Raw genomic sequence first — 57671 nt, 5'->3', positions numbered from 1 at the left:
GCACGTATCCGTGGTTGCCGATGGCCTGCAGGCCGAACGCGTCCAGGAAGCCGCGCAGGGTGCGGGCGTAGGCCAGGTAGGCCGCGCGCGACTCCGCGGTGGTCACGTTGTTCGGCGCCGGGTTGGGCGCGGCCCCGCCCGGGTTGGCGGCGTGCTGGCCGTAGCCGGCGAACTCGATCTGCTTGAAGCCGCACTTGGCCAGGAACTCGAACAACTCCAGCCAGCCGCCCGGCAGCGGCACCAGCGGGCCGAGGTCGCTCGGGTCGTTCGGGAAGTTCGGGCCGCCCAGGTAGCCCATCGTCGGGGACACGCCGAGCGCGCGGCTCGCGGCGATGCCGATGCGGGTCGGCACGTCGCGCTGGGTGTAGGTGATCGTGCCGAGCTTGCCGTCCGGGATGAGGCGGCCGTTGGCGGCGCTCGCCGACGTCGGCGAGAAGACGGAGGCCGGACCGAGCGGAGTGAACGCGGCGGCCGCCGTGAGACCCGCGCCGGCGATGAACCGGCGGCGGCTGAGGTGTTTGGACACGGTTGCTCCTCTGTTGATGTGCGTGGGGTTCAGACCGGGGCGGAGCCCGGCGGGGGTGACGGACCCCGCCCCGGTGTGGTGCTAGGGCGTGCTCACGCCCTGGCCGCCGAACTCGACCCAGTTGAGGTTGAAGAAGTTGTTCGTCGGCCCGCCCGCGACCGGCCGGAACACCAGGTAGAGCCGGTGTGCGCCGCCCGGATCGGTGATCGGGAAGGTCTGGCTGGCGTAGGTGGTCGCGTTCGCGGTGGGCGCGACCGTGACCGTGGTCAGCACCGGCCCGTCGACCGCGTCCATGCGGACCTCGACGGACCCGGTGCCCGCCGCGCCGCTGCCACCGGACGTGCGCAGCGTCATCGAGTTGATGTTCTGCAGGTTGATCGTGCCGTTCAGCGCGATCCAGTCGCCGCTGCCGATGCCGTTGCGCTGCAGGCCGCCGCCGGTGTCGGCGGTCGCCGCGGTGGTCGTGCCCGACTGGTCGACGGCGAACTCGACCTCCTGCTTCTTCTGCCGGACGATCGTCTGCGCGACCGTCGTCAGCGCCGGCACGCCGCCGGGTCCGCCCTTGTCGGTGTAGGAGGCGCTGACGACGCCGAAGACGTTGCCGCCGTGGGAGGCGTCCTCCTCGAGGGTGGGCAGCGTTCCGGAGCATCCGGTCGCGGTGGATTCGGCGTGGCCGTGGCTGTCGTGGCCGAGCACGAACGTCACCTGGACGCGGGAGCAGTCGATCGGCCCGTCCTGCGGGTCGCTGACCGTCACGTTGAACGGGATCGTGTCGCCGAAGGCGAACATCCCGCCCTCGACCGGCACGTTGACCCGCACCGTCGGTGAGGTGTTGCCGACGGTGATGGTCGTGTTCGCCGACGTCGCCTTGCCGCTGGAGTCGGTGACCGTGAGCCGGGCGGTGTAGACGCCGTTCGTGGTGTACGTGAACGCCGGGTTCGGATCGGTCGAGTCGACCGTGCCGTTGCCGTCGAAGTCCCAGGCGAACTTGATGGAGTCAGCCGGGTCCGGGTCGTTGGAGCCGGCGCTGGAGAACGCGACGGTCAGCGGGGCGACGCCGTCGGTCGGGGTCGCGGCGAGCTTCGCCACCGGCGGCCGGGTGCCCTTCACGTAGCTGAACTTCACCAGCAGCGCGTCGGGGTTGGCCGTGAAGAAGCCGTCGCCGTAGCTCAGCAGGTAGAAGCTGCCGTCCTTGCCCCACTTCATGTCCATGGGGTTGTCGCACAGGAACGGGCGGGCCGGCGTCTGGGGTCCGCCGCCGCAGCTGAGCAGGTCATTGATCTTGAAGACCTGGCCGCTGCCGTCCAGCCGGATCTCCCGCAGATAGTCGCGGGTGAACTCGCCGAAGAAGATGGACTGGTCGTAGTAGGCCGGGAACTTCGTCGGGTTGGGGTTCTTCGGGTCGTAGTCGTACTTGGCCGCGCCGTGCGGCCCGACGCCCCCGGTGCCGAGCTCGGGGAAGAGCTGCGGGCACTTGCCGGGCGGGTTCTGCATGTAGTAGGCCGCGCAGGGCGTGCCGAGCGGGTTGGCCGCGTTGTTGTCCTGGAAGGAGTACCACATGTCAGGCTGCGCGACCGGCGGCGCGTAGGTCAGGCCCGTGTTCCAGCGGGAGGTGTTGGCCGGCCCGTGGTCCGGGTTGTTGCACTCGAACGCCTGCGCGGGTTCGTCCAGCGGCGTCGAGGTGTTGAAGTTCCACCGGTAGTACGGCAGGTTCGGCGAGTAGCACAGCGGCCAGCCGTAGTTGGCCGGGCGGCGCACGATCTCCATCCGGCCGGTGCCGGCCGGCCCGCGGAACACCTGCGGCGTCGAGGAGTCCGGCGAGTAGTCGGTGACGTAGGCGACGCCGGCGTTGTCCACGGTGATGCGGAACGGGTTGCGGAAGCCCATCGCGTAGATCTCGGGCCGGGTCTTGCCGCCGCCCTCTTCCTTGCCGGTGAACAGGTTGCCCGACGGGATCGTGTACGAGCCGTCGTCCTGGACCTTGATGCGCAGGATCTTGCCGCGCAGGTCGTTGGTGTTCAGCGCCGAGCGCCGGGCGTCGACGTAGGGCGCGTTGTACTGCCCGCTCGCCGTCATCTGGTCGTTGAACGGGGCGAAGCCGCCGGAGTTGCCGCCACCCGCCGGGGTGTCGTCGCCGGTCACCATCCACAGGTTGTTGTTCGAGTCGAAGGTGATGTCACCGGCGACGTGGCAGCAGGCGCCCCGGTCGACCGGCACCTTCAGGATCTTCTGCTCGGTGCCGAGGTCGATCTTCGGGCTGGGCCCGTCGACGAACTTGAACCGCGACAGCTGGAAGTAGCCCTTCCACGGATCCCACACGCTCGGGTCGGCGCCGGTCGTCGGGGAGTTCGCGGTGGGCGTCGTCGCCGGGAACGGCGCGTCCTGGGTCTGCGGCGAGTAGTACAGGTACACCCAGTGGTTGGTGGCGAAGTCGTTGTCGATGGCCGGCCCGTACAGGCCGTCCTCGCTGGCCGTGTAGACCGGGATCTGGGCCAGCACGTGGCTGGTGTTGGCCGCGGGGTCGTGCAGCCGCAGGATGCCGCGGCGGTCGGTCTGCAGGACCCGGCCGTCGGGCATCACGTCGAAGCCGATCGGCTCGCCGATGTTCGGCGGGGCCGCGATCGTGTCCATCTGGTAGTTGGCGAGCACGGTCGCGCCGCAGTCGCCGTCGGTGCGGCCGGCGGCCCACTGGATCGCGCCGCCGAGGTGCGCCCGCAGGTCCGCCGTGGAGAAGCTGGCGGCGGTGGCGCCCAGGCCGGTGTAGAAGGAGCGCCCGCCCTGGTAGTCCTTGCACCAGGTGATCGGGTGGTCGCTGCCCATCGAGCCGCCGGCGTAGGTGGTCTCGTCGACGGTCGCGAGCACGTGCGAGAAGCCGCGCACGTTGGAGGTGAAGTTGTACCACTGGTCGGTGCGGTTCCACGACAGCGGCAGGTCTTTCGAGGCGGGGTGGACGCGGTCGGCGACCTTGATCCTGGCCTGCGTGACGGCGGACGAGCCGGACGCGCGGGTGCCGAGGACGTCGGTCAGGAACGACCAGTCCTTCTGGGTCTCGATCGCCGAGTGCACGCCGACGAAGCCGCCGCCGTCGTGGTAGTACTCCTCGAACGCGCTGCGCTGGGCCGCGTTGAGCACGTCGCCCTCGGTGTTGAGGAACACCACCACGCGGTACTGCCGCAGGTGTGCGCGGTCGAACTTGCCGGCGTCGTCGGTGCTCACGACCGTGAACCGCAGCTGGTTGCCCAGCTGCTTGAGCGCCTCGACACCGGCCGCGGTCGCCGGGCTGGGCGCACCGGCGGCCTTGGTGAAGGCGAGCACCTTGAATTGGCTGCCGTTGCTGTCCGCGACGGGCGCGGCGAGCGCCGGCGCGGGCGGAGCCGCCGTCAGCAGTCCAGCGCTGAGGGCGAGCAGGCCGCCGAACGCGGCGCGGCGCCGGCCTGGTGCGTTGAACATGAAACCTCCTCCGTGCGTGCGGCCGGGCGTGCCGGGTCGCGCCGAGCCGGGGGTGGCGGCTAGGCGGGCACGTCCGACCAGGGGGGTCGGCTCGGGTGTGGGTGGTGTACGCCTGGAGGGAAGGCGCACGGCCAGAGTCCTGGCGTGACGCATGCGGGTGTCGTCGGACCGAGCTGCGCCCAGCGCTCGCCGGGATGCTGTGGGACCGGCGGGCGCTGACTCGATCAACGCATAGCCGCGACCCTATCCGCCGGGTTTATCGAAAGATAGAGGACCACCAACAAAAGTTCCTCATTATGAGCGCGAACTTCTGTTAAGAATGTCAAAAGTTCTCATGTTCCGAGGTGAATGGCGAGGTCGCCGCGCCCCGGCCTGCGTATTGTCCGTTTCATCAGGTCGCGCGAAAGCGCCCATGCCCGCGTTCGTCCCACTGACGCAATGCCGAATTGCGAATCGCCGGGTCGCGGATTGAATAACGCAGATTGCCAGGTCGCCGGTCGGCGACAATGCCTGAGCGGGCGTTTACCGGCCCTGCCGCAGCCAGGCGATGAAGGCGCGGACCTCCGGCCCGGCGCCGTGCCAGAGGTTGCGGCTGCGCGGGGCGTTCACGAGCCGCTGGGCGGTCGCGTCGTCGCCGCGCCGGACGGCGTCCTCGATGGCGTGCAGGTGACGCAGCTCGGCGCGCATGCCGGGCAGCGCCCGCGTGGCGAGCTCACGGGACAGTGCCGTCTGCAGCGGTACGACATCGTCGCCCTCCACCACGGCCCAGATCTCGTGGCCGATGCCCTCGAAGCCGGGCAGGACGCCGACCGCGTGCTCCCACAGGTTCGCGTGCGCCTCGGCCGGGGCGTCGGGGCGCTGCAGGGCCGCGAAGCGGATCCAGTTCGCGGTCGCGGCGCGCAGCCGGACCGTGAAGTCGTGGCGGCCGGGCGGGTTGCGCATCGGCTCGAACGCGACCGACAGCAGCTCGTCCGCCTCCGCGCGCACGAACACCACGTGGGTCGCCGCCGCATACGAGGGATGCGGCCGGACCTCCTCGAAGCCGGCGGCGGTGAGCGTGGTCGCGATGCCGTCGACGATCTGGCGGAATTTCATCGTGTACTTCCTGGGGGCGCCGTTTCGATCATGGTGCCCCACCGGCGCGTGTCCCGTGACGTGATCTTGCTCATCGCGGCGCATACACCACGGGACCGGCCGCGCTGGATGCGCGGCCGGTCCCGTCAGGCGAGCGGGCGTGCGGGTCAGCAGCTGAGGTTGCCGCCCGCGGGGACACCGAGGATGCCGACGAACTGGTTGTAGAGGTTCACGCGGCTCTGCACCTGGGCGGGGTTGCCGCCGTTGCACTCGATGCTGTTGATGGCCCGGATCGTGGTGCCGAAGCCCTGCCCGTTCACCATCGCGTTGTGCGACGTGGTGCCCGCGTTGCCGGTGCCGGTCATCCAGTACCACAGGCCGGTCTGCCAGGAGATCGACGAGTTCGTGGCGACCAGGTTCGGGTTGTTGAGCAGGTCGACGCCGAGCGCGTCGCCGGCCGCCTTGTAGTTGAAGTTCCAGCTCAGCTGGATCGGGCCGCGGCCGTGGTAGGCGGACTGGCCGGCCGGGCAGCCGTAGGGCTGGCTGGTGTCGCAGTAGTGCGGCCAGTTCGCGGTGTTGATCTCGTCGATGTAGACCAGCCCGCCGGTCTCGTGGCTCACGTTGGCCAGGAACGCGGCGGCCTCCTGGCGCTTGACGGTGTCGCTGCCGGTGGTGGCGAAGGCCGGGTACTTCTTCATGGCGTCGACCAGCCCGGCGTACGTGTAGAACCCGTTGCGGCTCGGGAACATCTGGTTGAACTGGGCCTCGCTCACCACGAAGCCGGTCGTGGTGCCGCCGCCACCGCCTCCGCCGCCACCGCCGTTGCAGCCGTAGGGCGACCAGAACCAGGTGCTGATCGTCGGGTCGTAGCCGGGGTTCTCGTGCGTCGCCTGGTAGTACAGGCCGTTGGTGTACCGCACGATCGCGCCGACCGCGTAGTACTGCCCGGCGACCCAGTTCGGGTAGTTGCACGTGGTCGTGCCGCCGCCACCGCCGCCGGTGCCGCCACCGCAGCTGCCGTTGTCGGCCCAGACGCCGGAGCCGCCGGTGCTCGGGGTCTCGTACTGCGTCCACCACTTGGCGGTCCAGTTGTGCCCGTTGTACGAGGCCTGCTGGCCGCCGGTGTACACCTGGCTGGAGACGTAGGCGGGCACGCAGGCGACGGCCGCGTCGGCGGAGACCGTCGGCAGGATCGCCGCCGCGGCGCCGGCGATCGCCAGGCCCGCCGTGGCGACGAGCGCGAGGAGACGTTTTCTGGGCATGGGGGAGCTACCTTCCCGTAGGGCGCGGGCGACAGGTACATGGACGGGTGTCCATACCCATTAGTAAACAAGACTTAGCATTTTGTAAATGCTCTTATCTGATTACTCTGGGCCACCACGGGAAAAGAACGGTGGACATGACCGTTGATCTCGACGCCGCGCTCGCGTTCGTGGCGACGCATTCCGCCCGCGCGCCGGCACGCACTCACGGACGCTCTTGCCCGCCGAGGCCGTCGCCGCGGACCTCGAACGCCTCGCCGCGCGGCAGCGGCCCGACGGCGGCTTTATCGTGGACTACACGACCTCCAGCCCGGCCGCCGCGCTCGAGTGGCGGGCGTACGCCACGATCCAGGCGATCGCCACGCTGCTGCGCCAGAGGGCCGCGCGGTTCAGGAGGCGAGGCACAGGTCGGCATTGCCGATCAGCGTCCCGCCGTCGTGGGCGAGGGTCAGGCGGTTGCGCTGCGAGCGCACCCCGACCTCGTCCAGCGACAGCTGGTGGGCCGGGATGACGAGGTCGTGCACGTCGCGCCACAGCGGGACGGTGTCCGGCCGCACGGGGACGATGCGCAGCGCCACGGCGTCACGCGAAGTCGGCGGCCGACATGCCCGCCGGGTGGCCGGGCGGCCATTGGACAAGCTCGATGCGGTACCCGTCGGGATCGGTGACCCACGACGTGAACATCCCCTTCCCCAGGTCCGCCGGCGGCTCGGCCCCGATGCCCCGCTCGGACAGCTCGGCGACCGTCGCGGCGAGGTCGTCGACCCGCACGACGAGGTGGTTGACGGCGCTGATGTCGGTGACCGGCCGCGCCGGGTCGTGAACGAGCTCGAGGCTGACGAACGGGTCGTCAGGCAGTTGCAGCATCGTCAGGCTCCCGAACGCCGTCTCGGGGACGGCGCCGACCTTGTCGTAGCCGAACGCCGTATAGAAGGCGAGCGAGCGGTCGAGGTCCGTGACCCGCAGCCCGAGGTGCAACATCCGCATCTTCGGCAGCCTAGCCCGTCCGGGTGCCGCGCGAGGGTCGCCTGCTCGTCGGGGAGGCACCCGGCCCCGGCACGGCGGCCCGCTCATCGGCGGCCCCGAGCGGTCCGCCGGTCAGCGCGTGGCGGACGGTGACGGCGTCGGTCACGAGAGCCCGGCGCCGATGACGGAGAGCAGCTGCAGCTTCTCGTAGCTCTCACTGCCGGGCACGGCGGTGTAGACCAGCAGCGAGTGCCCCTGGTCCGGGTCGAGCAGCGTCTGGCAGGCGACCTCGACGACGCCGACCTCGGGGTGCAGGAACCGCTTCTCGTGGCTGTACCCCACGCCGATCTCGTGCTGGTCCCAGACGCGGCGGAACTCCTCGCTGCCGGCGAGCAGCAGCTGCAGCACGTGCGCGGCCCACGAGTCCGGCCCGCGCAGCGTGACCGTCCGGCGCAGCGCGGAGGCGAAGACGCGCGAGTGCGTCGCGTGGTCGTCGGGGTGGTACCGCGCCCGGCACGCCGGGTCGGTGAACCACCGGTAGCCGATGCTGCGGGCCAGGCCCGTGTATCGGGTCTGGTCGCCGGTCAGCGCGACCCCGAGCGGCGTCTGCCGCAGCGTCTCACCGAGCTCGGTGACGATCTCGGCCGGCGTGTCGGCGAGCCGGTCGAAGATGCGCAGCAGGCCCGGGCTGATGTGCTGACTCGTCGCGCCGCGGGTCGGCGGATGGTGCCCGGCGAGGCGGAACAGGTGGTCGCGCTCGTCGCGGGACAGGTGCAGCCCCTGCGCGATGGAGGCGATCATCTGCTCGGACGGGTGCGGCCCGCGCTCACGCTCGAGCCGGCTGTAGTAGTCGGCGGAGATGTGGCACAGCGTGGCCACCTCCTCGCGGCGCAGCCCGCTGGTGCGGCGCCGCTGCCCGCGCGGCAGGCCGACGTCCTCGGGCTGCAGCGCCGCCCGCCGACGCCGCAGGAACTCGGCGAGCCCGGCTCGATCGATCACCAGTTCGTTGTACCACCGCCGCCCGGCCGCAGCCTGGGATCGTCAGGCCGTGGATACGCCGGCGCAACCCGGGCAGCCTGGGCACATGGCACGCAGACAGCCCGACATCACCGTCCCCGACCTCAGCGGCAGGCTCGCCGTCGTCACCGGCGCCAGCGACGGCGTCGGCCTCAGCCTGGCGACCCGCCTGGCGGCCGCCGGGGCCGAGGTCATCATGCCCGTGCGCAACCGGCACAAGGGCGAGGCGGCGATCGCCAGGATCCGGCAGTCGTACCCGCACGCCGCCCTCGTCCTGCGCGACCTCGACCTGTCCTCGCTGGACTCGGTGGCCACCCTGGCCACGCGGCTGCGCGACGACAACCGCCCCATCCACATCCTCGTCAACAACGCGGGCGTGATGACGCCCCCGGCCCGCCGCGAGACCGCCGACGGGTTCGAGCTGCAGTTCGGCACGAACCACCTGGGCCACTTCGCCCTCGTGGGCCACCTGCTCCCCCTGCTGCGCGCCGGCCACGCGACCGTCACGTCGCAGCTGAGCGTCGCGGCGAACCAGTACGCCATCAACTGGGACGATCTCAACTGGGAGCGCTCGTACGACGGCATGCGCGCCTACAGCCAGTCGAAGATCGCCCTCGGCCTCTTCGGCCTCGAGCTGGAGCGCCGCAGCCGCGCGGCCGGCTGGGGCATCACGAGCAACCTCGCCCACCCCGGCATCGCCGCGACCAACCTCCTGCAGGCCCAGCCCGAGGCGGGCCGGCCCAGCCCCACCCTGGGCGGCCGCGTCGTGCGCTCCCTCGGCAACCTCGGCATCCTCGTCGGCACGCCCGAGTCCGCCGCGCTGCCGGCCGTCTACGCCGCGACGTCCCCGGACGCGCGGGGCGCCCGGATGTACGGCCCGAGCGGCTTCCAGCACCTCGCGGGCCCTCCGGCCGAGCAGGAGCTGTACTCGCGCCTGCGCGGCGAGGCCGAGGCCGCCCGCGTCTGGCAGGCCTCGGAGCGCCTCACCCGCTGCGTCTTCCCCGACGCGCTGCCCGTGACCGGCGGCTGACGGCACCGACCCGGGCCGGCCTCGGCATCGACCCCGTCGCCGTGCGGGACCGGCTCGGCGTCCTGCTCGGCGTGGCCGTGCTCGCCGCGCCGGCCGCCTCGGTCCTGCCGGCCCGCCGCGCCGTGCGCCGGCCGACCCCCGAGAGCCTGGCCGCCGAGGACTGACCGGAAAGTTTCAGCTCCGTTCCCGCCTGTGGGGCCGCCCCCGCACCCCGCGCATTGACGCCGATCGTGCCAGCGGCAAACGATTCGCGAACGAACGTCGTCACGGAAACGGAGTGTGACCCTGTGGGTCTCAGACGTATCAGGACGCGCGGGGCCGTCGGGGGCGCGGTGGCCCTGGCCGCCGTCGCGGCCACCGCGCTCGTCGCCGTCACGCTTACCGCCGGCAGCGCATCCGCCGGCACCGGCACCGGATACCTGCACACCAGCGGCAACAAGATCGTCGACTCGACCGGCGCGACCGTCCGGCTGACCGGCATCAACTGGTTCGGCATGGAGACCGACAACCACACCTTCCACGGGCTGTGGGCTGGCCGGCCGGCGAGCTGGACACAGCAGATCGACCATATGGCGCAGCTCGGGTTCAACACCATCCGGGTGCCGTACACGGGCGACTCGCTGCGCTCGGGTGCGACCGCCACGAGCATCAACACCGACACCAACCCGGACCTCATCGGGCTGTCCCCGCTGCAGATCCTGGACAAGGTCGTCAACTACGCGGGCGGCAAGGGGATGCGCATCATCCTCGACCGCCACCGCCCGACCGCCGCCGGCCAGACGGCCCTCTGGTACAGCGGGACCGCGACCGAGGCCAGCGAGATCGCCGACTGGCAGATGCTGGCGACGCGGTACGCGAACAACCCGACGGTCGTCGGCGCGGACCTGTTCAACGAGCCGCACGCCGACGGGACCGAGCCCACCGGCACCGGCTCCTGCTGGGGCTGCGGCGACACCGCGAAGGACTGGCGCCTGGCCGCCGAGCGCATCGGCAACGCGATCCTCGGCACCAACTCCAACTGGCTCATCTTCGTCGAGGGCGTCAGCTGCGACGGCAACGGCGGCTCGCCGAACCCGTACGACAACATCCCCGACGACCCGATGGCCTGCGACTGGTGGGGCGGCAACCTGTCGAAGGCGGGCACGTACCCCGTCCGGCTCAACGTCGCCAACCGGCTCGTGTACTCGGCCCACGACTACGGCATCTCGGTGTACGACCGGCAGCCGTGGTTCAAGGACCCGAACTTCCCGAACAATCTGCCCGACGTGTGGGACCACTTCTGGGGCTACCTCTACAAGCAGAACATCGCCCCGATCCTCGTCGGCGAGTTCGGCAGCACCCTCGCCAGCCCGCTGGACACCCAGTGGATGACGAAGCTGATGGCGTACATGGGCACCGGCACGAACGGCATGTCGTTCACGTACTGGTCCTGGAACCCGGACTCGGGCGACACCGGCGGCATCGTCGGCGACGACTGGAACACCGTCAACCAGGCGAAGATGAACATCATCGGCCCGTACCTCAACCCGCCCGCCGGTGGCGGCGGACCGACCGGCGGCACCAGCTCCAACCCGCCGGCCAGCTCCCGCCCGCCGACGAGCTCGCAGCCGCCGGCCAGCTCCCAGCCGCCGGCGAACGGGGCCTGCACCGCGACGTACACGGTCACGAGCCAGTGGCCGGGCTCGCCGGGCGGCTTCCAGGGCTCGGTGACGGTGAAGGCCGGCACGTCGGCCATCTCGAAGTGGACGGTCAAGTGGACGTTCGCCAACGGCCAGACCATCGGCCAGCTCTGGAACGGCACGCTGAGCACGTCCGGCTCCGCGGTGACGGTCACGAACGCGGCGTACAACGGCACGATCCCGGCGAACGGCTCGACCGAGTTCGGGTTCACGGGCACGTGGAGCGGTAGCAACGCCGTGCCCACGCTGACCTGCACCGCCTGATCACAGCCACGACCCCGGCGCGGCCGACCCTCGCCGGTCGGCCCCGCCGGGCCCGTGCGTCGCCGGTGCGGGCCTCAGGCGCGCATGGCGTCGAGGGCCTTCTTGAGCGCCGCGGGCTGGGTCGGCTTGGTCGGCGCCTTCGGCTTGAGCTCCAGCATCTTGGCGCCGATCTCCTGGAGCTGGTTGCGCCCGAGGCCCTCGCGGACCTTCGGGAACCACTCCTGCTCCTCTTCCTCGATGTGGTGGGTCACGTTCTCGATGAGCACGGTGACCTTCGCGTCGAAATGTTCGTCGCCGGCGTCCATGGTGGCGAGCTCGAAGCAGAGCACGTCGGCGACGTGGTGCTCCTCGTAGGACTCCAGCACGTCGTCCTCGAGGTCGGGCAGGAGCCGGCGGACCTCGGGGTACATGACCTCGTTCTCGATGTACGTGTGCACCGTCAGCTCACGCAGGATCTGCTCGACGATCTTCGCCTTGCGCGATGCGGGGCCGTCCTCGGCCGCCTGGAACTCCTTGAACAGCCGCTTGACGGTCTTGTGGTCTTCCTTCAGCAGCACGATCGCGTCGGTCGACATCGACTCTCCCTACCGGAACCGAAGTGGCACTGACGGCGGTTTACCCGGCGGCTGAACTGCCCAAACGACAGTTCACGCGGGTCGGTCGCGTGGCTGGGAGAACAGAGCCCAGCGGCGCTGCCGCAGGAGGCCCTCGACCGGAGGTGGCCTTGAGCGGCACGACGGCGCGGGCGAGGTCGTCGGCGGTGGCCCGGGTGAGGTGCTCGGGGTGCGGCCGATCGCCCGCGCGGCCGCGCCCGCGCGCCGGGGCCCGTAGGGTGTCGGTGTGCCTCGCCATGGACTGCGCCCGACCCGGATGACGAAGCGATCGCTGGTCACGGTCTCCCACGCGATCGAACAGGCGGCCGCGGCGGCGGCCGGCGACGGGCCGATGGTCGTCGCGGCCCTGTTCCAGCGCGACGTGTACTACGCCCGCGAACGCGCCGCCTACGCCCGCATCGCCGCGCAGGCCGAGGCCACCGTCGTCGCCGGCATTGCCTTCGACCGCCTCCCGGGCGTGCCCGGGGTCGACGCCGTCGCGCTGCGGGCCGACGAGGCGCTGGCGCGGGAGTGGAGCGTCGTCGCATTGGGGCCCAGCTTCGGCGCCGTCCTGGTCGCCCACGACCTCGAGGAGGTCGCGCCGGCGCCGACCCTGGAGGCCGGCCGCCTGTTCGAAGGCCGCTGGCACTTCCGCCGCGACGAGGCGCTGCACGAGCTCATGCGGCTCGGTGACGCGCTTGCCGGGCGGCTACCGGAGGCCACCCTCGCCACGCTCGGCGACGTCGTCGAACGGGCCCGCCGGCTGCCCGCCCCGAGCGGCGAGGCGCGCTACGAGGCGTCGATCCGACTGCTGACCGAGCGCCTGGACCGCCTGGAGCAGCGGGCCGCCTCGGCTCCCGCCGTCCCGGCTTCGTCCGCCCCGGCCCACGCCCCCGCGCACGCCGCTTCGGCTCCGGCCGGCTCCGCCGGGTTCGGCGACGAGGGCCGGCTGCGGGCCTGGAGCGGCACCGGCGGTGCCGCCGCGCCCGGCACCATGCCCCTGGCCCTGGTCGGCATCCGCCTCAACACCCCGCACGACCTGCCCCAGCGCCTCGGGCGCCGGACCGACGCCGTGGCCGTCATCGAAGTGATGCGGACGGTCGCCCCGCTCCTGCGCCCGGTGGACCAGGCGACCCGCCTCGGCGGCGACGACCTGCTGCTGACCCTGCCGGCCGCGACCGGGCCGGACGCGGCGACGCTGATCCACCGGCTCCGGGCCGGCCTGGAGGACCTGCGGGGCCGCAACCCCTTCGTGCCGGACGTCACCTGCGTGGTGCTGGTGACCCGCGAGCGGCCGCTGCCGCTGGACCACATCCGGGCCGGGCTCGACGAGGCCCAGCGGCGCCGCCTGCCGGTGGCCACCCTCGGCGACTCCGAGGCTCCCGAGCGCCCCGACCGCATGTCGGAGGAGGTCACGCAGCCTGTCAGCCGCCGGTGAGGTACGAAGGCCCGTCGCGCCCGCGCCGGCCTGCGACCGCGGCCGGTTCGGGCCCGTCAGGCGAGCGGTCCGCGCCGACTTGCCGTACATTGGGTGGCCGCCGCGGTTGCGCACCTGCGCGGTGGTTCTCCAGGTCACCGACGAAGGGCGAGGTACCCGATGACGGCGCCGCCGGCACCGATCGCCCCCACGGGGCCGCAGGAAGACCTGCGCGCGCTGTTCGGGCCGTCGACCACCCTGTTCGCCACGCTCGCCGGGCCGCAGCACGTGCTGGAGTCGGCGAACCCCGCGTTCCTCGCCGCCGTCGGCGCGACGGCGGCCCGCCCCGGCATGGCGCTCGCGGACCTCGTGGCCGAGCCGGGCGTCCAGGACCTGATCGCGCCCCTCGACGCGGTGTACCGCACCGGGGAGTCCACCACCGCCCGTGATGTCCGGGTCCGGCTCGAGGCCGGGGTGCAGGGGTCCTTCGACCTCACCTACGAGCCGCGCCGGGACGGCGACGGTACCGTCACCGGCGTGCACGTCCTGGGCGTGGAGACGACCCAGGTGCAGTACGCCCAGCGGCTGATGGCCGAGCACCGCGCCCTGCTCGAGCAGATCGCGCGCCAGGCCCCGCTGGCCGAGGTGCTCGACGGGATGGCCAGCACCATCGAGCGGCTCACCCCCGGCGACGTGATCGTCTCCATCCTGCTCGCCGACCCGGACGGCCGGCACCTGCGCCACGGGGCCGCCCCGAGCCTGCCCAGCTTCTACAACGAGGCCATCGACGGGATCGCCATCGGCGAGGGCGTCGGCTCCTGCGGCACGGCGGCCCACCGCCGCGAGCGGGTCGTTGTCAGCGACATCGCCACGGACCAGTTCTGGGCCGACTTCCGCGACCTGGCCACGCGGGCCGGGCTCGGCGCCTGCTGGTCCACGCCCATCCTGGCCCGCGACGGCGCGCTGCTGGGGACCTTCGCCGTCTACCACCGCACCGCGCGCGCCCCCGGCGAGGCCGACCTCGCCCTGACCCAGGTCTTCGCCGACACCGCGGCCCTGGCCATCGAGCGGCACCACATCGAGTCGGCCAAGGCGGCCGCCGAGGAGGCCGCCCGGGTCGCCCACGACGCGCTGGCCGAGGCGGTCCGCGCGGAGCGGGAGTTGCGCGCCGACGCCGAGCGCCGGGCCGCCGCGGCCGCGGAGCTCACCGCCCGGATGCGCACCGCCGCCGCCTCGCAGGCCGTCGTGCCGCACCCCGAGCACTGCCAGCTCGGCGGCGCCTCCGGGTGCGCCGCACCGGCCGAGATCAAGGTGGCCGACTCGTGGGGCGACTCGGCGTGGGGCTGCTCCGCGCACGTCGAGGAGGCGATCATGAACGTCCGCTCGGTGTTCATCGCCAGCGAGGAGCTCGGCGGGCTGGCCGCCTACCGCGACCGCTGATCGGCGCCGCTGATCCGCTCCCCCGTCGCGCCGCTGATCCCCGCCGATGATGACGATTCCCCGGCGGTGTCACCACATGCCACCGGGGAAGCACGGTTCGTCAGAAGCCCCAGCCCGGTCGCGACTCGCCTCAGCCGACGGTCCAGCGCTGGTTGGCCTGGCCGTTGCAGGACCAGAGGATGATCTTCGTGCCGTTGGCGGTCCCGGCACCGTTGGCGTCCAGGCAGAGCCCGGACTGCACGCCGGTGATGGTGCCGTTGGCGTTGACGTTCCACTGCTGGTTGGTCTGGCCGTTGCAGTCCCAGATCACCACGGCGGTGCCGTTGGTCGTGCCCCGGTTGTAGGCGTCGAGGCACTTGGTGCCGTACACCGTGAGCTGTTTCGAGGCGGTCGGCGTCCACTGCTGGTTGGTCGCGCCGGTGCAGTCCCACAGCTGCGCCTGGGTGCCGTTGGCGGTGGCCGCGCCGGCCACGTCCAGGCAGCGGCCGGACTGGCTTCCGGTGATGCGCCCGCCGGCCGTCCCACCGCCGCCGTCGGTGCCGGCCACGGTGAGCAGGACCGCCTCGCCGGCCGGGACGGTGGCCGTGTAGCTGCCGCTGATGCTGCCGAGGTCGGTCGCGGTCCACAGGTTGCGCACCGCGGCCGCCCCGGTGAGGCCCAGGTCCGACCAGCGCGCGGTGACGGCGGCCGCCGCGCCGGTCCGGTTGAGCAGCACGACCGCCCGCCGGCCGCTGCCGGAGAGCACTTTGCTGTACACCTGCAGCCCCGTCCGGTCCTCGGCGACCTTGACGCCCTGGCGCCCCAGCGGGTCCTGGTCGACGGCGATGACCTCGCGGTTGGTCAGCACGGCGCGCGTGTCGGCGCTCATCTGGTCGAGCCGGTTGCCGGCCAGCAGCGGCGCGCCCGAGATCGCCCACAGGCTCAGGTGGGTCCGGTTCTGCGCCGCGGTGAAGCCGGGCATGCCGGCGACGAGCATGTCGGGATCGTTGTAGTGCCCGGCGCTCTGCGCCGAGGGGTGCTGGGCGGCGTCGAAGTTGGCCAGGACCCGGCTCATCGAGGGCTGCTCGCCGAAGTAGATGATGTCGCCGCTGGTGCGCCACAGGCTCGACATGCCCGGCGCCCAGTTCCACGGGCTGCTGACGCCCCAGTTGCAGATCGACAGCACCAGCGGCCGGCCGGTCTGCGCGGTGGTCCGCCCGATCGCGTCGCTGATGGCCTGGTAGGTGCCGCGCGAGTCGAGTCCCTCGGCGGAGCCGCCGCACCAATCGACCTTGACATAGTCGAAGCCCCAGCGGGAGAACTGCAGGAAGTCCTGGTCGTAGTGGCCCTCGCTGCCACTGCCGGGGGCGGCGGGACGGCCGGTCGGGTAGTAGTACCCGCAGCCGTCGCGGCCGGCGTCGGTGTAGATGCCGGCCTTGAGGCCCTTGCTGTGGATGTAGTCGGCGATCGCCGCCATCCCGCCGGGCCAGTCGGCGCTGTCGACGGTGATGTTGCCGGCCGCGTCGCGGGTGCCCTGCCACCAGCCCTCGTCGATGTTGACGTACTGGTACCCGGCGTCCTTCATGCCGGAGGCGACGAGCGCGTCCGTCTGCGCCCTGATGACGTTGAAGTTGATCTTCGCGGCGAAGCTGTTCCACGACGCCCACCCCATCGGCGGCGTGGCGATGGCGGCGACCGCCGCGGCCGCCGGCCCGGCCGGCAGCAACGAGCCGCCCACGATGGTGCCGACCCCGAGCAGCAGGACCAGTCCACCGGCGCGCAGCCGTGTGAGCGCTAACATCAAGCGCCGTAGATTGTCCAGGGTTTTGCGCATGACGATTCCCTCCGGTGTGGCGGCGGCCGGATACGGCTGTTCGGGCCGTGTCCGGCCAGCATCGCCGAAGCCGCCGGGCCCGTCAAGCGCGCGGCGGCAATGAACGGCATCAATGCGAGGCGCGCCATGATGTGAGCGGTACGCAGCAATATTGTGCGCGGATCCGTTATCCACGGCGGGCGTGTGCGGTCACCCCGCCGGCCCCTCGTCGGTCAGGTCCGGTTTCCGCACGAGGCCGATCGCGACGTTGCCGGGACGGGCGCGAAACGGCGGGAGACACACCGGGTGCCACCGTCAGCAGCGACGTCGCCGCCGGCGCGTGGCCGCCGACGAGCCATCCGGGCAGCGGCCAGGTGACGCGTTGACCATCGCGGGCGACCGGCCGGCCGGACGGGTCCGGCGAGGGCGGGCCGGCGCGCCGCGCACCGCCTATCATCGACTCCAGCCATTGCTAATACGTATTAGCATCTTGACGTGGCGCAGCGTGCCCGCCACGATTCGATAACACGCCGTGAACACGAATGGGCAGGAGGGACAGCTGGTGTACGGCTACGACCGCACGACTCAGCACGACGCCCCTCGTCCCGTCGGCTTCAGCCGGACCACGGTGGCGCCGATGCCCGGCGGCACCCGCTCGGCCTCCAGGGCGTTCTCGTCCATGGTGGAGCCCCCGGTTCCACAGCCCCGCCACTGATCGCTTTCCACCTTCTACCGTTCATCGCCCGGACGGTCAGTCGCGCCTGCCGAACGACCTCCGCCATCGGCGGCGTATCGACCGTGCGCGACGCCGACCACCGTCCACAAGGGAGCTTCTGTGACATCTCAGCGCCTCGTCCGCCGTACCGCCTGCGCCGCGGCTGTCGGACTCGTCACCGCCGCCCTCGCCGCGACGCCGGCCGCGACCGCGTCACCGGCGGACGCCGCCCCGTTCAGCTTTCCCGCCTTCAGCTATGTCGGCACGGCGTTCGACAAGACGACGCTGCGGTACAACCCGACGAACGAGTTCATCTTCCCCAGCGTCATCCGGGCCGCCGACTACTTCGCCAACCCGCTCGGCACCTACTACCTGTACTACGCGCCGCACGAGAAGCCGGGCGGCATCTCCCTGGCCTACTCCGACTCCATCAACGGCCCCTGGACCGAGTACCCGAGCAACCCGCTGATCTCCAACACCTGGCTGCCGTACTACAACACGGTCAGCCACATCTCCTCACCGCACGCCATCTGGGTCGAAGGTGAGCAGAAGCTGTTCCTCTACTTCCACGGCGAGAACTCGATCACCCGGTACGCCACGTCCGACGACGGCATCCACTTCGAGTACGGCGGCACGGCGGTCCAGCGCGATGCCAGCACCGGCGGCGAGACCTCCTACGCCCGGGTCTTCGAACAGTCGATTCCGCGGCTCGGCAGCCGGTACCTGATGCTGTTCATGGACAACCCGACCGCCGCGCCCCCCGGCCCGACGGGTCCGGTGTCGCGGCGCATCCGCTGGGCCGTCTCCACCGACGCCCGGCACTGGACGACCCAGCCGCAGCCGATCGTCGTCCCGCAGGGCGACGAAGGCCCCAACGCCTCGGGCCCGTTCTACCTGCGCTGGCAGGGCCGCAACCTGGTGATCTTCCACGCCGCCGACGGCAACATGCACGCGGTGGACGTCGGCGAGAACTTCGACCAGGAGACCCACCTCGGCGTCGTGCACGACTCGATGACGGCCGCGCCGGACCTGGGCCGCTCCGCGGCGCCGACCTTCTACTTCGACGGCACCACCGTGCACATGTACTACGAGGCCGGTGCCCGGCTCACCGCCACCATCGCGCACGCGGTGGCCACGCTGGACGAGCCGCTGCCCGAGCGGCAGCTGAACTGCACGGTCGACCGGCCGGAGCTGTGGCCGCCGAACCACCGCATGGTCGACGTCAACGTGAGCGTCGAGCTCCCGGACGGCGTCCTCGGGCCGCGCGGCTTCCAGCTCGCCGACGTCACCGGTGGCGACGCCTCGGACGTCACGGGGTTCGTGGCGGGGCAACCGTCGCTGACCGGGCAGCTGCGGGCCGAACGGGCCGGCAACGGCGGCGACCGGGTCTACACCCTGACCTATCGCGGCCACGACGAGATCGGCCGCCCGGCCGGCTGCACCGTGACGGTGACGGTTCCGCACGACCAGGGCCACTGATCGCAGGCAGACGCGCGTGTCACGCCGGCGGATGCCGGCGTGACACGGCGTGGGGTCAGTCCTCGGCCCGCTCCAGGAACGCGAGGATGCGGCGCCAGGCGTCGGCCGAGGCGTCGGCCTGCTCGCGCAGTTCCTGTTCGAAGAAGCCGTGCGGTGCGCCGGGGTAGGTGACGATCTCGTGCGGCACCCCGCCTTCGGACAGTGCGGCGTCGAACGCCGCGACGGTGCCGGCCGGGATGTGCGGGTCCGCGCCACCGAACAGGCCGAGGATCGGCGCCCGCAGCTCGCCGGCCCGCTGGATCGGCCCCGGTGCGCCGTTGATGGTGTCGAGCGCCCCGTACAGGCCGATGGCGCCGGCCAGGCCGAAACGTCCGGCCGAGGTGAGGAACGCGAACCGCCCGCCGAGGCAGAAGCCGAGCGACACGACGGCGCGGGCCCGGCCGCCGGCGTCGGCGCGCAGGTGGGCGATGCCGGCGTCGAAGTCCGCATACAGCGTGTCGGGCCGCAGCCGCGCCAGGTGTGGCATGAGGTTCGGCAGGGCGGCGAAGTCGGCCGGACGCTCGTGGTAGCGGGTGCCGGCCGTACGTCCGTAGTAGTCGACCGCCAGCGCGGTGTGGCCCTGTTCGGCCAGGCGTACCGCGAGGCGCTCGTAGAACCTGGACAGTCCGCCGTTGTCCGGCAGCAGCAGGACACCGATGCCGGTGGGCTGGGCCGGTGCGGCCAGGTACGCGGCGAACTGGGTCGCGTCGGCCGAGGTGAGCAGCAGCGGCGCGCTGCTCACCGTCGTGACGGCCGGGCCGTGGATCGGTGGGCTGGCGTCGGCGTCGTAGCACACGAGCGGGGATCCTCTCCACAATGGACGATCGGGTCCGCCGCCGGCGGCCCGGGAGGTCGCCTCGAATGCTAGATACGCCAGGCCCAAATCATACCATTGTGGGGGATTTAAAGCTAGCACCGGCCGGCCCGTCCAGCATCGGCCGTTCGGTCGACGCGGCGCTCCGCTCGCCGACCCGGCAGCGGCGGGGTGCGGGAAACCCGTAGCAACTGTGCGGCTCAGTGCGGACACCCCCGCCCGCCGCTGCGGCGACGCTGGGGCGTCGGTCGCGGTGAAGGGAGCGCAATGCTCGGCAGGAGCCCGTTGTGGGCGCGGCTGTGCCTGGTCGCCGGTGTGCTGCTGCTCGCGGTCAGCGTCGGCTCGCTCGCCGGTGGCAGCATCCTGCTCGCGCACTACGGCGGCCAGGTCACCCACCCCGGCGGCCTCGGCTCGGCGGCGGCCGGCCACGACATCGGCGGGCCGATCGACCTGCTGCTCGTGGGCATCGACGAGCGGACCGGCAACGCGGCGATGGGCGCCCGCGCCGACTCGATCATCGTCGCCCACGTGCCGGCGAGCCACGACATGGTGTACCTGACCAGCATCCCCCGCGACACGCGGGTCGTCATCCCGGCGGACGCGCGCACCCAGTACCGGGGCGGGACCGACAAGATCAATGCCGCCTTCGAGTTCGGCTACCAGCACGGCGGCGGCCGCGACGAGGGGCTGACGCTGCTCGCCGAGACGGTCAGCGGGCTCGGCGGGGGCCTCAAGTTCAGCGGGGCCGCGATCGTCAACTTCGACGGGTTCAAGGACCTCGTCGACGCGCTCGGCGGCGTGCACATGTGCGTGGACGAGCGCACCACGTCGATCCACACCGGATGGAACACCCGGACCGGGCAGGAGGGGGAGCCGTACAACTTCAACGCCGACGGCATCCCGACCACCCTGAAGCCGAACATGCGCCCGCAGGTGTACGAGCCCGGCTGCTCGAACATGGCCAGCTGGCAGGCCCTCGACTACGTGCGGCAGCGTGACAAGCTCGCGGACAACGACGGCGACTACGGCCGGCAACGCCACCAGCAGCAGTTCATCAAGGCGATGCTGACCAAGGCCACCAGCGCCGGCGTCCTCACCAACCCGCAGAAGGTCGACCACATGCTCAACTCGCTCGGCAAGGCGGTCTCGTTCTACAACAACGACATCCCGCTCGCCGACTGGATCCTCACGCTGCACGGCATCACGCCGGAGCGCATGGTGACGCTGAAGACCAACGGGGGGCACTTCAACAGCGAGGTCGTCGGCGGCCAGTCGTACGAGATCCTCGACGCCACCACCAAGGGGCTCCTCGCCGCCATCGGCCAGGACCGCGTCGCCGAGTTCGTCGCCGCCCACCCCGAGCTCGTCGGCGACGCCCCGGGCACCGCGTGAGCGCGAGGATCTCCCGGCGCTCGCTGCTGCTCGCCCTCGGCGGGGTCGGGCTGGTGGCCGGGTGCGGCGACCACGCGAGCTGGCACGCCGGTGGCGACATTCCCGGCGACTCGCGCCCGGGCGAGGCCGCCTCGCCGGACCCGTCGGGCTCGCCGCTGGTCGTCCCGCCGGCGAATCCGCCGACGCCCGGGGTGTGCCCGTCGCCGGGCGGGATCGGGCCGAAAGGCCCGCAGTACACCCTCCCCTGCCACGGCACCGAGATCGCCCTCACCGTGGACGACGGGCCCGACCCCGCCTACACCCCGCGGATGCTGGCGCTCCTCGCCCAGCAGGGGATCCGCGCCACGTTCTGCATGATCGGCCGCAGCGCCGCCGCGCATCCCGACCTCGTCCGGCGGGTCCTCGACGGCGGGCACCACATCGCCAACCACACGCACAGCCACCCGATGAACATCGCGAAGCTGCCGGCGAGCGCCGTGCACGCCGAGATGGCGGAGGCCTCCGACGCGATCGCCAAGGCGTCGGGCACCGGATACCGGCCGACGCTGTTCCGCTCGCCCGGCGGCGCGTGGTCCCCGACCGTGCTGGCGCAGTGCGGCGCCCAGGGGCTGCGCGCGCTGGACTGGACCGTCGACCCGCGGGACTGGAGCCGGCCCGGCGTCCAGCACATCGTGTCCACGATCCTGCGCCAGACCCGTCCGGGCTCGATCATCCTCGAGCACGACGGCGGCGGCGATCGCGAGCAGACGCTCACCGCGCTGGGTGTCGTCCTGCCCCGGCTCCGTGACGCTGGGTACACCTTCGCCCAGCCGTGAGGGGGACGTGCGGCCGGCACCGGCGTGCCGGCCGCACCTTCCCGCAAAGCCTAGTACTCCAACGTCACTTCAGCCGTCGCGTGTGAGTCTGCGCTGGTAGTGCGATCGGCGGGCGCGTGCTTGGACGGTTCGGCGCCAGAGGCGTTGTCGCCCTTGGTGCCATCTCGCCAGGGCCGGACTTCGCCGTTGTGATGCGACGCTCGGTCCTTGGAGGCCGCGCGCATGGCATGGCGACAGCGGTCGGCGTTGCCGCCGGGGCCTTCGCCTGGGCGATCGCTGCCGCGACCGGCGTTGCAGCACTGGTCGCCGTGAGCGCTGTCGCCTTCACCGTCATCAAGCTTGCAGGAGCGGGCTATCTGCTCTACCTGGGTGTCAAGGCGCTGCGCTCGGCACTGCGCTCACGCGACCTGCGACCCGACCCGAACACCGGACCAGCCGCGGGGCCAGCGGCCGGGCCAGGCCCGTGGGCGGCGTTCCGTGACGGTCTGCTGTGCAACGCGCTCAACCCCAAGGCAGCGATGTTCTTCGTCGCGCTTCTGCCGCAGTTTCTCCCGGCCGACGCCGGACTCGTCCCGCTGCTGACGTTGTCCATGATCGCCGTGGTCATCACCGCCGCCTGGTTTCTCACCGTGGCGAATCTGGTCGCCGCGGCGCGCCGGGTGCTCGCCCGACCGGCCATGCGTCGTTGCATCGACGGGATCAGCGGCACGGTATTGATCGGCCTCGGCGTCCGGCTCGCGTTCACCACCGCCAGGTAGGCCCGTCCCGGTCACTCCGCTCGATCTGCCGCTGCGGCCATCAAATCCAGCTCAACCCGCTCGTAGTGGCCTAGCGCGTCGGCCTGCCGACCGGACCGGTACAGGGCCAGCATGAGCTGATGCGTGGGCTACGAACGGACAACACAGCACAGATCATCATCGCCGGACATGCCTTCAAATCCGACTACGCAAAGGCCCTGCCGGGTGGTGCGTGGCCACGCACCACCCGGCGCTGTCGAGCGTGCGAGCGCCGGCCGCGTCGCGCTCAACCCGCGACGGTCACCGCCTCATCGGCGACGTCCGTCGGGACTCGAGTGGCCGCCAGAACGAGCTCGGAGATCTCCTGGAGCACGATGGCGTCCGAGTGGCCCGAGGTCTTGATGGCGTCCTCGTACATCGTCACGTCCTTGGGGCACGCGCAGATGAAGTAGTCCAGATCGCCGAGCGCGACAGCCTCGTCGATGCGCTGTTCGCTCGGCCGGCGGCTGCCGGGCTCCGCGGTCTCCTTCATCCAGATCCGGCCACCACCCGCTCCGCAGCAGAAGCTCTTGCTGCGGTTGCGCGGCATCTCCACCAGTTCGATCCCGCAGCGCTCGATGAGCCGGCGCGGCTCGTCGAAGATCCCGTTGTAGCGGCCGAGAGCACATGGGTCGTGGTATGTGCCGCGCAGGCCGAGCGGGTTGACGATGGACAGACGACCGGCTTCGATCAGCTCCAGGAGCATGACCGAGTGGTGCGTCACCTGCTCCTTCTGCCACGGCGCGCCCAGCCGCGGGTACTCGTTGCGCAGCGTGTTGAACGAATGCGGGTCGCTGGTCAGGATGCGGTTGAAGGTGCAGGACGACAGGGCACGGATGTTGATGCCGGCCAGGCTCTGGAACAGACTCTCCTCGCCCGCTCGCCGCACATCGTTGCCCGCGGTGCGCTCCTCCTCGTACAGGATCCCGACGTCGACACCCGCCTCCACCAGAAGCCGGGCCAGAGCCTGGGTGTTGCGCTGGTTACGGGCGTCCAGGCTGGCGTAGTCACCGACGTACCACAGCACGTCGACCGGCTGCTTGCGCGCGTCGGACAGTTCGAAGTCCAGGGTCTTCGTCCACCGCGCCCGCTTGCGCTTGGACTCGCCGAAGCTGTTGCCGTTCTTCTGGATCGAGGTGAGCACGCCGGCGAGGGAGGCGTCGACCTCGCCGGCCTCGACCAGGCCGCGGCGCATCTGGTTGATGATCGGTACGTGCTCGATGCCGACCGGGCACACGTCCACGCAGGCGTTGCACTGCATGCAGGACCACAGCGTCTGCGGTGCGATCACCTCAGGAACCAGAACGTTCAGGTTCCCGAGGCTCTGCGCCTCGCGGAGGTCGAGGATGAGGTCACGGGGCGACAGCGGCATCGCCGAAGCCCGTGCGGGGCACACCTCGTGGCACTTGCCGCACTTGGTGCACGCGTCGAGATCCAGTCGGTGGGTGGTGGTGAAGTCCTTCAGCGTCGCGTACCCGGTCTCGGGCGCGGCGGGCAGCTCACGGCTGACCGTCTCGCTGCGCGTGGCGACCCCGGCGGCCCCGGTGAACATGTGCATCGCCTTGGTGAACGGAACCGCGGCCACGAACGCGAGTGCGACGAGGCCGTGTGCCCACCAGGTGACCAGCCGCAATCCGTCGGCGACGCCGGGGCTGAGACCCGCGTCGTGAAGGCCCACGCCGAGCGCGTAACCGATCGGCGACCATACCTCGAACGGAGGCGGGTCGATCGCGATACGGAAGGCCTCGAGCAGGAACCCGGTGCCGCCGAGGAAAATCAGCGACCACAGGAAGACCCAGTCGTCGAGCCGGTAACGAGCCCGTTTGGCCGACACCGGCCGGCCGTCCACGCGGGAGTAGTCGAGCCGGACTCCGCGGGCAGTGACGCGCCGGACAGCGAAGCCGACGAGGCCGACGAGCATCGCCGCGCCGAAGACGTCGAGGAACAGCGAGTAGCCCTTGTAGAAGGGGCCCACCCAGAAGTCCCAGCCGAGCGGAGCGGTGATGTGGTCGTTGATGGCGAGGATCGTGGTTCCGACGAACAGGACGATGAAGCCGTAGAAGACCGCCGCATGGGCCAGGCCGACCAGGCCCGCTCGTCGCCCGATCCACGCGTGGGTCAGGACGACCTTGAGCATGCGGCCGGGGTGCAGCCGGGTACCACGGCCCCGGTTGACCAGGTAGCGGCGGAGGAGCCGGAGGCAGCCCCAGGCGAACACCACGATCGAGGCGGTTGCCAGTACGTAGAACAGCACCACCTGCCATGTGGCGAACCCCTGGAACGTGTCCCGGGTCGCCGCCCCCGCCGGAGGCGCGGAAAGGATGGCAGTCACCACAGGGCCTCGAGCTCCTCGGCGACCTCGAAGATGTCCGCGATGGATCCCAGGTCTGCCACCTCGAAAATCGGCGCCTGCGGGTCCTTGTTCACCGCCACGATCTTCTCGCTTCCCTTGATCCCGGCGATGTGCTGGACGGCTCCGGAGATGCCGAACGCCAGGTACAGGCGCGGCTTGACGGATACTCCGGACTGGCCCACCTGACGGAACTTCGGCATCCACCCGGCGTCGATGAGCGGCCGCGAGGCCGCGAGCGTCACGCCCATCTTGTCGGCCAGGGCTTCGAATCGGGCGATGTTCTCCTTCTCCCCGACGCCCCGCCCGAGGGCCAGCACGATTTCGGCCTTGGTGATGTCGAAGTCGCCGGCGGGCGGGTTGACGAGCTCGACGTTCTCGATCCTGCTCGCGGTGTCGGGTGCACTCATTCTGGCCACTGGAGGCTGCGTGTCTGCGGGACCCGACGGCTGCCACACGGTCGGCCGCAACAGCAGGAACGCCGAGCCTGCGGGGAACTCGAGCTCGGCCTCGACCTTGCCACCGTAGAAGAGCCGCCGGGCCACCAGCCGGTCACCGTCGAACTCGCAGGCCATCACGTCGCTGGCCAGGCCCAGGCCCTCGGTGAGCGCGACCCGGGGCGCAACGGACATGACGTTGGCGGTGTGGCCGGCCAGTACCGCCGCCGGCCGGCGCTCGGCGATGACGTTTCGCAGCGCCGCCGCGACCACGTCCGCGTTGAACTCGGCCAGGCCGGCCTGCACCGCCAGCACCTCGTCGACCCCTTCAAGAGCGACGGCGTCCGTCAGGGCGTCGGGCGAGGCGGCGATCACGACGACCACCAGCCGTTGGTCGTTCTGCTTCAGCTCACGCCCGGCGGTCACCGCCTGCCGCGTCACGTCGGACACGACGCCGCGGGCGTGCTCGGCCAGCACCAGGATGTCGTTCACTTGGCTGCCCCCCGGACAAGCTCGGTAATCTTCGCGGCGATGGCCGCCGCGCCGCCGTTGACGATCTCGGCCCGCGCAGCCGGCGGGAGGACCATGTGTCGGATCCGGTATCCCGGCTCCCCCAGGTCAGCGAGGTCGGCGTCGACCACTTCGATGTCCTGCTGCTGGGCCTGCTGCAACGCCCGCAGCGTGACGTACCGCGGCTCGGCGATGCCGGTCTGGATGCTCAGCACCGCCGGGCCGCTGATCCGGATCACATCGACGACGCCGCCTTCGAGCTCTCGCCGCACGAGCGTCGTGCCCGCCGGTTCGCGGTCGATGCCCGTGACGACCGTGGCGCACGGCAGGTCCAGGACCCCTGCCACGGCCCCCGCCGTCGTGCCCTGTGCGGCGTCCGCTGACTGGGCGCCGCACAGGACGAGGTCGACCCCGAGCGGACGGACCGCCGCAGCGAGGACCCGACCGACGGTGAGCGGGTCCGCGAGTCGCTCGGGATCGGCGTCGACCCGAATGGCGTGGTCGGCGCCCATGGCCAACCCCTGCACCAGGACCTCTTCGGCGTCGTCGTCACCTGCGGTGACGACGACGACGCGTCCGGCGCCGGCCTGATCGCGCAGTCGCAGCGCTTCGGCGATCGCGGCGGCGTCCCATTCGTTGAGCCCGTAATCCAGGTAGTCAGGGTCGACGCTACGCCCGTCATCGGTGAACTCGATGTCGTCATCCGTGGTGCCGACGCGCTTGATGCAGACTGCGATGTGCATGGCTTTTCTTCTCTACTAGGCCTTGGGCTGGGCGTCTGGCGTAGGCCGGTAGATCGGACCGCGCGCGATGACCGGGTCGAGGATGCCGCCGGACAGGTAGTGGTCGGCCTCGTCGGGCAGAGCAGGCATGGGCTTCGGAGCGTTGCCGGGCATGCCCAGCGCCTTGGTGACCGCCGGATTCATCAGGTACGAGCCGGCGACGACGAAGCTGAGCGTGTCGAAGAGCGCAGGCTGCGACTTCTTCAGCCGGTCGACGGCCAGCGCCGGGTCGTCGTCGCCTTCGAGGGCCGCGACCAGCCCGTCGAACAGGTCCGGCCGCGCGGACAGGGCCCGGTCGACCCACTTCTCGTGGACCTTGGCCTGACTGGCGCTGGGCAGGCCAGCTCCTGCGGTGATGAGTACGTCGGCGAGTGCGGCCAGACGCTCCCGCTGGGCGCTGGTGAGCTGTCGCTCGATCTGGTAGACCGTCACCGTGCCACCTCCAGGTTGGTGTGGTTGTCGCTGATGTAGGTCACGACGCGCTTGGCGTTGGCACAGATGGTCGCCGTGATGTTCACGCCGGTCGACGTCGGGAAGACGCTGCCGTCGATGACGAACAGGTTAGGCACGTCGTGGCTGCGGCAGTACTTGTCGACCACCGAGTTCTCCGGGTCGTTGCCCATCTTCGCGGTGCCCATGATGTGTCCCGAGGTCCGGTTGCGCTCCGTCACCCAGGTCCGCACCGCACCGGCGGCCTGGTGGGCCTCGAGCGTGCGGGCGAGGTTGAAGTCGAGCATCTTGTGGGTGTTCTCGGACGTACGGTAGTGAATCTTCGGTGCCGGCAGGCCGTCGGAGTCCTTCAGATCCGGCGACAGGGAAACGTAGTTGGTCTCCTCCGGCAGGTCCTCGGGGACCACCGCCCACTCCAGCAGGTGTCCGACCGCCTGACGCATCTTGACGGCAAACTGGTCGCCCCAGAACTCCTCGTCCCGCACGCCTTCACCCGTGGTCCAGCGCGAGACGGTCTGCAGGGGGCTGTCCGAGGGCATCAGCAGCCACTTGCAGCCGCGCACGAACCCGCGGGAGGCCTCAGTCTCGTAGAACTGCATCGACTCGATGTACTGGCTCGGGCCGACCCAGTCGTCGAGCTGTTCCTCGTAGATGCCGACCGACGTGGCGTACGGGTGCACCATGAGCCGCTTGCCAACCAGTCCGCTGGAGTTGCCGAGGCCGTCGGGGTGCCGGTTCGAAGCCGACATCAGCAGCAGCCGCGCGGTGCCGATGGCGTTCGAGGAAAGGATGACCAGTGACGCGGGCTGGAAGTACTCCTGACCGTCCTTGATGTACACAGCGCCGTCGGCCAGGCCCCGCTCGTTGGTGGTCACCTGCGCCACCCGGGCGCCGGAGATGACCTTGGCACCCGCGCGCATCGCGGCCGGGAAATGCGTGACGTCCGTGGAGCCCTTGGCACCCGACGGGCAGCCCATGCGGCAGATGCCGTACCGGACGCACTGGGCCTGGCTGTGGTGCGGGGCGTTGCTGGGGATCGAGTCGTACCCGGGCCACCAGTGCCAGCCGAGCTTGTTCATCCCCTCGGCGGCCTTGCGTCCGGTCTTGTTGATCGGGAACGGCGGCAGCGGCGGGTTGTAGCCGGCCGGGTAGGTGGGGTTGCCGGCCAGGCCGGAGACGCCCATCTCCACGTCCATCAGGTTGTAGAACGGCTCGAGCTCCTCGTAGGAGATCGGCCAGTCGTCAGCCACGCCGTCGAGGGTCCGCACCCGGAAGTCCGAGGGCAGCGCCCGGCTCCAGCAGGCGGCGTACAGGATGCTGGAGCCACCCACGCCGCCGTACATCCACATCGGGACGTCGGACTCGGAGTTGTCGACCGGGTAGTCGTCCTTCTTGCCGCGGACGTTCGGGTCCGGGTGCCACTGCTTGGCCGACAGGAGGGCGAATTCCGGCTTGTTGCCGGGAAGCTCACTGCGGTCCACCCAGTTGCCCTGCTCTAGCACGACAACCTTGTATCCGGCCTCGGCGAGATGCTTCGCGGCGACACCGCCGGAGGCTCCCGCACCGACGATGAGCACGTCGGCCATTTCGTTTGTCGGCTTCACGCAAAGCCCTCCTTCATCGACCCGACGCGCCGCCGGGCAAATCCGTGAAAAATGGTCGTCTGGGAATTGACGTTGTCAGGTGGTCTGATGACCCGATGTCTGAAATCTAGGGTCGCGTTACGACCGTGTCAACGAGTTGTTTCGAGAAATTTCAGCCGAGGTCGGCCAGCGCGCGGAAGTGTCTCGGACGGCGGCTGGGCGCACGGAAACCGCTCATTCCACCGCTCGGGCCCGGCCAGGCCGGTGTCGATGAGAATCCGCGCCGAACCGGCCTGCACCGCGGCCCCCCAGGTCGGGATCTCCACCGGTTCGCCGGCGCCGAAAGTCAGGGCGCTGCGGTCGACGACCATCGTGCCCAGACGCACGGCCGTGACCGTGTACTGAGCGACGGTGTTCATCTCGGCAGCAGCGCGCTCACTTGTCGACCCGGAAGCGTCGGTGCGCGTCGGGGGCGAGCTCCACGCCCAACCCCGGCCGGTCCTGAACCTCGACGTAGCCGTCCTTGACGACGAGCGGACCCACGAGCAGGCCGTCCCACCCGGGGCCACCGTAGGCGTCGACCTCGATGAGCGGCGCGTTCTGGCACCCGAGGATCAAGTGCAGACCGGCGGCCAGGGCGACACCCGTACCGGAGGAGCACGCGATGTGCGGCACGCAGGTCAGGTTCCAGGCGCTGGCCATGTCGGCGACGCGCTTGGCCTCGGAGATTCCGCCCACGCTGGTGCAGTCCGGCTGCAGGATGTCAAACGTACGTCGGCGCAGCAGGTCAATGTACTCGTACCGGGTGAGCAGAGACTCCCCGCCGGCGAGCGGGATGCTGACCCGGTCGGCCAACCAACTGTGGTCGTCGACGTACTGGGTGACGCTGCGGGACAGGATGGGCTCTTCCAGCCACGACACCTTCAGCGATTCCAACTCACGAGCCAGGCTGAGCGCTCCGCGCCGGTCGTAGGACATGTTCGCGTCGACCATGAGGTCGGCCCGGTCGCCGACGGCGTCGCGTACCGAACCGACGAGATGGACGGCCTTGCCCAGGTCCCCGTCGACCCGCAGCTTGAGCGCGGTGTAGCCGTTCTCCACCGCGGCCCTGGCCTCGGCCACGATCTCCTGGACCGGCTTGAGCGAGGGTGCGAAGTAGGCACGGACCCGCTGCTTCGCCGCTCCCAGCAGCCGGTACACGGGCTGACCGGAGACCTTGCCCAGCAGGTCCCACAGGGCGATGTCGATGCCGCTGAGGGCGTACGTCTCGATGCCGCGCCGGCCCCACATGTGGGTCGCCTCGAGCATGCGCTGCCACAGCGCCGCGATGTCGAGCGGATCGGTGCCGCAGATCATGGGCCCGAGTTGGTCGTTGATGATTGGTCCGACGGTCGGGAAGTACTCGGCGGAGAAGCCGGCCTCGCCAATGCCGGTCACGCCTTCGTCGGTCTCGACCTGCACGATGATGCCGCCTTTGACCCCGACGGCCATCGCCCCCCACCGGAGCTGCTCCTGCAGCGGCGACCCCAGCGGCGTCGCGGTCACGGCAGTGATCTTCATAGAATTCGTTTCCTCGCTCGCTCGGTGCGGCTGGCCCGTGCCCTGGGCACGTGACCACGCCTGAGGTGGTGTTCGATCGGCCCTGGTCCGGTCACACGGCTTGTTCGGTTGTGTCGAGGTTCGTGACGATGTCGCGCTCGACATCGTGGATGTGGGCCACCGCTGCGGAGCTGGCCTCCCGGGGTTGCCGCCGGGTCACCGCGTCCACGATCCGGACGTGTCCGGCGTGGGCCCGGGCGCGGCGGTTGGGCAGCGCAATGACCTGATGGGAGTAGGCGAAGAACAGCGGCTCCAGGCCGGCGAGTACCTGGCACAGGACCGCGTTCTTGGCCACCTTGGCGATCATGCGATGCAGCTCGCCGTCGAGAGCGATGAACTCCTCGTCGCTGATCGACGGGACAGCGGCGCGCTCGATGACGGTCCACAGCTCGGCCGCCTCGTTGGCCGAGATCCGCTTGGCGGCAAGGCCTGCCGCGTCCCGTTCGAGCGGCCGGCGCACCTCGAACAACTCCGCAACGGTGATGCCCCCGTCCACCAGCAGCGCGCCCTGTCGTCCGCGTCGCTGCTGCCGTTGCTCGACGAAGACGCCGATGCCGTGCTCGGTACGCACGAACGCGTCGGCCTCCAGGCTGCGCAGCGCCTCCCGCATCGTGCTGCGGCCGACGCAGAACTGCTTAGCGAGGTCCCGCTCGGAGGCCAGGCGGTCCCCCGGCCGGTACTCGCCCTCGGTGATCAGTCGCGACAGTTGCGCGACGACCGCGTCTGCGAGCTTGAGCCGGCGGACGGGTTGGATGGTGTGCGTCACGATCTCGACATCGCTTCCCGTTGGTTCAACTCCGTGCGTCGCTGCGGCCGGTTCGCGTCGCCGCCGGGCGACGATCACCGGCCGCACCAAGCCCCTTTCCGTCAGCCGGAACCTCAGGCGTTCTGGGCCTTCTCCCGCTCGAGGTAGGCGACGATCGCCTCGACGAAGTCGGGCAGGTCCGGGGGCGTCCGGGACGTGATGACGTTGCCGTCCTGCACGACCGACTTGTCGTCGATCCACTCACCGCCGGCGTTGATGACGTCGTCGCGGATCGGCAGGTATCCGGTGGCCTGCCGACCTTTGAGCGCACCGGCCGACGCCAGTACCCAGCCACCGTGGCAGATCGCCGAGACCAGGCGCCCGGCCTGGAACACCTCCCGCACGAGGTTGATCATCGGTGGGTGCAGCCGCATGTTGTCCGGGGCGAAGCCACCAGGGACGACCACGGCGTCGAAGGAGCTGGCGCTGACCTCGGAGGCCGAGGCGTCGGCCTCCATCGGGTAGTGCTCCTTGCTGTCGAAGGTCGTCTTGCGTCCACTGCCCACGACGGTCACCTCCGCGCCGGCCGCCTGCAGACGCAGCAGGGGGTACCAGCCCTCCAGGATCTGGTACTCGTCTTCAATCAGCAGCGCGACGCGCACGCCGTTCAGGCTCATCTCGTTGTTCCTTTCAGCTGGAGAGCCGGTGCTCGATCCCGAAGCGCTGCGGACCGAGGCGGTTTCCCGCCGCCTCGGTCACGCTCTCGCCCGGGTGCTCGGCCATGACGGCCGGCGGCATTCGGGTCTCGCTCGCCGCCGGCCGTCATGCCCTCGCGTCAGGCCTTGTCAGCCTGGTCCAGCATCGCGAGGAACTCGATGCTGGTGCGCACATCGCCGTGGTTGGCCTGGATGTTGCGCAGGGCCTCCCAGTGCTGGCCGTAGCCGAGCGGCTGGTCAGCGTCGCCGGGGATGGAGGCCGGGATGGCGGCGGTCGTGTCGGCCAGGACGATGATCTTGAAGTCCTGGTTGTTGCCGTCGATCGCGGTGGAGATCTGGCAGTTGCCGGTGGACAGGCCGGCGACGACCAGCGTGTCGCAGCCCGCGCGGCGCATATACTCGGTGAGCGGGGTGCCGTAGAACGAGCTGAAGCGGTGCTTGCGGATCACCGGCTCGTCCGGCAGCGGCTTGAGCTCGTCGACCAGTTCGTCGCCTCCGTTGCCCCAGGAACCCGGGAACGCGTCCAGCTGGCCCACGAGGCCCCACTTCTTGTCGGCGAAGCCGGCGTCCTTGCCGTCACCGCGCAGGCCCCAGAGCGACCACACGACCGGGATTCCCCGGGAGCGGCAGGCCTCCAGCACGTTGACCACGGGCTGGATGACGTCCTTGCCCTCCGGGGCGCCACCGATGCTGGGGATGTACATGGCGCCACCGAGCTCGGCGCACGCTTTCTGCATGTCCAACACCAGCAGCATGGTCTTGTCGGGGTCGATGGTCGGCGCGACCCAGTTGGACCGGTCGATGACCTTGTCGATGTTCTCGTAGGTGAAGTCGAGCGAGGACATTGCTCCTCCTTAGATGATGGTGCTGGACGGGTTCAGGGGGTCAGGTTGTCGGTTCGTCAGTACGCGGCAGGCCAGAACCTGCTCACGAGGCGATCGGGGCATCGTCCCGACTCGCCGGTTCGTGGAGCTGGGGGTTGGCCGCCGACGCGGATGAATTGATCAGCGGTGTGGTGTGACGGCCGTTGCGGCCGGAAAAGATCGTCTTGGCCCCATTGCCGACAGCCGCACGAATCGCGGAGCCGCGGCCGGACGTCACGAAGACGGCGATGAGGATCAGGCTTCCCTTGATGATCAGCTGGGGCTCGGCGGGGACGCCCCGCAGGTTCATGATGTTGCCGATAACGCCGATGAGCAGGCCGCCGAGGACCGCGGTGGCCGGTGAGCCGAGGCCACCGAACAGGGACGCTCCACCGACGACCGCCGCCGCGATCGAGTCGAGTTCCAGGCCCTGGCCCAACTGGGAGCTGCCCTCACCGAGCTGTGCCGCGAGCATGAAGCCGGCGACGGCTGCCAGGAGCGCGGAGGTCGCATACGCGACGATGAGGTTGCGCCGGACGGGTAGCCCGGACAGGCGGGCCGCCTCGGCGTTGCCACCGATGGCGTAAAGCGCGCGGCCGAAGGTACTCCACCGCATGGTCAGGGCGAATACCACGGTGATGGCGACGAAGATGATGACCTGCACCGGCACGCTGCCGAGCTGACCGGAGAAGAAGCCGATGAACCCCTGGTGATCGATGCGCACGTAGGTGCCGCCCTGGACCAGGTAGGCGAGGCCCTGGACGACTCCCATCATGCCCAGGGTGGCGATGAACGGGGTGATCCCCCCGTACACGACGAGCACGCCGTTGACGACGCCGAAGCAGGCGCAGACGGCGATTGTGATGAGCACGGTCCAGACCACGGGTACGCCCTTGCTCATGAGCACCGCGGACAGGACCGTGGAGAAGGAGGCGATAGCTCCGACCGACAGGTCGATGCCCGCGGTAACGATCACCATGAACTGGCCGACGGCGAGGACCGAGACCACCGAGCCGGTGATGAGGATGTTGCGGAAGTTGTTGCTGGTGAGGAAATACGGCGAGAGCAGGTTGCCGACGACGAGGACGGCGATGATGCTGAAGAACAGCGGACCCTGACGCACGAGTGGTCGCGTCCATCTCGCCGCGCGCGGGGGCGCCTTGGCGGCTGCAGCGTCGCTCACGACTTGGTCTCCTGTCGGTCTCGGTACAGAACTTGGGGTGTTGGTTGATCCGGCTAGCGCAGCAGCGAGACAAGCCGGTCGTGCTCGATGTCGTCGTGGGTGAACTCCCCGACGACCCGGCCGCGTCCGAGCACGTAGATGCGGTCGCACATCAGCGCTTCGTCGATTTCCGAGCTGGAGACGAGGATGGAGCCGCCTTCGGCGAGGAAGTTGCGCATCTCCCGGTAGATCTCTTCCTTGGCGGCGACGTCGATTCCCCGGGTCGGCTCGCTGAGGATGAGCACCCGGCTGCCGGCGAGCAGCCACTTGCCGAAGACGACCTTCTGCTGATTGCCACCGCTGAGGGTGCCCACCGACTGATCGACGCCGCTGGTCTTGATCGCCAGAGTGCTGGACAGCTTCTTCGCCAGGAGCTGCTCGGCGCCGCGGCGCAGGTATCCAAACTTGGACACCTGGTTCAAGTCGGTGACGGTGAGGTTCTGCGCCACGCTCATGCCCAGGACCAGACCCTGTACCTTGCGCTCTTCCGGCAGCCAGCCCAGGCCGGCCCGGATGGTGGCGCGCGGTGAGCGGGAGGACAGCTTGCGCCCGTTGACGTAGACGTCACCGGAGGTGCGCGGCCGACTGCCGAAGATGCAGGCGGCCAGTTCCGACTGGCCGCTTCCCAGCAGACCGGTCACCGCGACCGCTTCCCCGGGCATGACGGTCAGCGAGATGTCGCGCAGGATGCTCTCGTCGCTGACCGATCGCACCTCGAGCGCGGGGGTCTGGTTCTCGGTCACCGTGTTCGGGTTGAGCCGCCGGTGGGCTCCCCCGCCGGCCTGGCCGACCATACCGCCGAGGAGCTTGTCGCCGATCATCTGGCGCACGGCCTCGTCCGCCGTCAGCTCCTGAGTGGACGCTGTGGTGATCTGCCTGCCGTCACGCAGAACCGTGACGCGGTCACAGATGTCGTACACCTCATCGAGCCGGTGCGAGATGTAGAGGATGCTCACCCCGTCGGCCTTCAGGCCGCGCAGGATGGCCAGGAGCCTGTCAACGTCTGGCGTCGGCAGGGTGGCCGTGGGTTCGTCGAGCAGCACGACCTTTGCCTTGTGGTGAACGACCTTGGCGATCTCCACCGCCTGACGCTGCGCGAGGGTCAGGTCGCGTACCCGCATCTCGACATCGATGTCGAAGCCGAGCGAGCCCAGCGCGTCACGCGCCTCTCGCCGCAGCTTGGCCCAGTTGACCACGCCCCCACGCCGGGGCAGATCGGAGAGGAAGATGTTCTCGGCCGCTGTCAACTGCGGCACGACGCTGAGCTCTTGGTAGATGGTGTGGATTCCGGCCGCCTGGGCGTCCGCCGGCTTCTGGAACCGGACGGCGTGCCCGCCCATCGCGATCGTGCCGGCGGAAGGGCCTTGCGCGCCGGAAATGATCTTCACGAGGGTCGACTTCCCGGCGCCGTTCTGGCCCATGAGACCGATCGCCTCTCCGGCGTTAACGTCGAGGTTCACGCCGGAGAGCGCAGGCACGCCCGTGTAGCTCTTGGAGATCTCTCGCAACGAGAGCACAGGGACGCCAGGGGTCGTGCGCACGTGGTTCACCTAATCTCCTGTGGTGAGCGTGTCGGATGCGATCAGTCGGGACGTGCGCGGCCGATCAGTACGGGCTGTCGGCCTTGTAGTAATTGGAGGCGTCGGCCGGCGTGACGACGGTCGGCTTGAGGAAGTAGTTGCCTCCCGGGCACGCCTCGGACTGCGGCACGCCCTTCAGCGCCTTATCGAGCATCTGCGAGCCGACGACGCCCTGCTCGTACGGGCTGTTTGCGACGGTCGCGATGATCGGCCCGTTGGGGTTGTCCGCCATTTCCTTGACGACCGACATGCGGGCGTCGTAACCGGCGATGAGGACCTTGTCCCAGGAGCCGGCGCCCTTGAGCGCGGTCTCGATGCCCGGGAGCATGGAGTCGGTCACGGTGAAGATGACCTGGAGGTCAGGGTTGGCCGTGGCGACGGCTCGGACCGGGCCGATGGCCCCGTCGGCGTTGAACTTTCCGAAGACGTCCGGGAGCCAGTTCAGCGTCGGGGCACCATCCACGGAGGCGTAGCCCTCCTTGAATCCCTTGTCCCGCCGGGAGCTGTTGGAGTCGCCGGGGAAGCCCTTGACCATGAGGGCTTTCACCGACCCCGAGGCGTTCTTGGCCTTGAGCGCCTTGGCCATCTCGATGCCCATCTGCCGGGCGTTTTCGACCTCGTTCTCCGCCACGTAGCAGTAGGCCTTGTCGGCCAGGCTCGGGTCGAGGGAGGTGTTGACGAGAACAAAGGGGATCTTGGCGTCCTTGAGCGCCTTGATGCTGGAGCCGACAGCCAGTGGATCGGTCGGGTTGAGCACCAGTCCCTTGACGCCCTGGGAAATGAACGTCTGCACCTGAGAGTTCTGGGTCTGCGGCTTGCCCTCACCGCCGACGGTGGTCAGCGCGTAACCGAGCTTGGCCATCTCGGACTTGACGCCGTCGGCCTGCACTTCGTACCAGCCGTTGCCGAAGTTCGCCTGGGCGAATCCGACCTTGCCCTTCCCGCCTGAGTCGGCGGCCGCGCCGGAGCCTCCGTCGTTGCCGCACGCCGCCGTCGCCAGCACCAGGGCGGCGGCTACCGCGACCTGCGCGCCGAGCGCCCGACCGACTCTTCGCCCGTTGGCCATCTGCAACTCCTCGAGATGATTTCTACGCCCGAAACATGTAGTTGTGAACCTGTGACCATGTGAACGGGTCATCAGGTGGTCTGAACACTAAGGACGTTTCAAGGGGGTGTCAACGGGATCACACAACCTCGTTTTCCCCCTTTTGGCGCCCCCGACGGGCGCCGACCACCTCACCTGGACCGACCCCGTTCGACGTCACGTACGCCAAGGGAGGCCGACCGTTCCAGGTATGGATCCGCGTCTTCCCTTGCGCGTCCTAGTACTCCAACGTCACTTCAGCCGTCGCGTGTGAGTCTGCACTGGTAGTGCGATCGGCGGGCGCGTGCTTGGACGGTTCGGCGCCAGAGTGACCAGCGGAGGACGTGGCTGGGGTCGGCGGGCTGGTTGCCGGTCAGGGCGTTGAGGAGCCGGCGGGTCTCGGCGATGGTGATCGCGATGACCGGGCTGTTCAGGTCGGGTTCGGTGGTGGGTGCAGGGGCCATGGTGGTGAGCAGCGCGATGGCGCGCATGGCGAGGGTGATGAACCGGTGCCAGGAGGTCCAGGTCTGCACCGGGTAGTGGTCCAGACCGATCTCGTTCTTGCCGGTCTAGAAGAGTTCTTCGATGCTTCATCGGCTGCCCGCAACACGGACCAGGGTGTGCAGCGGCACGGGCCTGGGTGCCCAGCACAGGTAGTAGGCGACTTCTTCTGTGTGCGGGTTGCGGCGGATGAGCAGCCATCGGTGTTCGCCGGGGTGGGTGGCGGTAGTGATCCAGGCCCACTGGTAGGTCCGTGGTCCTTTCGCGCCTTGCCCGCAGCTGGAGGTCTGCCAGGCGCCGGTGGGGATCCGGTCGGCGAGGGTGTCGGCGCGGATGATGGTACGGCCGTGGTTGATCCGGACCCGCCGGTCACAGCCGATCGCGAGGACGTAGCCGATGCCGCGGGTCTCGAGTTCGGTGCGTAGGCCGGGGTCGGCGCCGTAGACCTCGTCGGCGGTGACCCAGCCGGCCGGCACGCCGGCGTCGAGCGCGGTGGTGAGCATCTGCCGGGCGAGGACCGATTTGGTGGCGAAGGTGGTGTCGTCGGGCACGCCTGCACCGGCGCGCCGGTCGGGCTGTTCACACCAGGTGGTCTCGGGCGGAGGTAGTCGCGGGTGTCGTCACGGACCGCGTCGGCGTCCCAGGCCGCGGTGCGCAGCAGCCGCTGCATCGGCTGCGGGTCGGGCAACCCGGCCCGTTCCGCCAGAGACCAGCAGGTTTTGCGTTCCACGGTCGAGCAGGCCCTTCGACGAATGCCGCCGCGGTCCGGCGGGGCTCGATGCGGGCGAACCGGCCGGCGACCCGGGCCATGCCCGTGTCGAGCAACGCTCGCCACCGTTCAGGGTCTACGCTGTGGCACGCGGCCACCGCGGGAATTTCGGTTGTCTTCACAAACCATCGATGATCACCGCGGTGGCCTCCTTCATGCTCACGCCACGCCGCCACCGGCGGTGAAGTGACGTTAGAGTACTAGTGTGCCGCGCCACAAGTTCGCCTTATAAATAGGTGTAGGGTGATGGGATGCCGAGGACCGGGCGTCCCACCCCGCCGCTGGTGTTGTCCGACGAGGAGCGCGCGACGTTGGTCCGCTGGTCGCGGCGGGCGAAGTCGGCGCAGGTCCTGGCGATGCGGGCGAAGATCATTCTGGCGTGCGCCGAGGGCACGTCGAACACTGATGTGGCCACGGCTTTGGGTGTGCATCTGTCCACTGTGGGCAAGTGGCGGCGGCGGTTCCTGGCCGAGCGTCTGGACGGGCTGATCGACGAGCAGCGGCCGGGCCGGCCGCCGTCGATCAGCCTGGACCGGGTGGAAGAGGTGGTGGTGGCCACCCTGGAACAGACGCCGCGCAACGCTACCCACTGGTCGCGCACGTCGATGGCGCAGCGGTCGGGGCTGTCGAAGTCCACGATCGGACGGATCTGGCGGGACTTCGGGCTGAAACCGCACCGGGCGGACACGTTCAAACTGTCGACCGACCCGCTGTTCATCGAGAAGGTCGTTGACGTGGTCGGGCTCTATCACAACCCACCGGAACGGGCGGTGGTGCTCTGCGTTGACGAGAAGTCCCAGATCCAAGCGTTGGACCGTTCGCAGCCGGTGCTGCCGATGATGCCGGGCATGCCCGAGCGGCGTACCCACGACTACGCCCGTAACGGGATCACCAGCCTGTTCGCCGCGTTCAACGTGGCTGACGGCACTGTGATCAGCCAGCTGCACCGCCAGCACCGTGCCGCCGAGTTCCAGAAGTTCCTGGTCGCGATCGACAAGACCGTGCCGGCGGAACTGGATGTGCATCTGATCTGCGACAACTACGGCACCCATAAGACCCCGGCCATCCGGGCCTGGCTGGCCCGGCACCCCCGCTTCCACATGCACTTCACCCCGACCGGCTCGTCCTGGATCAACCAGGTCGAACGCTGGTTCGGGTTCCTCAGCGAGCAGAAGATCCGCCGCGGCGTCCACAAGAGCGTCCAAGCCCTGGAAGCGGACATCCGGGCGTGGATCGCTGACTGGAACAGCAACCCACGCCCGTTCATCTGGACCAAGACCGCCGAGGAGATCCTGGAGTCACTCGCCCGATTTTGTAGGCGAATTTCTGACGCAGAACACTAGGAGCGGAAGTCCTGCATCGTCACCTTGTCCGAGCCGACCTGGTCCAGGGCGGTGACGGCCAGGCCGAGCTGGTCGGCGATCACCGCGAGCGACCCGTCGATCAGCTGCAGGTCGCGCAGGGCCAGCAGCGGCGGCGCGGTGTCGGGCAGGGGCAGGGCCGCGGCGAGGGCGGCGAAGCGCGACGCCGAACGGACGTAGGGGCCCGGCGCGTCCCGCCGCAGCCCGGCGATGAGCGCGTCGATCGAGCCCCGCAGCGTGTCCGCCGCGAGCCGCAGGGCCTCCGGCGGCAAGGGGGCGGGCGTGGCGTCGGCCAGGAGGTTGCGGGCGTAGTTGCGCGAGGCCGACAGGCTGTTGGCGAACAGGATGCGTGCCGACGGGACCGGCAGCAGCGGCACGCCGAGCGCCGCCAGGGTCGCCGTCAGCGCCTGGTAGGCGGCGTCCAGGCGGCGCACCTCGGCCCGCAGGCCGGAGCCGGTGCCGAGCAGCTGCGCCACCGCGGCGTCGACCACGGCGGACAGCGCGGTCAGGTACTCGCGCGTCGCGACCCGCACGACCCGGCCGGTGCGCAGGGGCATGACGGCGAGCACGGTGAGCAGCGCCGCCGCGGCACCGATGGCCGTCTCGCCGAGGCGCAGCAGGAGCAGGTCGTCGGAGTACTCCCCCAGCTCGACGTAGAGCTGGGAGACCGCGATCGTCACGGCCATGACGAACCACGCGTAGCTGGAGCGCATCAGGTAGAGGCCGAGGAACAGCGCCGCCAGGATGACCGCCAGGGCGGCGTAGACGTGCGGGCCGATCGCGTGCGCCAGCAGGGCGCCGACGAGGACGCCCGCCACGGTGCCGATCACGCGTAACGAGCCCTTGCGCAGCTGCTCGCCGGCGTTGTGCGCGCCCATGAACGTGACGAAGGCGGCGATGACGGCCCAGTACCACCGCCGATGGTCGACCGCGTAGCCCGCGACGAGCGCGGCGGTCGCGGCCACGGCCATCTGCACGGCGACCCGCACGTTCGGGGGGATGCCGGAGCGGCCGAGACGCCGGACGACCTGGGGCTCCTCGGAGGCGGTCTGGCTGACCCCGGCCGAGCCCGGCAGGAAGCCGCCCGCGAGCTCGGCGGCGGCGGTGAAGAGCACGTCGGGCTCGTCGGAGGGGAGCGCGCGCAGGCCGTACAGCGCCTCCGCCACGACGCGCAGACAGCCGCCGAACCGGTGCGCGACGATGCGTGCCGGCCCCTCGGGCAGCTCCTGCAGCACGGCGCGGCCGGCGGCGTCGGCGCGGTCCGCGTCGAGCTCGCCGACGGCCGCGAGCCCCTCCCGCACCAGGTCCCGCAGCGCGGGCGGCAGGTCGGCGTCGGCGAGGGTGACGGCGAAGCGGGCCAGGTTGGTGACGGCGAGCTCGAGGTCGAACAGGCGCTGGTGCACGATGCCCGGGCTGGTCCCGGCCGGCAGCGCGCCGGGGCGCTCGAGGTAGGCGTCGGCCATGAGCGCGGCCTCGTTGAACGCGAGGGTGCGCCGGCGCAGGCGCCGGACGAGCCGGGCCCGGCGGCGAACCGTGGGGCGCAGCCGGGGGGCGGGTGTCAGGGACTCGGTGAGCGCGAGCGCGGCGGCGGCGACCGCGCGGGAGCGGGCGCCGAACGAGCGGCGCAGCCGGGCCAGGGTGCGGTCGTTGCTGATGCGGAACAGCGTGAGCTGGAGCGCGACGGTGACGGCGACGGCGATGAGGACCTCGAGGGTCACCCAGCCGAGGGACCGCGGCGTGATCACGCCGTGCAGGAAGAGCCCGAAGAAGGTGCCGATGAACGCGAAGTTGCCGCCGAAGAAGCCGCGGGGGCCGAACCGCCGCAGGTAGGCGCCGCCGGTGAGCACGACGATCACGGCGACGAAGCCCCAGGGCTGGTACGGCGCCAGGGCCACGCCGAGCGCGAGGCCGCCGATCGCCGGGATCGGGATGAGCGCGAGGTTCAGCGCCTGCTGCCGCGGGGTGTCGAACATCGGGGCGGCGAACACGTCGCAGAGCGCGACGACCGCGCCGAGCATGAGCGCGACGACGGGCACCGGATCGTGCCGGGCCCGCACCAGCAGCCACTCGGCGCTCATGGCGGCGGTCATGGTGACGACGACCTGGGCCGCGAGGCGCACTCGGATTCCGCCCGGATCGTACGCCCTCAGGCGATCGATGAGCGGGTTCACCACCCGAACCTACCATCGCCGGATCTTCACCGACGGCATTGATGAGGCCGGCCTGACCTCGTGGATGAGGCGTTCTCGGCGGTCGTGCGGGCCGGCCGCCACGACGCACCCGGGCGCCTGCCGGAACGGGTTGGGGCCGTCCGCAAAGCTGGCTGACCGCCCGGCGGCCGTCGGGCGGAAAGAGTCGCCCGGCGGGTTCGAGGACGCCGGGCAGTGGGTAGCGCCCGGCGGAGGGCGGTGGTGGCAATGGGGCAGACCGCGCGTCTGGGCCGGATCGCCGGCATCCCGGTCGGCGTGCACTGGTCCGTCTTCGTGATCCTGCTCCTGCTCGTGCAGGGGCTGGCGGTGGTGATCCTGCCGGGCGGCGCGCCGGGGCACGCGGCGGCCGTGTACTGGGCCGTGGCCGTGCTCGTGGCGGTGGTGTTCCTGAGCGCCCTGCTGGCCCATGAGCTCGGCCACTCGCTCGTGGCCCGGCACTACGGGGTGCGGGTCCGCACCATCACCCTATGGCTGCTCGGTGGCGTCTCCCAGCTGGACGGCGAGGCCCCGCACGCCCGCGCCGACCTGCTGATCGCGCTCGCCGGGCCGGCCGTGAGCCTGGTCGGGGCCGGGGTGTTCGCCGCCGCCGCGGCGGTCGTGCGCGCCCTGGGCGGCGGCGCGCTGGCGGTGACCGGGCTGGTGTGGCTGGCCGTCGTCAACGTCCTGCTCGGGGCGTTCAACCTGCTGCCCGGCGCGCCGCTGGACGGTGGCCGGGTCCTGGCCGCCGTCCTGTGGTGGGTCCGGGGCGACCGGGCGTCCGCCCGCCGCGCCGCGGCCCGGGCGGGGATGGTGCTCGGCGGCCTGCTGATCGCCGCGGGCTTCCTCCAGGTGCTGCTGACCGCCAACTTCCGCGGGCTGTGGCCGGTGCTGCTGGGCTGGTTCCTCGTCCTGGCCGCCCGGGCGGAGGCCGTCGACGCGGTCGTGCGCACCACCCTCGCCAGGGTTCGGGTCGGTGACGTGATGACGACCCCGGCCGTGTGCGGCTACACGAGCCAGTCCGTCGCCGACTTCGTCGCCACGGTGGCCCGCCGCCACCCGCACCGCACCTTCCCGGTCCTGGACCTCGACGGCCACGTGGCCGGCCTGGTCAGCCTCACCCGGCTGGGCAAGGTGCCCAGCGCCGAGCGGGAACGGGTGCGGCTGGCCGACGTGTCGGCGCCGGTCGACCCCGCTCGCCTGCTGAACCCGGCCACGACGCTGCTCGACGCCGCCGCGGCGCTGCCGGCCGGCGGGCACCGGCTGGCCCCCGTCGTGACCGAGGGCCGGCTGGCCGGGATCGTGACCCAAGGCGACGTCGCCCGCGCCACCGAGCTGGCCGAGCTGGGCATCGCGCCGCACCGCGACGGCCCCGGAGAGCAAGATCGTCCGTAGGGCATCCTGAGCCGTCCCCGGCCGCGGGCCGCCGGTCGCGGCCCGCGGACCCCGCGGACATGGTCAGATGCCGCGCAGCTCGCGGTCGCGCCACGCGGCCGACCAGGAGGTGCGGCCGTTGGTGCGCAGCACCGAGCCCTCGTAGATGCGCGCCCCCAGCAGCAGCGCCCCGGCCGCCGCCGCGGCGAGGAGCACCAGCGCCACGAAGGGTTCCCAGGTGGCCGCCGAGCCGTCGAAGAGGCGCAGCGGCATCGCGGTGGGGGCGGAGAACGGGACGTACGACAGGATGTGCATCGCCGTCGGGTTGTCGCCGAGGAAGATGACCGCGAAGAACGGCAGCATCACCAGCAGCTGGACGGGCATGCCGGCGTTCGACACGTCCTCGAGCCGGTTCACGAGCGCGCCGACGGCGGCCCAGAGCGCGGCCAGCATGATGAAGCCGAGCACGAAGAACGGGATGAACCAGCTCATCGCCGGGGCGAGCAGCGGCAGCAGGTTGCCGGCGTCGTCGGAGAACTGGGAGCCGACGATGCTCACGACCGCGATCAGGGCGACCTGGGCCAGGGCCAGGATGCCGCCGGCCGCGACCTTGCCGATCAGCAGGGCCCGGACCGGCACCGCCGCGACCAGGATCTCCACCATCCGGGTCTGCTTCTCCTCGACCACGCTCTGCGCGATCTGGATGCCGAAGGTCAGCGAGGTGAAGAAGAACACCAGGGCGAACATGAACGGGACCAGGAACTTGGCGAGCTCGTCAACCGCGTCAGGATCCAGCAGGTGCACCTCGGGAGCCACCGACAGCGAGCGCACGACATCGCCGGGCGCGTCCCGCATCGCGACGACCTGAGGCTTGCCGCCCTGGTCCACGACCGCGGCGTCGGCGTCGCCGTCCCGCACGACCTTCTCGGGATCGGCGACGACCTTGACCTCGAGGCCCGCGTCGCGCAGCTTCTGCTCGTACGGCGAGGCCTGCGCCACCGCGACCGACGACGGCCCGCTCGCGAGCACGGCCGGCAGCACCGACGAGCCGAGCGCGAACAGCAGGAAGAACACGGTGCTGAACAGGAACGTCTTGTCGCGCAGCTTCACCTTGAGCTCGCGCCCGGCGACGATCCGGACCGCCTCCAGCAGGTTCATCGGGTCACCTCTCGGAAGATCTCGGCGAGCGAGGGTACGACGGGTCCGAACGCGCGCACGGGACCGCGGCTGAGCGCGGCCCGCAGGACGGCCTGGTCGTCCGCGGCCTCGGCGAGGTCGAACACGGCCCGGTCGCCGTCGAGGTCGACGACGGTGACCCCGGCCTGGTCGCGCAGCCAGCCCGTGTCGCCGTCGACGCGCAGCTCGTAGCGGGGCTCGGCGAACTGCGTGCGCAGCTGCTCGCGGGTGCCGGTGGCCCGGATGCGCCCGCCGGCGATGATGACCAGGTCGTCGCAGAGCCGTTCGACGACGTCGAGCTGGTGGCTGGAGAACAGGACCGGCACACCGGCCGCGGTCCGTTCCCGCAGCACCCCGACGACGGTGTCGACCGCGTGCGGGTCGAGGCCGGAGAACGGCTCGTCGAGCACGAGCAGCACCGGCTCGTGCACGAGGGCGGCGGCGATCTGGGCGCGCTGCTGGTTGCCCAGCGACAGCTGCTGCAGCGGGTCGTCGGCGCGCTCACCGAGGCCGAGGCGGTCGAGCAGGTCGGCGGCGGTGCGCCTCACCCGCTCCAGCGACAGGCCGTGCAGCCGGCCGAGGTAGATGAGCTGCTCGCGGACGCTCATCTTCGGGTACAGCCCGCGCTCCTCCGGCATGTAGCCGATCTGCCGCCGCAGCTGCGTGCTCAGCGGCGCGCCCTGCCACGTGACCGAGCCGGAGTCGGCGGCGAGGACGCCGAGAATGATGCGCATCGTCGTGGTCTTCCCGGCGCCGTTGGCCCCGACGAACCCGGTCATGCGACCGGCCCCGACGTCGAACGTGACGTCCGAGAGCACCTGCCGGTCGCCGAAGCGCCGGTTGACCCCCTCCACCCGCAGTGCGTCGCTCATGACCATCACGGTAGGCGCCGCGCGGCCCCGGCGAGTCCGGCCGGCGAACTACCCCCGGGGTCCGCCGCGCGACGGACCCGGCGTCACCACGCCGTGCTCGTAGGCGAAGACGACCGCGGCGGTGCGGTCCCGCAGCCCCAGTTTCGTCAGGATCCGGCTCACGTGCGTCTTCACGGTGGCCTCGCCCAGGAGCAGGCGCGCGGCGATCTCGGCGTTCGTGGCGCCTCCGGCCAGCTCGACCAGCACCTCGCGCTCGCGCGGCGTCAGTTCCTCCAGCCGCGCGCCGGCGCCGGCCGCCGACCGCCGGCCGGGGCGCGCGAACGCCGCGATGACCCGCCGCGTCAGCTCCGGCGCGAGCAGCGCGTCCCCGCGCGCGACGATCCGCACCGCGTCGATGAGCGCCTCGGGCGTGCCGTTCTTGAGCAGGAACCCGCTGGCCCCGGCCTCGAGCGCGGCGAAGAGATAGTCGTCACGGTCGAACGTGGTGAGCATGAGCACCGCCGGCGCCGGCCCGGCCGCGGTGATCTCCCGGGTCGCGGCGAGCCCGTCGACGCCGGGCATCTCGACGTCCATGAGCAGCACGTCGGCGGGGGTGCTGCGGGCCAGCTCGACGGCCTGCCGCCCGTCGGCCGCCTCGCCGACCACGCTCAGGTCGTCCTCCGTCTCGAGGATGACCCGAAACCCCGTGCGGACGAGCTGGTGGTCGTCGGCGAGCAGCACCCGAATCATGCCCGCGACCTTAGTATCCTCTCGCCTCATGGATGCGATGGTGTTCACGGGCGGGCCGATCTGGACCGGCGACGGGTCGCGGCCGCAGGCGCTGGCCACGGCCGGTGACCGCATCATCGCCGTCGGCGATCTTGCGGACGTGCGCGCGGCGGTGCCGGGCGCGCACGAACTCGTCGACCTCGCGGGCCGCCTGCTCATCCCCGGCCTGCACGACGCCCACGTGCACCCGGTGCAGGGCGCCCTCGAGCGGCTGCGCTGTGACCTGTCACACCTGCACGACCGGGCGGGCTACCTGGACGCCGTGGCCGCGTACGCCGCGTCGCACCCCGGCCGCGCCTGGATCACCGGCGGCGGCTGGTCGATGTCCGCCTTCCCGGGCGGGCTGCCGGTCCGCGAGGACCTCGACGCCGTCGTGGGCGACCGCCCCGTGTTCCTGCCCAACCGCGACCACCACTCGGCGTGGGTCAACTCGGCCGCCCTGCGCGCGGCGGGCATCGACGCGTCCACCCCGGACCCGCGCAACGGCCGGATCGAGCGCTCGGCCGACGGCTCCCCGTCCGGCGTGCTGCACGAGGCCGCGATGGACCTCGTGACCCCGCTGCTGCCGCCGGACACCGCGGCCGACTACGACCACGCGCTCATGGAGGCGCAGCGGTACCTCTTCTCGCTGGGCGTCACCGGCTGGCAGGACGCGATCGTGGGCTCGTACGCGGGCTCCCGCGACCAGTTCGGCACCTACGTGTCCGCGGCCGAGTCGGGCCGGCTGCGCGCTCGGGTCGCCGGCGCGCTGTGGTGGGACCGCGACCGCGGCCTCGACCAGCTCGAGGACTTCCGCGCCCGGCGCCGCCTCGAGGGCCGGTTCGTCACCCGCACCGTGAAGATCATGCAGGACGGCGTGGCCGAGAACTTCACCGCCGCGATGCTCGAACCCTATGTCGGCAAGGATTTCTGCGGCACCTCCAACGTGCACCCGGACCTCCTCTCGTCCTATGTGGACGCGCTGGACGCCGCGGGGTTCGCGGTGCACTTCCACGCCATCGGCGACCGGGCCGTCCGCGAGTGCCTCGACGCCGTGGCGGCCAGCGGCAACACCCAGCGCCACCACATCGCCCACCTGCACGTGGTGGACCCGGCGGACGTGCCCCGCTTCGCGGCGCTGGACGTGACCGCGAACATCCAGTCCCTGTGGGCCACGCACCACGAGCAGAACGACACCCTGTGCGTGCCGTTCTTCGGCCCGCAGCGGGTCGCGCACCAGTACCCGTTCGGGGCCATCGCGCGGGCGGGCGGCCGGTTGGCGGCGGGCAGCGACTGGCCCGTGACCACGCCCGACCCGTGGCCGGCGATGCACGTGGCGGTGCACCGGACGGAACCCCCGGGCTCGGCGGAGTCCGCGTGGCCGATGGCCCGCACGCCGATGCTGCCGGAGCAGGCCCTGACGCTGGAGCAGGCGCTGCGGGCCTACACCGCCGGCTCGGCGTACGTGAGCCATCTGGACGCGCGGATCGGCACCCTGGAGCCGGGCAAGGCGGCGGACCTGGTCGTGCTGGACCGCGACCCGTTCGCGCCGGGCACCACCCTGCACGACACCCGGGCCGACCTCGTCTTCGTGGACGGCTCACCGGTCCACGAACGCTGAGGCGTCCGATCCTGTCCGGCCGTGCCCGGGATCGCGGGCGGCGCCGGGCGGCTCCCCTCGCTCCGCTACCGTCCGCCGGCGGCGGGCATGTCGACGACCACCCGCCCCTGCGCGTCGACGGTCGCTGGGTAGACGGTCAGGCTCGGCTGGCCCGTCGTCGAGCACCCCGTCGCCAGGTCGAACGCGTGCTGGTGCAGGGGGCACACCACCTGCCGCAGGTCCGTCAGGCCGTCGGCCAGCGGGCCGCCCCGGTGCGGGCAGATCGCGGACACGGCCCGCACCGAGCCGTCGCGCAGGTGGAAGACCGCGACCAGCTCGCCGTCCACGTCGTAGGCGCGGCCCTCGCCCGGCGGGATCGACGTCAGCGGGCCGAGCACCGTGCGCACGATCACGGCCGCCTCACCGACTCGAACTGGCCGGGCGTGGCCGTCGCGTGGCGTTCGAGCCACGGGTCGCGGTAGGCCGCGACCGAGTCGGCGATGGCGGCGTCGAGGCGCTCGGCCCAGCCGAAGGCGTCGTCGACGATCGCGAGGCGGAGGTGGTCGATGCCGAGCCGCGGGACCCACGCGTAGGTGCGCTCCAGCCAGTTCGCGCTCTCCCGGTAGTACTGGATGAAGCGCCCGGTCAAGGTGAGCACCTCGGCCGGGGTGGACACCGTGGCGAGCAGGTCGCCCTTGCGCACGTGCGCGCCGGCCGCGCCGCCGACGTAGATCTCCCAGCGGCCGCCCTCGATGGCGACCACGCCGAGGTCCTTGACGTAGGCCTCGGCGCAGTTGCGCGGGCAGCCGGTCACCGCGAGCTTCAGCTTGCCCGGGCCCTCGATGCCCTGGTACCGCTCCTCGATCGCGATGCCCAGGGCCGTGGAGTCGCCGAGGCCGAAGCGGCAGAACTCGGCGCCGACACAGGTCTTCACGGTGCGGAAGGATTTGCCGTACGCCCACCCCGACGGCATCCCGAGGTCCTCCCACACCGCCGGGAGGTCCTCCTTGCGCACCCCCAGCAGGTCGATGCGCTGCCCGCCGGTGAGCTTGACCATCGGCACCTCGTAGCGCTCCGCGACCTCGGCGATGCTCCGCAGCTGGGCGGGGGTGGTGACGCCGCCCTTGAGCTGCGGCACCACCGAGAAGGTGCCGTCGCGCTGGATGTTGGCGTGCACGCGGTCGTTGATGAACCGCGCGTCGCGCTCGTCGACGTAGTCCGCGCCCCACATCATGCGCAGCAGCGAGGCGAGCCCCATCTTGCTCTTCGCGTCCTCGGCCCCGCCGGGCGCGAGCGCCGCGAACACGGCCGACACCGACCGCAGCCCGTGCGCACGGATCGCCGCCATCAGCGATGCCTTGTCCATCGGTACGCCCGGCACGTACCACGACGCCGAAGGGTCCTCCTGCACCGCGCCGCCCGCGGCCCACTCGACGATCTGGGCCACCAGCGTCTTGCACGAGCCGCAGCCCTTGCCGGCGCGGGTGGCCTCCATCGCGGCGCCGAGCGACCGGGCGCCCGAGGAGACGGCGTCGCCCAGCGCGCGCTTGGTGACCCCGTTGCAGTTGCACACCTGCAGGTCGTCGGGGAGCCCGGCCGCGTCGTCCGGGGCCGAGCCGAGGTCGAACAGCAGCTCGGCGCGCTCGGGAGGCAGGGGCAGGCCCTCGTGGTACGCCCGCGTCAGGGAGGCCGCCTTGCGCACGTCGCCGACGAGGGTCGCCCCCACGAGCCGGCCGTCGCGGATCACGACGCTGCGGTAGACGCCGCGGCGCGGCTCGGCGAACACCACCGTCTCGTCGTCGTCGCGCTCGCCCTCGCGCAGGCCCATCGAGGCCACGTCGACGCCGGCCACCTTGAGCCTGGTGGCGGTGCGGGTGCCGTGGTACTCGGCGGCCGGGTCGGCCCCGGTGATCTGGTCGGCGAGGACGCGGGCCTGCTCCCACAGCGGCGCCACGAGGCCGTAGGTCTCGCCGCGGTGCTGGACGCACTCGCCGACGGCGTAGATGTCGGGCTCGTCGAGGGCCCGCATCCGGTCGTCGACGACGATCCCGCGCTCGACCACGAGCCCGCTCGCGGCGGCGAGGTCCGCGTTGGGGCGGATGCCGGCCGCGACCACCACCACGTCGCAGGGGATGTCCCGCCCGTCGCGCAGCCGGACGCCGGTCACCGCGTCGCGGCCGAGGATCTCGGTGGTGCGGGCGCCGGTGACGACCTCGATGCCGAGCGCCTCGACGCTGCGGCGCAGGATCGCCCCGCCCTGCGCGTCGAGCTGGGCGTGCATGAGGTGGCCGCCGGAGTGCACGAGCGTCACGTGCGGCAGGTGCGCCTGCAGGCCGCGGGCCGCCTCGAGGCCGAGCAGCCCGCCGCCGATGACGACCGCGCGCTCGTGCTGCCGCGCGTAGCGGATCATGGCGCGGGTGTCGTCCAGCGTGCGGAACGCGAAGACGCCCTGGTGGTAGCCGCGGCTCGGGTGCCGGATGCCGGGGATCGCGGGCATGTGGGCGCTGCTGCCGGTGGCGATGACCAGCTTGTCGTACGCCCGCTCGGTCCCGTCCTCGGCGAGCACCACGCGGGCGAAGCGGTCGATGCGGGTCACGCGGACGCCGGTGCGCAGCTCGATGCCGTGCTCCTGGTACCACTCCAGGTCGTTGAGGAAGATCCCGGCCTCGTCCTCGGCGCCGCTGAGCACGTTGGACAGCAGGATGCGGTTGTAGTTGCCGTAGGGCTCCGCACCGAACATCGTGATGTCGAACAGCTGCGCGCCGCCGCGCCGGAGGATCTCCTCGACGGTGCGCGCCCCGGCCATCCCGTTGCCGACGACCACCAGCCGCTGTTTGCTCATGACACCTCCACCAGCCCCAGGTCCACGACGACGGTCGCGCGGACCCCGGCGGGCGCGGCGGCGTGCAGCTCGATGCCGCAGCCGGGCTCGAGGTCCTCCACGACCCGCAGGGCCACGTGGGTGTCCGCCTTCGCGCCGACCGGGAAGTACCGCATCGGGTGCCCGTCGCGCATGAGCACCAGGCACACGAGCTCGGCGGCGGCGTTGCCGGCGCGCAGGTACACGGGCTGCGTGACGGCCCCGTCCGGCACCACGTAGGTCAGCGCCGGGTCGAGCGGCGACGGCGCGTCCAGTCCCTTGCCCTCGAAGGTGTAGACGCCTTGCAGGAAGCGAGGAGTGCTGCGCATGCCGCCCATGCTCGCCACCCGGTGTTGCCGGCCCGTCGCCCGCTGGTTACCGCACCCTGCCCGGTCTGCTCACAACGGCGGATACGCCTCCGAGAGGGCCGCGGATGTGCTGTGCTGAGGGAGTGCGGAATCGTTGGGTGGGTCGCCTTCGACCATGACGTTCGCGCACACCGGCCGACGCTGCGCGCCATGACGGCCACCATGGCGCTGCGCGGGCCGGACGGCGAAGGGGTGTGGCTCGGGCGGCACGCCGGGCTCGGGCACCGGCGGCTGTCGGTGCTCGACCCCGGAACCGGGGCGCAGCCGATGCTGGCCGTGCGCGACGGGCGGGTGCTGGCGGCGGTCACGTACAGCGGGTTCGTGCACAGCCTCGCCGGCCCGCGCACCGACACCGAGGAGGTCCTGCGCGCCTACCTGCGCTGGGGCGAGGACTTCGCCGGGCACCTCGAGGGCATGTTCGCGCTCGCGGTGTGGGACGAGCGGCGCGAGTGCCTGCTGCTGGTCCGCGACCGGCTCGGGGTCAAGCCGCTGTACTACCAGCCCGTCCCCGGCGGGGTGCTGTTCGCGTCGGAGCCCAAGGGCATCGCCGCGCACCCGCTGGGCCGGCTGCGGGTCGGGCTCGACGGGCTGCGCGAGCTGCTCGCGGGCGTGCGCACGCCCGGGCACGCGGTGTACGCCGACCTGCGCGAGGTCCGCCCCGGCGAGCTCGTGCGGGTCGACCGCGACGGGGTGTGCGCGCGGCGGTACTGGCGCCTGGGCGCGGCCGGGCACACCGACGGGCCCGAGTCCACCGTGGACACCGTGCGGGGGCTGGTGGAGCAGGCGGTACACGCGAATCTGCACACGGCCGTCCCGCTGTGCGCGCTGCTGTCCGGCGGCCTCGACTCCACCGTCGTCGCCGGTCTGGCCGCGCGGGAGCTCCAACGCGCCGGGGCGGACCCGCTGCGCACGGTCGCCGTCGAGGTGCCCGGCTCCGCCGACGGCCCGCCCGCACGCGCGGCCGCCGCCGCGCTCGGCACCCGCCACGAGACGGTGCTCCTGGACGCCGCGGCCATCGCCGACCCGCTCCCCCGGGCCGAGGCGCTCGCCGCCCTGGAGTTCCCGACCGGCCTCGGAGACTTCCACACGTCCCTGTACCTAATGTTCCGCGACATCGCCGAACACTCGACCGTGGCCCTGTCCGGCGAGGGCGCGGACGAGCTGTTCGGCGGCTACCCGTGGTGCCACGACGAGCGGGCGCGCGACGCCGGCACGTTCCCCTGGCTCGTCCCGCCCTACCTGGTCCGCGCCGACCCCGACGGGCCACCCACGGACGTGCTCGATCCCGGCCTGAGCGCCGGGCTGGACCTCGTCGAGTACCGCGACGCCGCCTACCGCGACGCACTGTCCGAAGTGGACCACCTGGACGACGAGCCGGCGCAGGACCGGCGCATGCGGGAGGTGCGGCACCTCCAGCTGACCCGGCTCCTGCCGATCCTGCTGGACCGCACCGACCGGATGAGCGCCGCGTGCGGGGTCGAGGTACGCGTGCCGTTCTGCGACCACCGGCTGGTCGACTACGTGCACAACGTCCCGTGGTCGCTGCACACCGCCGACGGCCGCGAGAAGAGCCTCCTGCGCGCGGCCCTGCCCCGGTTCGCGCCCCGGCGCCGCAAGAGCCCCTACCCGACGGTGTCGGACCCGGCGTACGAGCTCGCGCTGCGGGCCCAGCTCATGCACGTGCTCGAGGACTCGGCCGGCCCGGTGCTGCCGCTGCTCGACCGTGCGCGCGCCTGGCACCTGGTCGTGGCGCCCATCGCCCCGCCCGGCCACGACGCGGGCCGGCGGGCCCTGGAGCTCGTCCTGGGCCTCGACCTCTGGCTGCGCCGCCTTCCCGTGACCCTCGCCCTCTGAGCGCCGCTCGTCCCCGGCCGGACCCGGTCCGGCGGCACGGCATCCGATGCGGAATCGATGATTTTCGGTGGAATCGGCCCCGTCCCATCGGCCGATCCCAGGGGTCCGTTCGCGCGCTGTGCCCGCAAAGTCGCGTGCGGTATCACTGAGGAGTGGCGACTAGGGCGGGAGGTCCTTGGTGACGCCGACGGGACCGGAGTGGTCGATCGCCCGCGTGCTGGGCAAGAACGGCCCGGTGGGGCTGGCGTTTCCGGTCGACGACGTCCATCTCGTCACCTGTGCCCACGTGATCAACGCGGTGCTGAGCCGCCCGGCCCGGGAGTCCGGGAGGCCGGACTCCGCCGACGTGGTCGTCACGTTCCCGTTCGCCGACGACGACGGCGCCCCGGCGCAGCGCATCGCCGAGGTCGTCGGCTGGCTGCCGGGCGGCGGCACCTTCGACCTCTTCGACCTCGCGCTGATCGAGGTCGTCGGGGGCCTGCCGGCCGGGGTCGCCCCGCTGCCCCTCGCCGCGGCCAGCGCCGCGGGGCCCGTGCGCATGTGGGGACCCACGCCCGGGCGCGCGAACGAGGGGCACGTCGGCGGGCAGATCATGGGCAGCACCGACCGGAGCCGCCTGCAGGTCGACCAGCCGACGGCCGGCACGTTCCGGGTCCGCCGCGGCTTCAGCGGCGGCCCCGCGTGGGACCCGGGGACCGGGCAGGTGCTCGGCGTCGTGCAGGCGGCCGGGGCCGAGGACACCGCCAACGACGTCTACATGATCAGCGTCGATGTCCTGCGCGGCCTCCTGGAGCACTCCCTGGACCGGCCGGTCGCGTCCGGCCCGGCGGCCGCCGCCCCGTACATGGTCCGCCCGCGCAGCGGGCACGTGGTCGAGCGCATCGAGCTGCTCAACAGCGTGATCGACCTGCTGGAGCAGCAGGGTCCCGGCACCGTCGGGCTGACCACCGCGCTGCAGGGCGCGGGCGGCTTCGGCAAGACGACGACGGCCGAGGAGGTGTGCCGGTCGCCGGCCGCGCAGCGGATGTTCCCGGGCGGCATCCTGTGGATCACCATCGGCGAGAGCGCCACCGGGGTCGAGCTCTCCGCGAAGATCAATGACCTCAGCGAGGCGCTGAGCGGCGTCCGGCCGGCGCTCACGGATCCGGAGCAGGCCGGCTTCCGGCTCGGGCAGCTGCTGGCCGACGAGCGCCGGCTCCTGGTGATCGACGACGTCTGGCAGGCCACCCAGCTCACGCCGTTCATGTTCGGCGGGCCCAACTGCTCGCGGCTCGTCACGACGAGGATCCACGCGGTCCTGCCGGACAACGCGCGCACCATCGTGGTCGACGCGATGCGCAACGCCGAGGCCCGGGAGATGCTGCAGGCCGGCGTCGGCAGCATCCCGCACCTGCTCCTCGACGACCTGCTCGCCGTGACCGGCCAGTGGCCCGTGCTGATGGGCCTGGTCAACGCCACCATCAGGAGCCTGATCCGCGGCGGCCGGTCCCCGGCCGAGGCGGCCGACGTGACCGCCCGGCGCATCCGCGACCGCGGCCCGACCTCGCTCGACCTCACGAACCCGCGCCGCCGGGCCGAGGCGGTCGCCGCGACGCTCGAGGTCAGCCTGTCCGGCCTGTCGGCGGAGTACCTGGATCGCTACCTCGAGCTGGCGGTCTTCCCCGAGGACGTCGACATCACCCGGGCCACGCTCGTGACGTTCTGGAAGGCGACCGGCGGGCTGGCCGACTTCGACGTCGACCTCGTCTCGGCCCGGCTCGTCGACCTCTCCCTGGCGCTGCCCGGCCGCGAGGACCGCTCCGCGCTGCGGCTGCACGACGTGATCCGGACCTATCTGCGCCAGCGCGCCGGTGCGCGGCTCACGCACATGAACCGGTTGCTGCTGGAGGGCGCCTGGCGCGAGATGCCGGCCGATCCGGTCTCGGGCGAGACCGGCTGGTGGCTGATTCCGGCCGCCAACCGCTACCTGTGGGACCAGCTCATCTACCACATGCGTGAGGCCGGGCTGCCGCAGCTCGCCGTCTCGGTGCTGTGCGACCTGCGATACGTGATGGCCAAGCTCGAGCACCGGGGCCCCGTGGCGCTCGAGTCGGACCTCACCGACTCCGGCGACCGGACCGTGGAGACCATGCGCCTGTGCGTGAGCCGCAACACGCACCTGCTCGTCGACGTCGAGCCGCGCAGCGCCCTCGTGTCGACGCTGCTGAGCCGGATGGCCGTGTACTCCGATCTGCGCTCGTTCGTCGCGGCCTACCAGGAGGACCGGGTCGAGCCGCTGACGCTGCCGAGCTGGCCGCTGCCGGACGAGCCCCATCCCGCGCTCGCGCGCACGATCCAGATCCAGGCCGACGTCGTCTCGCGGTGCTTCGCGGACCCGAGCCTGGCGTGGTTCGGGGTGCTCGCCTCGGACTCCGTCGTGCGGCTCTTCGACATGTCCACCGGCCAGCTCATCCATGCCCTCGTCGGGCACGACGCCGCCGTGCTCGACGTGGCGGTGAGCTTCGACGGCGCGCTGCTGGTGACGGCGAGCGCCGACGGCTCGGCGAAGCTCTGGTCGACGCGGACCGGCGAGGCCCTGTGGACGGCCACGCAGCACGGCGTCGTGCCGTGCTGCGCCATCGCGCCCAACGGGCGCTGGTGCGTGACCGGCACCGACGCCGGCGACGTCGTCATCCGCGACGCCGGCACCGGAGTGCCGCTGCAGCGGCTGAGCGCCTCGTTCCGGCGCATCACGAGCGTCGCCATCGCCCCGGACATGAGCTGGCTCGTCACGGCGGCGGACTCGCGGGCGCGCATCTGGGACGTCGCGACCGGCGAGTGCCTGGCGACGCTGACCGACCACGAGGACGAGGTGTACCTCGCCGTCGTCTCCTCCGACGGGCGCTGGGTGGCCACGGCCTGCGCGGACGGCCGGGTCCGGCTGTGGGACGCGCAGACCTGGGAGCTGCGGCACGTCTTCAACGTGTTCCCGGCGACCTCCCGGTTCAGCGCGACGGTGGGGCGGCGCGGCGCGACGCTGGCGATCGCCAACGACTGCTCGTGGCTGCTGACCGGATCGTCGGAGGGGACGGTCAGCATGTGGGACCTGACCGGCGGCACCGGCAAGGAGATCGCGACGCACCACGTCAGCACCATCAACACCTGCGCGATCAGCCCCGACGACACCTGGTTCCTCACCGCCGACGCCAACGGCCTGATCCAGATCACCGACGTGGAGACCGGTCACGCCGAGGAGCTGCTGCGCGGGCATCGCGCCGCGGTGAGCAGCTGCGTGATCACGACCGACGGCGGCTCGGTGATCAGCGTCGGCGAGGACCGCTCGGCGCGCGTGTGGAAGGTCAAGTCGAGCCGCTCCCACGTCGTGCTCGCCGGGCACACCCGCGGCGTGCTCAGCTGCGGGTTCTCGCCCTCGGGCACGACGCTGGTGTCGTCGGACAGCAGGGGCTCCGTCGCCGTGTGGGACCTGGGCACCATGCAACGGACCAGGACGCTCACCAACGCCGGGGAACGCGCCTCCTGCTGCCGCGTCTCCCCGTCCGGCGCGCTCATCGTCGCCGCGTTCGACAGCGGGGCCGTGCGGGTGTGGTCCGCCGACACCGCGGAGCCGGTGCTGCAGCTGAACGTCAAGCATCACGGCGCCGTCACCTGCGCGGTGTCGGCGGACGACACGCTGCTCGCGGTCGGCTGCGCCGACGGGGTCACGCTCGTCTACAACCTTCCCGGCGCCCGGCTCCGCCACACGCTGAAGGGCCACGACGCCATCGTCAACGACTGCGTGTTCTCCCCCGACGCCGCCCTGCTGGTGACGGCCTCGAGCGACGGGACGGCCCGGATCTGGAACGTCGAGCGCGGCAAGCGGATGCACGTCCTGAGCCACCACCAGGGCTGGGTGAGCTCGTGCGCGATCTCGGCCACCGGGCGGTGGCTGTTCACCGCCGGCGCCGACCACAAGGTCCGCTGCTACGACCTGAAGACGGGCGAGTACCAGCGCACGTACTCGGGGCCGATCGGCCGGATCAACGCGTGTGACGTCAGCGTCGACCTGCGGCTGTGCGCGGTCGGCGACGACGGCCGGATGGTCCTGTGGAACGCGCGGACCGGCGTCATCGAGCGGGCCCTGGAGGCGCACAGCGTCGCGGCGTACTCGTGCCGGTTCAGCCCCGACGGGCTGCGGGTGGCGACCGCGAGCCAGGACCACACGGTCCGGATCTGGGATGTCAGCAACGTGGGCGCGGGCGAGCACTCGCTCGGTCACGTGGGCACCATCCGCGACTGCGCCAGCGGGCCGGACGGCGCGTGGATCGTCACGGCCGGCTCGGACCGGACGCTGCGGATGTGGAACACCGAGACCGCCGAGCAGCTGATCAACCGTGAGTCCGGGCCGAGTGCCCTGCACTCGTGCGCGGTGTCGGCGGACGGCTCGATCGTGCTCAGCGGCGGCGAGGACCGCACGGCGCGGCTGTGGCAGGCGCGCGGGCTGCGCCTCGCCGCCGGGCTGGCCGGCCACAGCAGCCGCGTCACGGCGACGGCGGTGAGCGCCGACGGCCGGTTCGCGGCCACCGGGAGCGCCGATCACACGACCATCCTCTGGCGCGTCTCGGACCGCTCACAGGTGCGCCGCCTGTTCGGGCACCGGGGCCCGATCAACGCGTGCGCCTTCACCGCCAGCGGCCGCTGGATCGCCACCGTCAGCGGGGACCGCACCGCGCGCATCTGGGACCCGCGGACGGGCGAGGAGCGCCACGTGCTCACCGGGCACGGGGCCTCCGTGCTCGACTGCGCCGTCAGCCCCGGCGGAACCCTGCTGCTGACCAGCAGCGCCGACGGCACGGTGCTGGTCTGGGAGACGACGACGTTCACGCCCCTGGTCCAGCTGGTCGGCCACCTCGGCCCGGTCACGGGCTGCGACATCAGCGTGGACGGCCGCTGGGCGCTGACGTGCAGCGCCGACAGCACCATCCGCATCTGGGACGTGCTCACCGGCGAGTGCGTGAGCGGGCTGCGGGTCGAGCAGCCGCTGAGCGCCTGCTGCTGGCTCGACACGCAGCCGCACCCGCAGGTGTGCGCGGTGGGCGGAGCCGACCTCTACGTCTGCCGGTTCCGCCCCGCGGGGTGAGCGCGGTCAGCAGCCCGGCAGGGTCCCGGCGCAGCGCTTGGCCGCGGCCGGGGCCAGGTTTCCGGCCAGGCCCGAGGAGTCGGTGCCGATGCTGGTGTCGTTGAGCCAGATCACGTAGTCGCCGCGGCGGGCGGCCACGATGTCGGCGGTCACCGAGATGCCGATGTCCGTGCTGCCGGTCATGCGCAGGCCCACCGACTCCTCGCCCAGGCCGGCCGGGGGCTGGGTCGCCGACAGCGAGAACTTCACGGTGATGCCGGCGAGCTGCTGCTCGAAGCTCTTGCAGCCCTCGACCGTGCTCGCCAGCGCCTTGATGGCGTCGGTGGCCCGGCCGGCCGGGAAGCGGACGACGGCGTGGGTGAGGTACGGCCCCATCGCGCCCCGCGCGTAGGTCACCGCGGCCGACACGGTCTCGTCGGTCGTCAT

Annotated in this window: 46 protein-coding genes and 1 pseudogene (2 of these 47 cut by a window edge); 14 read left to right on the top strand and 33 right to left on the bottom strand. The window is 71.4% G+C overall.

The features are described from left to right. From ACQP2P_RS20140 to ACQP2P_RS20110, 7 genes are all read right to left on the bottom strand, one after another. Positions 1 to 526, bottom strand: the 5' end (the start) of a protein-coding gene (locus ACQP2P_RS20140; RefSeq protein WP_433618133.1) for a sugar phosphate isomerase/epimerase family protein. The gene continues 779 nt to the left of window position 1, outside the view; only the first 526 of its 1305 coding nucleotides appear in the window; the start codon lies at positions 524 to 526; the stop codon falls past the left edge of the window. Positions 527 to 607: 81 nt separating this feature from the next. Next, complete coding sequence (locus ACQP2P_RS20135) at positions 608 to 3976, bottom strand: ThuA domain-containing protein (protein ID WP_433618132.1); 3369 nt, start codon at positions 3974 to 3976, stop codon at positions 608 to 610. Positions 3977 to 4498: 522 nt separating this feature from the next. Continuing rightward, entirely contained in the window at positions 4499 to 5071 is a 573-nt protein-coding gene (locus ACQP2P_RS20130) for a hypothetical protein (RefSeq protein ID WP_433618131.1), read from the bottom strand. A 146-nt stretch (positions 5072 to 5217) separates the two neighbouring features. Next, entirely contained in the window at positions 5218 to 6312 is a 1095-nt protein-coding gene (locus ACQP2P_RS20125) for a glycoside hydrolase family 19 protein (protein WP_433618130.1), read from the bottom strand. 389 nt (positions 6313 to 6701) lie between these two features. Then, positions 6702 to 6890 carry a hypothetical protein gene (locus ACQP2P_RS20120; protein ID WP_433618128.1) on the bottom strand — a complete coding sequence of 63 codons (189 nt, stop codon included), beginning with the start codon at positions 6888 to 6890 and terminating at the stop codon, positions 6702 to 6704. Between the two features lie 4 nt (positions 6891 to 6894). After that, on the bottom strand, positions 6895 to 7299 hold the full coding sequence (locus ACQP2P_RS20115) for a VOC family protein (RefSeq protein ID WP_433618127.1): 405 nt from the start codon (positions 7297 to 7299) through the stop codon (positions 6895 to 6897). 141 nt (positions 7300 to 7440) lie between these two features. Beyond that, entirely contained in the window at positions 7441 to 8277 is an 837-nt protein-coding gene (locus ACQP2P_RS20110) for a helix-turn-helix transcriptional regulator (protein ID WP_433618126.1), read from the bottom strand. 85 nt (positions 8278 to 8362) lie between these two features. Between ACQP2P_RS20110 and ACQP2P_RS20105 the strand changes: the two genes are divergently transcribed. From ACQP2P_RS20105 to ACQP2P_RS20095, 3 genes are all read left to right on the top strand, one after another. Next, positions 8363 to 9325 carry an SDR family oxidoreductase gene (locus ACQP2P_RS20105; protein ID WP_433618124.1) on the top strand — a complete coding sequence of 321 codons (963 nt, stop codon included), beginning with the start codon at positions 8363 to 8365 and terminating at the stop codon, positions 9323 to 9325. Between the two features lie 41 nt (positions 9326 to 9366). Further along, positions 9367 to 9489 (top strand): hypothetical protein, encoded by a 123-nt coding sequence (locus ACQP2P_RS20100; protein WP_433618123.1) that lies wholly within the window; start codon positions 9367 to 9369, stop codon positions 9487 to 9489. Between the two features lie 123 nt (positions 9490 to 9612). Next, complete coding sequence (locus ACQP2P_RS20095) at positions 9613 to 11268, top strand: cellulase family glycosylhydrolase (RefSeq protein WP_433618122.1); 1656 nt, start codon at positions 9613 to 9615, stop codon at positions 11266 to 11268. A gap of 74 nt (positions 11269 to 11342) precedes the next feature. Here the strand turns inward: ACQP2P_RS20095 and ACQP2P_RS20090 are convergent, their stop codons facing one another. Beyond that, positions 11343 to 11843: a hemerythrin domain-containing protein gene (locus ACQP2P_RS20090; RefSeq protein WP_433618120.1), complete on the bottom strand. Its 501-nt coding sequence runs from the start codon at positions 11841 to 11843 to the stop codon at positions 11343 to 11345. A 295-nt stretch (positions 11844 to 12138) separates the two neighbouring features. Here ACQP2P_RS20090 and ACQP2P_RS20085 point away from each other — a divergent pair, with 295 nt between their 5' ends. Together ACQP2P_RS20085 and ACQP2P_RS20080 are read left to right on the top strand one after the other, a co-directional pair. Next, complete coding sequence (locus ACQP2P_RS20085; RefSeq protein ID WP_433618118.1) at positions 12139 to 13299, top strand: DICT sensory domain-containing protein; 1161 nt, start codon at positions 12139 to 12141, stop codon at positions 13297 to 13299. A gap of 159 nt (positions 13300 to 13458) precedes the next feature. Continuing rightward, entirely contained in the window at positions 13459 to 14718 is a 1260-nt protein-coding gene (locus ACQP2P_RS20080) for a GAF domain-containing protein (RefSeq protein WP_433618116.1), read from the top strand. Positions 14719 to 14848: 130 nt separating this feature from the next. On the opposite strand, the gene ACQP2P_RS20075 is transcribed toward ACQP2P_RS20080, so the two are convergent. Next, the gene (locus ACQP2P_RS20075; protein ID WP_433618114.1) at positions 14849 to 16498 is read right to left on the bottom strand and encodes a glycoside hydrolase family 27 protein; all 1650 of its coding nucleotides are present in this window, start codon (positions 16496 to 16498) and stop codon (positions 14849 to 14851) included. An 847-nt stretch (positions 16499 to 17345) separates the two neighbouring features. Between ACQP2P_RS20075 and ACQP2P_RS20070 the strand changes: the two genes are divergently transcribed. Further along, positions 17346 to 18704 (top strand): hypothetical protein, encoded by a 1359-nt coding sequence (locus ACQP2P_RS20070; protein WP_433618113.1) that lies wholly within the window; start codon positions 17346 to 17348, stop codon positions 18702 to 18704. 55 nt (positions 18705 to 18759) lie between these two features. Here the strand turns inward: ACQP2P_RS20070 and ACQP2P_RS20065 are convergent, their stop codons facing one another. Further along, positions 18760 to 19539, bottom strand: coding sequence for a dienelactone hydrolase family protein (locus ACQP2P_RS20065; protein ID WP_433618112.1), 780 nt, complete (start codon positions 19537 to 19539; stop codon positions 18760 to 18762). A 285-nt stretch (positions 19540 to 19824) separates the two neighbouring features. On the opposite strand from ACQP2P_RS20065, the gene ACQP2P_RS20060 reads away from it, so the two are divergent. The 3 genes from ACQP2P_RS20060 (at position 19825) to ACQP2P_RS20050 (ending at position 22522) form a co-directional block, all read left to right on the top strand. Next, entirely contained in the window at positions 19825 to 20949 is a 1125-nt protein-coding gene (locus ACQP2P_RS20060) for an LCP family protein (RefSeq protein WP_433618110.1), read from the top strand. Next, a complete protein-coding gene (locus tag ACQP2P_RS20055; RefSeq protein ID WP_433618109.1) occupies positions 20946 to 21764 on the top strand; it encodes a polysaccharide deacetylase family protein in 819 nt (272 codons plus the stop codon). Before ACQP2P_RS20060 ends, ACQP2P_RS20055 begins: the two co-directional genes overlap by 4 nt. Positions 21765 to 21880: 116 nt before the next feature. Next, positions 21881 to 22522: a LysE family translocator gene (locus ACQP2P_RS20050; RefSeq protein ID WP_433618108.1), complete on the top strand. Its 642-nt coding sequence runs from the start codon at positions 21881 to 21883 to the stop codon at positions 22520 to 22522. A gap of 11 nt (positions 22523 to 22533) precedes the next feature. Here ACQP2P_RS20050 and ACQP2P_RS20045 read toward each other — a convergent pair whose 3' ends face one another. From ACQP2P_RS20045 to ACQP2P_RS19975, 15 genes and pseudogenes are all read right to left on the bottom strand, one after another. Further along, on the bottom strand, positions 22534 to 22635 hold the full coding sequence (locus ACQP2P_RS20045) for a BTAD domain-containing putative transcriptional regulator (protein ID WP_433618106.1): 102 nt from the start codon (positions 22633 to 22635) through the stop codon (positions 22534 to 22536). 152 nt (positions 22636 to 22787) lie between these two features. Next, entirely contained in the window at positions 22788 to 24872 is a 2085-nt protein-coding gene (locus ACQP2P_RS20040) for a heterodisulfide reductase-related iron-sulfur binding cluster (RefSeq protein WP_433618105.1), read from the bottom strand. Then, positions 24869 to 25819 (bottom strand): electron transfer flavoprotein subunit alpha/FixB family protein, encoded by a 951-nt coding sequence (locus tag ACQP2P_RS20035; protein ID WP_433618104.1) that lies wholly within the window; start codon positions 25817 to 25819, stop codon positions 24869 to 24871. The genes ACQP2P_RS20040 and ACQP2P_RS20035 overlap by 4 nt, the downstream gene beginning before the upstream one ends. Beyond that, positions 25816 to 26580 (bottom strand): electron transfer flavoprotein subunit beta/FixA family protein, encoded by a 765-nt coding sequence (locus ACQP2P_RS20030; protein ID WP_433618103.1) that lies wholly within the window; start codon positions 26578 to 26580, stop codon positions 25816 to 25818. Before ACQP2P_RS20030 ends, ACQP2P_RS20035 begins: the two co-directional genes overlap by 4 nt. A gap of 15 nt (positions 26581 to 26595) precedes the next feature. Further along, positions 26596 to 27051: a hypothetical protein gene (locus ACQP2P_RS20025; protein ID WP_433618102.1), complete on the bottom strand. Its 456-nt coding sequence runs from the start codon at positions 27049 to 27051 to the stop codon at positions 26596 to 26598. Continuing rightward, positions 27048 to 28673 (bottom strand): GMC family oxidoreductase, encoded by a 1626-nt coding sequence (locus ACQP2P_RS20020; RefSeq protein ID WP_433618100.1) that lies wholly within the window; start codon positions 28671 to 28673, stop codon positions 27048 to 27050. Before ACQP2P_RS20020 ends, ACQP2P_RS20025 begins: the two co-directional genes overlap by 4 nt. A 128-nt stretch (positions 28674 to 28801) precedes the next feature. Continuing rightward, positions 28802 to 29071: a hypothetical protein gene (locus ACQP2P_RS20015; protein ID WP_433618098.1), complete on the bottom strand. Its 270-nt coding sequence runs from the start codon at positions 29069 to 29071 to the stop codon at positions 28802 to 28804. A 16-nt stretch (positions 29072 to 29087) separates the two neighbouring features. After that, complete coding sequence (locus tag ACQP2P_RS20010) at positions 29088 to 30212, bottom strand: mandelate racemase/muconate lactonizing enzyme family protein (protein ID WP_433618096.1); 1125 nt, start codon at positions 30210 to 30212, stop codon at positions 29088 to 29090. A 91-nt stretch (positions 30213 to 30303) separates the two neighbouring features. Continuing rightward, positions 30304 to 31095 carry a FadR/GntR family transcriptional regulator gene (locus tag ACQP2P_RS20005; RefSeq protein WP_433618094.1) on the bottom strand — a complete coding sequence of 264 codons (792 nt, stop codon included), beginning with the start codon at positions 31093 to 31095 and terminating at the stop codon, positions 30304 to 30306. Between the two features lie 35 nt (positions 31096 to 31130). Further along, complete coding sequence (locus ACQP2P_RS20000; protein ID WP_433618092.1) at positions 31131 to 31673, bottom strand: type 1 glutamine amidotransferase domain-containing protein; 543 nt, start codon at positions 31671 to 31673, stop codon at positions 31131 to 31133. A 158-nt stretch (positions 31674 to 31831) separates the two neighbouring features. Next, the gene (locus ACQP2P_RS19995) at positions 31832 to 32557 is read right to left on the bottom strand and encodes a cysteine hydrolase family protein (RefSeq protein WP_433618090.1); all 726 of its coding nucleotides are present in this window, start codon (positions 32555 to 32557) and stop codon (positions 31832 to 31834) included. A gap of 82 nt (positions 32558 to 32639) precedes the next feature. Beyond that, positions 32640 to 33698, bottom strand: coding sequence for an ABC transporter permease (locus tag ACQP2P_RS19990; protein WP_433618088.1), 1059 nt, complete (start codon positions 33696 to 33698; stop codon positions 32640 to 32642). Positions 33699 to 33811: 113 nt separating this feature from the next. Beyond that, positions 33812 to 35347, bottom strand: coding sequence for a sugar ABC transporter ATP-binding protein (locus ACQP2P_RS19985; RefSeq protein ID WP_433618086.1), 1536 nt, complete (start codon positions 35345 to 35347; stop codon positions 33812 to 33814). Positions 35348 to 35402: 55 nt separating this feature from the next. After that, positions 35403 to 36443, bottom strand: a complete 1041-nt coding sequence (locus tag ACQP2P_RS19980) for a sugar ABC transporter substrate-binding protein (protein ID WP_433618084.1) — start codon at positions 36441 to 36443, stop codon at positions 35403 to 35405. A 275-nt stretch (positions 36444 to 36718) separates the two neighbouring features. After that, a pseudogene (locus tag ACQP2P_RS19975) lies at positions 36719 to 37772 on the bottom strand (IS701 family transposase). Positions 37773 to 37982: 210 nt separating this feature from the next. Here ACQP2P_RS19975 and ACQP2P_RS19970 point away from each other — a divergent pair. After that, entirely contained in the window at positions 37983 to 39074 is a 1092-nt protein-coding gene (locus ACQP2P_RS19970; RefSeq protein WP_433618082.1) for an IS630 family transposase, read from the top strand. On the opposite strand, the gene ACQP2P_RS19965 is transcribed toward ACQP2P_RS19970, so the two are convergent. Further along, positions 39071 to 41263, bottom strand: coding sequence for an FUSC family protein (locus tag ACQP2P_RS19965; RefSeq protein WP_433618080.1), 2193 nt, complete (start codon positions 41261 to 41263; stop codon positions 39071 to 39073). The genes ACQP2P_RS19970 and ACQP2P_RS19965 overlap by 4 nt on opposite strands. Positions 41264 to 41509: 246 nt before the next feature. Here ACQP2P_RS19965 and ACQP2P_RS19960 point away from each other — a divergent pair, with 246 nt between their 5' ends. Then, complete coding sequence (locus ACQP2P_RS19960; RefSeq protein ID WP_433618078.1) at positions 41510 to 42673, top strand: site-2 protease family protein; 1164 nt, start codon at positions 41510 to 41512, stop codon at positions 42671 to 42673. A 63-nt stretch (positions 42674 to 42736) separates the two neighbouring features. Here ACQP2P_RS19960 and ACQP2P_RS19955 read toward each other — a convergent pair whose 3' ends face one another. The 3 genes from ACQP2P_RS19955 to ACQP2P_RS19945 are packed head-to-tail and all read right to left on the bottom strand — an operon-like array spanning position 42737 to position 45429. Beyond that, positions 42737 to 43810 carry an ABC transporter permease gene (locus ACQP2P_RS19955; protein ID WP_433618076.1) on the bottom strand — a complete coding sequence of 358 codons (1074 nt, stop codon included), beginning with the start codon at positions 43808 to 43810 and terminating at the stop codon, positions 42737 to 42739. Beyond that, a complete protein-coding gene (locus ACQP2P_RS19950) occupies positions 43807 to 44700 on the bottom strand; it encodes an ABC transporter ATP-binding protein (RefSeq protein WP_433618074.1) in 894 nt (297 codons plus the stop codon). The genes ACQP2P_RS19955 and ACQP2P_RS19950 overlap by 4 nt, the downstream gene beginning before the upstream one ends. A gap of 48 nt (positions 44701 to 44748) precedes the next feature. Continuing rightward, the gene (locus ACQP2P_RS19945; protein WP_433618072.1) at positions 44749 to 45429 is read right to left on the bottom strand and encodes a response regulator; all 681 of its coding nucleotides are present in this window, start codon (positions 45427 to 45429) and stop codon (positions 44749 to 44751) included. Between the two features lie 28 nt (positions 45430 to 45457). Here ACQP2P_RS19945 and ACQP2P_RS19940 point away from each other — a divergent pair, with 28 nt between their 5' ends. Further along, on the top strand, positions 45458 to 47068 hold the full coding sequence (locus tag ACQP2P_RS19940; protein WP_433618070.1) for an amidohydrolase: 1611 nt from the start codon (positions 45458 to 45460) through the stop codon (positions 47066 to 47068). 65 nt (positions 47069 to 47133) lie between these two features. On the opposite strand, the gene ACQP2P_RS19935 is transcribed toward ACQP2P_RS19940, so the two are convergent. From ACQP2P_RS19935 to ACQP2P_RS19925, 3 genes are read right to left on the bottom strand one after another with little or no spacing between them, the layout of a single operon-like run. Beyond that, entirely contained in the window at positions 47134 to 47460 is a 327-nt protein-coding gene (locus ACQP2P_RS19935; RefSeq protein ID WP_433618068.1) for a Rieske (2Fe-2S) protein, read from the bottom strand. Then, on the bottom strand, positions 47457 to 49889 hold the full coding sequence (gene nirB / locus ACQP2P_RS19930) for a nitrite reductase large subunit NirB (RefSeq protein WP_433618066.1): 2433 nt from the start codon (positions 49887 to 49889) through the stop codon (positions 47457 to 47459). Before nirB ends, ACQP2P_RS19935 begins: the two co-directional genes overlap by 4 nt. Further along, on the bottom strand, positions 49886 to 50236 hold the full coding sequence (locus tag ACQP2P_RS19925) for a molybdopterin oxidoreductase (RefSeq protein WP_433618064.1): 351 nt from the start codon (positions 50234 to 50236) through the stop codon (positions 49886 to 49888). The genes nirB and ACQP2P_RS19925 overlap by 4 nt, the downstream gene beginning before the upstream one ends. Positions 50237 to 50347: 111 nt before the next feature. On the opposite strand from ACQP2P_RS19925, the gene asnB reads away from it, so the two are divergent. Further along, a complete protein-coding gene (gene asnB, locus ACQP2P_RS19920) occupies positions 50348 to 52129 on the top strand; it encodes an asparagine synthase (glutamine-hydrolyzing) (RefSeq protein ID WP_433618063.1) in 1782 nt (593 codons plus the stop codon). Positions 52130 to 52307: 178 nt separating this feature from the next. After that, positions 52308 to 57245, top strand: coding sequence for an NB-ARC domain-containing protein (locus tag ACQP2P_RS19915; protein ID WP_433618061.1), 4938 nt, complete (start codon positions 52308 to 52310; stop codon positions 57243 to 57245). 6 nt (positions 57246 to 57251) lie between these two features. Here the strand turns inward: ACQP2P_RS19915 and ACQP2P_RS19910 are convergent, their stop codons facing one another. After that, on the bottom strand, positions 57252 to 57671 hold the 3' portion of the coding sequence (locus ACQP2P_RS19910) for a hypothetical protein (protein ID WP_433618059.1). It continues 348 nt past the right edge of the window; only the last 420 of its 768 coding nucleotides appear in the window; its start codon lies beyond the right edge, outside the window — the gene reads right to left on this strand; the stop codon is at positions 57252 to 57254.

This window comes from Dactylosporangium sp. CA-139114 (assembly GCF_050955725.1).
In the GTDB taxonomy this organism is placed as follows: Bacteria; Actinomycetota; Actinomycetes; order Mycobacteriales; family Micromonosporaceae; genus Dactylosporangium.
The sequence above is the reverse complement of the archived record's forward strand: the minus strand, read 5'-3'. Positions and strand labels throughout refer to the sequence as shown.

Excerpts from the sequence above, each read along its gene's own strand:
- ACQP2P_RS20135 (WP_433618132.1), bottom strand. The coding sequence starts at position 3,976 with ATGTTCAACGCACCAGGCCGGCGCCGCGCCGCGTTCGGCGGCCTGCTC.
- ACQP2P_RS20130 (WP_433618131.1), bottom strand. The coding sequence starts at position 5,071 with ATGAAATTCCGCCAGATCGTCGACGGCATCGCGACCACGCTCACCGCC.
- ACQP2P_RS20125 (WP_433618130.1), bottom strand. The coding sequence starts at position 6,312 with ATGCCCAGAAAACGTCTCCTCGCGCTCGTCGCCACGGCGGGCCTGGCG.
- ACQP2P_RS20115 (WP_433618127.1), bottom strand. The coding sequence starts at position 7,299 with ATGCGGATGTTGCACCTCGGGCTGCGGGTCACGGACCTCGACCGCTCG.
- ACQP2P_RS20105 (WP_433618124.1), top strand. The coding sequence starts at position 8,363 with ATGGCACGCAGACAGCCCGACATCACCGTCCCCGACCTCAGCGGCAGG.
- ACQP2P_RS20090 (WP_433618120.1), bottom strand. The coding sequence starts at position 11,843 with ATGTCGACCGACGCGATCGTGCTGCTGAAGGAAGACCACAAGACCGTC.
- ACQP2P_RS20085 (WP_433618118.1), top strand. The coding sequence starts at position 12,139 with ATGACGAAGCGATCGCTGGTCACGGTCTCCCACGCGATCGAACAGGCG.
- ACQP2P_RS20080 (WP_433618116.1), top strand. The coding sequence starts at position 13,459 with ATGACGGCGCCGCCGGCACCGATCGCCCCCACGGGGCCGCAGGAAGAC.
- ACQP2P_RS20075 (WP_433618114.1), bottom strand. The coding sequence starts at position 16,498 with ATGTTAGCGCTCACACGGCTGCGCGCCGGTGGACTGGTCCTGCTGCTC.
- ACQP2P_RS20060 (WP_433618110.1), top strand. The coding sequence starts at position 19,825 with ATGCTCGGCAGGAGCCCGTTGTGGGCGCGGCTGTGCCTGGTCGCCGGT.
- ACQP2P_RS20045 (WP_433618106.1), bottom strand. The coding sequence starts at position 22,635 with ATGCTGGCCCTGTACCGGTCCGGTCGGCAGGCCGACGCGCTAGGCCAC.
- ACQP2P_RS20030 (WP_433618103.1), bottom strand. The coding sequence starts at position 26,580 with ATGCACATCGCAGTCTGCATCAAGCGCGTCGGCACCACGGATGACGAC.
- ACQP2P_RS20015 (WP_433618098.1), bottom strand. The coding sequence starts at position 29,071 with ATGAACACCGTCGCTCAGTACACGGTCACGGCCGTGCGTCTGGGCACG.
- ACQP2P_RS20010 (WP_433618096.1), bottom strand. The coding sequence starts at position 30,212 with ATGAAGATCACTGCCGTGACCGCGACGCCGCTGGGGTCGCCGCTGCAG.
- ACQP2P_RS20000 (WP_433618092.1), bottom strand. The coding sequence starts at position 31,673 with ATGAGCCTGAACGGCGTGCGCGTCGCGCTGCTGATTGAAGACGAGTAC.
- ACQP2P_RS19995 (WP_433618090.1), bottom strand. The coding sequence starts at position 32,557 with ATGTCCTCGCTCGACTTCACCTACGAGAACATCGACAAGGTCATCGAC.
- ACQP2P_RS19980 (WP_433618084.1), bottom strand. The coding sequence starts at position 36,443 with ATGGCCAACGGGCGAAGAGTCGGTCGGGCGCTCGGCGCGCAGGTCGCG.
- ACQP2P_RS19970 (WP_433618082.1), top strand. The coding sequence starts at position 37,983 with ATGCCGAGGACCGGGCGTCCCACCCCGCCGCTGGTGTTGTCCGACGAG.
- ACQP2P_RS19960 (WP_433618078.1), top strand. The coding sequence starts at position 41,510 with ATGGGGCAGACCGCGCGTCTGGGCCGGATCGCCGGCATCCCGGTCGGC.
- ACQP2P_RS19955 (WP_433618076.1), bottom strand. The coding sequence starts at position 43,810 with ATGAACCTGCTGGAGGCGGTCCGGATCGTCGCCGGGCGCGAGCTCAAG.
- ACQP2P_RS19950 (WP_433618074.1), bottom strand. The coding sequence starts at position 44,700 with ATGAGCGACGCACTGCGGGTGGAGGGGGTCAACCGGCGCTTCGGCGAC.
- ACQP2P_RS19945 (WP_433618072.1), bottom strand. The coding sequence starts at position 45,429 with ATGATTCGGGTGCTGCTCGCCGACGACCACCAGCTCGTCCGCACGGGG.
- ACQP2P_RS19940 (WP_433618070.1), top strand. The coding sequence starts at position 45,458 with ATGGATGCGATGGTGTTCACGGGCGGGCCGATCTGGACCGGCGACGGG.
- nirB (WP_433618066.1), bottom strand. The coding sequence starts at position 49,889 with ATGAGCAAACAGCGGCTGGTGGTCGTCGGCAACGGGATGGCCGGGGCG.
- ACQP2P_RS19925 (WP_433618064.1), bottom strand. The coding sequence starts at position 50,236 with ATGCGCAGCACTCCTCGCTTCCTGCAAGGCGTCTACACCTTCGAGGGC.